Annotated in this window: 49 protein-coding genes (2 of these 49 running past the window's edge); 33 read left to right on the forward strand and 16 right to left on the reverse strand. The window is 62.7% G+C overall.

What is annotated here, in order from left to right; translation table 11 throughout:
- Positions 1–211 carry the 3' portion of a DUF3291 domain-containing protein gene (locus LRS11_RS14930; protein WP_260493713.1) on the forward strand. The gene continues 251 nt to the left of window position 1, outside the view, so only the last 211 of its 462 coding nucleotides appear in the window; the start codon falls outside the window, past its left edge; it ends in the stop codon at positions 209–211.
- Between the two features lie 47 nt (positions 212–258).
- On the forward strand, positions 259–1,473 hold the full coding sequence (locus tag LRS11_RS14935) for a winged helix-turn-helix domain-containing protein (RefSeq protein ID WP_260493714.1): 1,215 nt from the start codon (positions 259–261) through the stop codon (positions 1,471–1,473).
- A gap of 87 nt (positions 1,474–1,560) precedes the next feature.
- Here the strand turns inward: LRS11_RS14935 and LRS11_RS14940 are convergent, their stop codons facing one another.
- Complete coding sequence (locus LRS11_RS14940) at positions 1,561–2,313, reverse strand: M48 family metalloprotease (protein ID WP_260493715.1); 753 nt, start codon at positions 2,311–2,313, stop codon at positions 1,561–1,563.
- Between the two features lie 286 nt (positions 2,314–2,599).
- On the reverse strand, positions 2,600–3,616 hold the full coding sequence (locus tag LRS11_RS14945) for an AraC family transcriptional regulator (RefSeq protein ID WP_260493716.1): 1,017 nt from the start codon (positions 3,614–3,616) through the stop codon (positions 2,600–2,602).
- A 108-nt stretch (positions 3,617–3,724) separates the two neighbouring features.
- On the opposite strand from LRS11_RS14945, the gene LRS11_RS14950 reads away from it, so the two are divergent.
- The 4 genes from LRS11_RS14950 (at position 3,725) to LRS11_RS14965 (ending at position 7,484) form a co-directional block, all read left to right on the forward strand.
- Positions 3,725–5,197 (forward strand): NAD(P)/FAD-dependent oxidoreductase, encoded by a 1,473-nt coding sequence (locus tag LRS11_RS14950; protein WP_260493717.1) that lies wholly within the window; start codon positions 3,725–3,727, stop codon positions 5,195–5,197.
- Complete coding sequence (locus LRS11_RS14955) at positions 5,181–6,116, forward strand: alpha/beta hydrolase (RefSeq protein WP_260493718.1); 936 nt, start codon at positions 5,181–5,183, stop codon at positions 6,114–6,116. The genes LRS11_RS14950 and LRS11_RS14955 overlap by 17 nt, the downstream gene beginning before the upstream one ends.
- On the forward strand, positions 6,113–6,874 hold the full coding sequence (locus LRS11_RS14960) for an SDR family oxidoreductase (protein ID WP_260493719.1): 762 nt from the start codon (positions 6,113–6,115) through the stop codon (positions 6,872–6,874). The genes LRS11_RS14955 and LRS11_RS14960 overlap by 4 nt, the downstream gene beginning before the upstream one ends.
- A 268-nt stretch (positions 6,875–7,142) precedes the next feature.
- On the forward strand, positions 7,143–7,484 hold the full coding sequence (locus tag LRS11_RS14965; RefSeq protein ID WP_260493720.1) for a ribonuclease E inhibitor RraB: 342 nt from the start codon (positions 7,143–7,145) through the stop codon (positions 7,482–7,484).
- A 96-nt stretch (positions 7,485–7,580) separates the two neighbouring features.
- Here the strand turns inward: LRS11_RS14965 and LRS11_RS14970 are convergent, their stop codons facing one another.
- The gene (locus LRS11_RS14970) at positions 7,581–8,474 is read right to left on the reverse strand and encodes a DUF6685 family protein (RefSeq protein ID WP_260493721.1); all 894 of its coding nucleotides are present in this window, start codon (positions 8,472–8,474) and stop codon (positions 7,581–7,583) included.
- A gap of 149 nt (positions 8,475–8,623) precedes the next feature.
- Here LRS11_RS14970 and LRS11_RS14975 point away from each other — a divergent pair, with 149 nt between their 5' ends.
- Together LRS11_RS14975 and LRS11_RS14980 are read left to right on the forward strand one after the other, a co-directional pair.
- Entirely contained in the window at positions 8,624–8,845 is a 222-nt protein-coding gene (locus LRS11_RS14975) for a DUF2835 domain-containing protein (protein ID WP_260493722.1), read from the forward strand.
- A gap of 252 nt (positions 8,846–9,097) precedes the next feature.
- Positions 9,098–10,123 carry a quinone-dependent dihydroorotate dehydrogenase gene (locus LRS11_RS14980; protein ID WP_260493723.1) on the forward strand — a complete coding sequence of 342 codons (1,026 nt, stop codon included), beginning with the start codon at positions 9,098–9,100 and terminating at the stop codon, positions 10,121–10,123.
- Between the two features lie 89 nt (positions 10,124–10,212).
- Here LRS11_RS14980 and rmf read toward each other — a convergent pair whose 3' ends face one another.
- Complete coding sequence (gene rmf, locus LRS11_RS14985) at positions 10,213–10,428, reverse strand: ribosome modulation factor (protein ID WP_160489598.1); 216 nt, start codon at positions 10,426–10,428, stop codon at positions 10,213–10,215.
- Between the two features lie 404 nt (positions 10,429–10,832).
- Between rmf and rlmKL the strand changes: the two genes are divergently transcribed.
- Both rlmKL and LRS11_RS14995 read left to right on the forward strand, forming a co-directional pair.
- On the forward strand, positions 10,833–13,037 hold the full coding sequence (gene rlmKL, locus LRS11_RS14990; RefSeq protein ID WP_260493724.1) for a bifunctional 23S rRNA (guanine(2069)-N(7))-methyltransferase RlmK/23S rRNA (guanine(2445)-N(2))-methyltransferase RlmL: 2,205 nt from the start codon (positions 10,833–10,835) through the stop codon (positions 13,035–13,037).
- 147 nt (positions 13,038–13,184) lie between these two features.
- Positions 13,185–15,539 carry a diguanylate cyclase gene (locus LRS11_RS14995; RefSeq protein ID WP_260493725.1) on the forward strand — a complete coding sequence of 785 codons (2,355 nt, stop codon included), beginning with the start codon at positions 13,185–13,187 and terminating at the stop codon, positions 15,537–15,539.
- Between the two features lie 263 nt (positions 15,540–15,802).
- Here LRS11_RS14995 and dacB read toward each other — a convergent pair whose 3' ends face one another.
- Positions 15,803–17,233 (reverse strand): D-alanyl-D-alanine carboxypeptidase/D-alanyl-D-alanine-endopeptidase, encoded by a 1,431-nt coding sequence (gene dacB, locus LRS11_RS15000; protein ID WP_260493726.1) that lies wholly within the window; start codon positions 17,231–17,233, stop codon positions 15,803–15,805.
- A 381-nt stretch (positions 17,234–17,614) separates the two neighbouring features.
- Between dacB and LRS11_RS15005 the strand changes: the two genes are divergently transcribed.
- Positions 17,615–17,956 carry a YggL family protein gene (locus LRS11_RS15005; RefSeq protein WP_260493727.1) on the forward strand — a complete coding sequence of 114 codons (342 nt, stop codon included), beginning with the start codon at positions 17,615–17,617 and terminating at the stop codon, positions 17,954–17,956.
- Positions 17,957–18,218: 262 nt separating this feature from the next.
- Here the strand turns inward: LRS11_RS15005 and LRS11_RS15010 are convergent, their stop codons facing one another.
- The 3 genes from LRS11_RS15010 to LRS11_RS15020 form a co-directional block, all read right to left on the reverse strand.
- Positions 18,219–21,173 carry an HD domain-containing phosphohydrolase gene (locus LRS11_RS15010; protein ID WP_260493728.1) on the reverse strand — a complete coding sequence of 985 codons (2,955 nt, stop codon included), beginning with the start codon at positions 21,171–21,173 and terminating at the stop codon, positions 18,219–18,221.
- 94 nt (positions 21,174–21,267) lie between these two features.
- A complete protein-coding gene (locus LRS11_RS15015) occupies positions 21,268–22,317 on the reverse strand; it encodes an FUSC family protein (protein WP_260493729.1) in 1,050 nt (349 codons plus the stop codon).
- Positions 22,318–22,324: 7 nt separating this feature from the next.
- A complete protein-coding gene (locus LRS11_RS15020; protein ID WP_260493730.1) occupies positions 22,325–23,656 on the reverse strand; it encodes a deoxyguanosinetriphosphate triphosphohydrolase in 1,332 nt (443 codons plus the stop codon).
- Positions 23,657–23,854: 198 nt separating this feature from the next.
- Between LRS11_RS15020 and LRS11_RS15025 the strand changes: the two genes are divergently transcribed.
- Entirely contained in the window at positions 23,855–24,967 is a 1,113-nt protein-coding gene (locus tag LRS11_RS15025) for a GGDEF domain-containing protein (protein WP_260493731.1), read from the forward strand.
- 18 nt (positions 24,968–24,985) lie between these two features.
- Here LRS11_RS15025 and LRS11_RS15030 read toward each other — a convergent pair whose 3' ends face one another.
- Positions 24,986–26,149, reverse strand: coding sequence for an EAL domain-containing protein (locus LRS11_RS15030; RefSeq protein WP_260493732.1), 1,164 nt, complete (start codon positions 26,147–26,149; stop codon positions 24,986–24,988).
- A gap of 542 nt (positions 26,150–26,691) precedes the next feature.
- Here LRS11_RS15030 and LRS11_RS15035 point away from each other — a divergent pair.
- Entirely contained in the window at positions 26,692–27,900 is a 1,209-nt protein-coding gene (locus tag LRS11_RS15035) for an ammonium transporter (protein WP_260493733.1), read from the forward strand.
- Between the two features lie 117 nt (positions 27,901–28,017).
- Here LRS11_RS15035 and LRS11_RS15040 read toward each other — a convergent pair whose 3' ends face one another.
- The gene (locus LRS11_RS15040; RefSeq protein ID WP_260493734.1) at positions 28,018–29,295 is read right to left on the reverse strand and encodes an OprD family porin; all 1,278 of its coding nucleotides are present in this window, start codon (positions 29,293–29,295) and stop codon (positions 28,018–28,020) included.
- Positions 29,296–29,400: 105 nt separating this feature from the next.
- Positions 29,401–30,261 carry an MBL fold metallo-hydrolase gene (locus tag LRS11_RS15045; RefSeq protein ID WP_260493735.1) on the reverse strand — a complete coding sequence of 287 codons (861 nt, stop codon included), beginning with the start codon at positions 30,259–30,261 and terminating at the stop codon, positions 29,401–29,403.
- 117 nt (positions 30,262–30,378) lie between these two features.
- Here LRS11_RS15045 and LRS11_RS15050 point away from each other — a divergent pair, with 117 nt between their 5' ends.
- On the forward strand, positions 30,379–30,936 hold the full coding sequence (locus tag LRS11_RS15050; protein ID WP_260493736.1) for a TetR/AcrR family transcriptional regulator: 558 nt from the start codon (positions 30,379–30,381) through the stop codon (positions 30,934–30,936).
- A 172-nt stretch (positions 30,937–31,108) separates the two neighbouring features.
- Here LRS11_RS15050 and LRS11_RS15055 read toward each other — a convergent pair whose 3' ends face one another.
- Positions 31,109–33,070: a monovalent cation:proton antiporter family protein gene (locus LRS11_RS15055; protein ID WP_260493737.1), complete on the reverse strand. Its 1,962-nt coding sequence runs from the start codon at positions 33,068–33,070 to the stop codon at positions 31,109–31,111.
- 168 nt (positions 33,071–33,238) lie between these two features.
- On the opposite strand from LRS11_RS15055, the gene LRS11_RS15060 reads away from it, so the two are divergent.
- From LRS11_RS15060 to LRS11_RS15070, 3 genes are all read left to right on the forward strand, one after another.
- The gene (locus LRS11_RS15060) at positions 33,239–34,384 is read left to right on the forward strand and encodes a DUF5610 domain-containing protein (protein ID WP_260493738.1); all 1,146 of its coding nucleotides are present in this window, start codon (positions 33,239–33,241) and stop codon (positions 34,382–34,384) included.
- Between the two features lie 46 nt (positions 34,385–34,430).
- Complete coding sequence (locus LRS11_RS15065; protein WP_260493739.1) at positions 34,431–34,667, forward strand: glutaredoxin family protein; 237 nt, start codon at positions 34,431–34,433, stop codon at positions 34,665–34,667.
- Positions 34,668–34,765: 98 nt separating this feature from the next.
- Positions 34,766–36,109 (forward strand): glutamine synthetase family protein, encoded by a 1,344-nt coding sequence (locus LRS11_RS15070; protein WP_260493740.1) that lies wholly within the window; start codon positions 34,766–34,768, stop codon positions 36,107–36,109.
- Positions 36,110–36,207: 98 nt separating this feature from the next.
- Here the strand turns inward: LRS11_RS15070 and LRS11_RS15075 are convergent, their stop codons facing one another.
- The 4 genes from LRS11_RS15075 to flgA all read right to left on the reverse strand — a co-directional run bounded on the left by LRS11_RS15075 (position 36,208) and on the right by flgA (position 38,778).
- Positions 36,208–36,945, reverse strand: a complete 738-nt coding sequence (locus tag LRS11_RS15075; RefSeq protein WP_260493741.1) for a flagellar brake protein — start codon at positions 36,943–36,945, stop codon at positions 36,208–36,210.
- A gap of 85 nt (positions 36,946–37,030) precedes the next feature.
- Positions 37,031–37,498 (reverse strand): flagella synthesis protein FlgN, encoded by a 468-nt coding sequence (locus tag LRS11_RS15080; protein ID WP_260493742.1) that lies wholly within the window; start codon positions 37,496–37,498, stop codon positions 37,031–37,033.
- A gap of 49 nt (positions 37,499–37,547) precedes the next feature.
- Positions 37,548–37,886 (reverse strand): flagellar biosynthesis anti-sigma factor FlgM, encoded by a 339-nt coding sequence (flgM, locus tag LRS11_RS15085; protein ID WP_260493743.1) that lies wholly within the window; start codon positions 37,884–37,886, stop codon positions 37,548–37,550.
- A 133-nt stretch (positions 37,887–38,019) separates the two neighbouring features.
- The gene (gene flgA, locus LRS11_RS15090) at positions 38,020–38,778 is read right to left on the reverse strand and encodes a flagellar basal body P-ring formation chaperone FlgA (protein ID WP_260493744.1); all 759 of its coding nucleotides are present in this window, start codon (positions 38,776–38,778) and stop codon (positions 38,020–38,022) included.
- An 80-nt stretch (positions 38,779–38,858) separates the two neighbouring features.
- On the opposite strand from flgA, the gene LRS11_RS15095 reads away from it, so the two are divergent.
- The 16 genes from LRS11_RS15095 to rfbG form a co-directional block, all read left to right on the forward strand.
- Complete coding sequence (locus LRS11_RS15095; RefSeq protein WP_260493745.1) at positions 38,859–39,791, forward strand: chemotaxis protein CheV; 933 nt, start codon at positions 38,859–38,861, stop codon at positions 39,789–39,791.
- A 44-nt stretch (positions 39,792–39,835) separates the two neighbouring features.
- Positions 39,836–40,663: a protein-glutamate O-methyltransferase CheR gene (gene cheR / locus LRS11_RS15100; protein WP_260493746.1), complete on the forward strand. Its 828-nt coding sequence runs from the start codon at positions 39,836–39,838 to the stop codon at positions 40,661–40,663.
- Positions 40,664–40,910: 247 nt separating this feature from the next.
- Positions 40,911–41,318 (forward strand): flagellar basal body rod protein FlgB, encoded by a 408-nt coding sequence (flgB, locus tag LRS11_RS15105; RefSeq protein ID WP_260493747.1) that lies wholly within the window; start codon positions 40,911–40,913, stop codon positions 41,316–41,318.
- A gap of 14 nt (positions 41,319–41,332) precedes the next feature.
- Positions 41,333–41,776, forward strand: a complete 444-nt coding sequence (flgC, locus tag LRS11_RS15110) for a flagellar basal body rod protein FlgC (RefSeq protein ID WP_260493748.1) — start codon at positions 41,333–41,335, stop codon at positions 41,774–41,776.
- A 22-nt stretch (positions 41,777–41,798) separates the two neighbouring features.
- The gene (gene flgD / locus LRS11_RS15115) at positions 41,799–42,467 is read left to right on the forward strand and encodes a flagellar hook assembly protein FlgD (protein WP_260493749.1); all 669 of its coding nucleotides are present in this window, start codon (positions 41,799–41,801) and stop codon (positions 42,465–42,467) included.
- A 44-nt stretch (positions 42,468–42,511) separates the two neighbouring features.
- Complete coding sequence (flgE, locus tag LRS11_RS15120) at positions 42,512–43,915, forward strand: flagellar hook protein FlgE (RefSeq protein ID WP_260493750.1); 1,404 nt, start codon at positions 42,512–42,514, stop codon at positions 43,913–43,915.
- 202 nt (positions 43,916–44,117) lie between these two features.
- Positions 44,118–44,861 carry a flagellar basal body rod protein FlgF gene (locus tag LRS11_RS15125; protein WP_260493751.1) on the forward strand — a complete coding sequence of 248 codons (744 nt, stop codon included), beginning with the start codon at positions 44,118–44,120 and terminating at the stop codon, positions 44,859–44,861.
- A gap of 45 nt (positions 44,862–44,906) precedes the next feature.
- Positions 44,907–45,692 (forward strand): flagellar basal-body rod protein FlgG, encoded by a 786-nt coding sequence (gene flgG, locus LRS11_RS15130; protein ID WP_173205856.1) that lies wholly within the window; start codon positions 44,907–44,909, stop codon positions 45,690–45,692.
- A 64-nt stretch (positions 45,693–45,756) separates the two neighbouring features.
- The gene (flgH, locus tag LRS11_RS15135; protein ID WP_260493752.1) at positions 45,757–46,470 is read left to right on the forward strand and encodes a flagellar basal body L-ring protein FlgH; all 714 of its coding nucleotides are present in this window, start codon (positions 45,757–45,759) and stop codon (positions 46,468–46,470) included.
- 14 nt (positions 46,471–46,484) lie between these two features.
- Complete coding sequence (locus LRS11_RS15140; RefSeq protein ID WP_260493753.1) at positions 46,485–47,585, forward strand: flagellar basal body P-ring protein FlgI; 1,101 nt, start codon at positions 46,485–46,487, stop codon at positions 47,583–47,585.
- 11 nt (positions 47,586–47,596) lie between these two features.
- On the forward strand, positions 47,597–48,781 hold the full coding sequence (flgJ, locus tag LRS11_RS15145; protein WP_260493754.1) for a flagellar assembly peptidoglycan hydrolase FlgJ: 1,185 nt from the start codon (positions 47,597–47,599) through the stop codon (positions 48,779–48,781).
- Positions 48,782–48,790: 9 nt separating this feature from the next.
- Positions 48,791–50,860 (forward strand): flagellar hook-associated protein FlgK, encoded by a 2,070-nt coding sequence (flgK, locus tag LRS11_RS15150; protein WP_260493755.1) that lies wholly within the window; start codon positions 48,791–48,793, stop codon positions 50,858–50,860.
- Positions 50,861–50,881: 21 nt separating this feature from the next.
- Entirely contained in the window at positions 50,882–52,564 is a 1,683-nt protein-coding gene (locus tag LRS11_RS15155) for a flagellar hook-associated protein 3 (RefSeq protein WP_260493756.1), read from the forward strand.
- Between the two features lie 131 nt (positions 52,565–52,695).
- Positions 52,696–55,515: a tetratricopeptide repeat protein gene (locus LRS11_RS15160; protein WP_260493757.1), complete on the forward strand. Its 2,820-nt coding sequence runs from the start codon at positions 52,696–52,698 to the stop codon at positions 55,513–55,515.
- On the forward strand, positions 55,515–56,288 hold the full coding sequence (rfbF, locus tag LRS11_RS15165) for a glucose-1-phosphate cytidylyltransferase (protein WP_260493758.1): 774 nt from the start codon (positions 55,515–55,517) through the stop codon (positions 56,286–56,288). Before LRS11_RS15160 ends, rfbF begins: the two co-directional genes overlap by 1 nt.
- On the forward strand, positions 56,270–57,012 hold the 5' portion of the coding sequence (gene rfbG / locus LRS11_RS15170) for a CDP-glucose 4,6-dehydratase (RefSeq protein WP_260493759.1). 340 nt of this gene lie beyond the right edge of the window; the window shows 743 of its 1,083 coding nt (coding positions 1–743); its start codon is at positions 56,270–56,272; its stop codon lies beyond the right edge, outside the window. Before rfbF ends, rfbG begins: the two co-directional genes overlap by 19 nt.

Raw genomic sequence — 57,012 nt, forward strand, 5'->3', positions numbered from 1 at the left:
CGCTCATACCGAGATGCTCAAGCGGCGCAACGAGTGGTTCAGCCGCCTGGGCGAGGCGCACATGGTGCTGTGGTGGGTGCCGGCCGGGCATCTGCCGGATGTTCATGAGGCCGCCGAGCGCTTGCGTTTGCTGCGTGAGCTGGGGCCGACTGCCGAGGCGTTCAGCTTTCGCCAGCGCTTTGCCGCCCCGGCTGCGCTGCTCACTACCTGAGCTGGCGAGGCTGGCGTGGCGACGGAATGCGGCTAGCATAGGCCGCCATGAGCCTATCCCTTTCCTTGTCGCAAGCCCGTCGCCTGGCCCTGGCCGCCCAGGGCTTCGGCCGGATGCCGCGCGCAGCTGTCGGCCAGCGTCAGTTGCTGGCGCAGATCGAGCGCCTCGGCGTGCTGCAGATCGATTCAGTCAACGCCCTGGTGCGCTCGCACTACTTGCCGGGTTTCTCGCGTCTCGGCCACTACCCACCTGAGCTGCTCGACGAGCTGGCCTGGGGCCCGCCACGGCGCCGTGCGCTGTTCGAGTATTGGGGGCATGAAGCCTCGTTGTTGCCGCTTGAGCTGTATCCGCTGCTGCGTTGGCGCATGCGGCGTGCCGCCGATGGCCAGGGCATCTACCGGCAATTGGCCGAGTTTGGTCGCCAGCAGCGTGAGCTCATTACCCGCGTATTGTGCAGCGTGCGCGAGCAGGGCGCCCTGGGCGCCGGCAGCCTGAGCACCCGTACCGAGCGGGCCGGGCCCTGGTGGGACTGGAGCGCGGAGAAGCATGCACTGGAGTGGCTGTTCGCTGCTGGCGAGGTGACGGTGGCCGGCCGGCGCGGCTTCGAGCGCCTCTACGACCTGCCGGAGCGGGTGATTCCGCCGGCGCAGTTCGAGCATCCCGAGCTGGAGGCAGGCGACGCGCAGCGCCAGTTGTTGCTGCGCTCGGCGGATGCTCTGGGGGTGGCGACGGCAAAGGATCTGCGCGATTACTACCGGCTGGACGCAGCCGAAACCAAGATGCGCATTGCCGAGCTGGTCGAAGCCGGTGAACTGCAGCACGTCGCGGTCGAGGGCTGGACGCAGTCGGCCTATTGCCGTGGCGAACCGAAGCTGCCGCGGCGGATCAGGGCCAGCGCGCTGCTATCGCCCTTCGATTCGCTGATCTGGGCACGCGAACGCACCGAGCGCCTGTTCGACTTCCGCTACCGCCTAGAGATCTACACCCCACAGCACAAGCGCGTGTATGGCTACTACGTGCTGCCGTTCCTGCATGACGAGCGTCTGCAGGCGCGTCTCGACCTGCGCAGCGAGCGGGCGCAGGGGCGCCTGGCGGTGCATGCCGTGCATGTGGAGAAAAGTGGCTTGGGCGAGGAGGCACTGCTGGCGCTGGCGGCTCAGCTGCAAGTGCTGGCCAGCTGGCTGGGACTGCAGCGGGTGGTGCTGAATTGCCGGTCGGCTGAGGCCGCACGCTTGCGGCCTCGGTTGGCCAGTGACCTGTAGCAGCCAGCTTGCTGGCGATCCGCTGCGCCACTGATCGCCAGCAAGCTGGCTCCTACAAAAACGGGGCCGCAGCCCCGTGATGGCAACTTACTTGTTGGCGGCGATGCGTGCGCGAATATGCGCGGCGCGCTCGGCGGAAGCCGGGTGGGAGTCGAACATGCTGCTCTCGCCACTGCTCAGCTTGGCCAGCTTCTCGAAGGCGGTGACCAGACCTTCGCGGTTGACGCCGCGCTGGGTCAGCAGGTCGAAGGAGAAGTCATCCGCATCGGATTCCTGGGACTGGGAGAACTGCGCATTGACCAGTTCCTCACCCAGTTCGCCGATCTGCGAGCTGGACAGTGCCGCCGCAGCGCCATTGCCCGAGGATGCGGCGGCATTGCGCGCGGCCGAGGTGGCATAAGCGGCTTGCATGGCCTTCTTGGTGTGCCCGAGGGCAACGTGGCCCATCTCGTGGCCGAGCACGCCTTCCACTTCGTTGTCGGTCATCAGGTCCATCAGGCCGCTGTACACGCGCACGCAACCGTTGGCCATGGCCCAGGCGTTGACGTCATCGGTCAGGTAGACCTTGTAGTTCACCGGCGTGCCGTTGACCTGGCTGCCGAGGTTGGCGGCGATCTTGTCCAGGCGCTGGCTGTATTCGCTGTCAGCCGGCGCGATGGGCGCTTCGGCATCCATCTGCACGCAGGCCTGGTCGGCCTGGCTCTTCACTTCGGCATCGCTGAGGGTAGCGGCCTGCACGGCCATCATGCCGGTCTGCAGCATGGCGTCCGGGCTCATGTTCTGGCAGCCGCTGAGCAGGGTGGCGAAGGCGAGGGCGGAAAGGGGGAATTGCAGTTTCATCGGTCATCTTCCTTGGTGGGGGTGTAAGCCGCGAGTCATTCCCGGCTGGGCGGTGCTTGCAGAGCGTGGATCACGTTCCGGACTCAAGACACCGGAGCCCGCAGACTGCGCGAATTGTTGCACAGGTGCCTGGGGCGAGCGCTGAAACAGGTCTCACTTGGCGTAGCCGCTGTTGGCGATCTCGCGTTGATAGCATTGGCAAAAGCCCTTTGTCTTTCTCGCCTGTTCTGCCTCATTCCCGCAGGCGTAGCGCCAGAGCCAGGGGCAGCCTGCGTACGTGAGCTTCTCAGCGCTTGCGATACTGGCGTGGCGGCACGCCTTTCCAGCGTTTGAAGGCGTGGATGAAGTTGGACACTTCGCCATAGCCCAGGCGTTCGGCGATTTCTTCCAGGTTCAGGCCGCCGGTGGCCAGCAGTTCTTCGGCCAGGGCCTGGCGCACTTCTTCCAGCAGGTTGCGAAAGCTGCTGTCTTCCTCGTCCAGGCGCCGGCGCAAGGTGCGCGAGCTCATGTGCAGGCTGGCGGCAACTTCCTCCATATCCGGCAAGCGACCGGGGCGGTTCAGCAGCAGGCTGCGAATCCGTGCGGCCAGGCCGCTGCGTTGGCGGCGCTTGTCCAGCAGGAGCTGGCATTGCTGCTCGCACAGTTCCACTGTGCGTGGGTTGGCGCCGGGCAGCGGGCGGTCGAGCAGTTGCCGATCGACCACTAGGCGGTTGCAGGGCTGGCCGAAGTTCGGCAGCACGCCGATTTCACTGAGGTACAGGCTGGGGTCGGCAGGTGCCGGGATGCACAGGTCGACACGGCGAATCGGTGGCGCTGCGTTGATCAACTCGCGCTGGGCGTTGAGCATGCCGGCCAGGTCGCGCTCGAGGATGAAACGGCGTAGCGGCAGGGGAATGGCACGGTCGTCGAGCAGCAGGTGCGCTTCGTCGCCATGCTCTTCCAGATGCATGCCGTGGAAGGCGTAGGTCAGGTCGAGGTAGCGCAGGCCGAGGCGGGCGGCGTCACGGTAGGTCGGGCTGCTGAGCAGGGCAAAGCCCCAGATGCCATAGGTGTTGAGCTGGTAGCGTTTGCCGACCAGCAGGCCGATGCCCGGCTGCTCGCCGAGCGCGCGGACCAGGTTGCCGATCAGCAGCAGCTCCTGTTCTGCGGCGACCTCGCAGGCCGGGTCGGCCAGCAGGTGCCAGCTCAGGCCGGTGCCGGCCAGGCAGGCGTCGAGTGACAGGCCTTGGTCGAGACCGAACTGGGCCAGCAGTTGCACGCTGATGGCGCTGCGCCGTGCGGGCCAGTGGGGTGTGGCAGTCATGCAAGTTTGTCCGAAAGTCACAATTTTATGGCCGACTATGCCATAACTCGGGAGCCGCGCAGTACGTAGGATCTGCTCATCGCTTTATCGCGGTTTATGGAGATAAGAATGCACAACAAGACTCCTGAGCAGGCGCCCCTGGGCGTGCTGATCATCGGCTCGGGTTTTGCCGGCCTGGGCCTGGCCATGCGCCTGCACCAGCAGGGCAGCGACGACTTCCTGATCCTGGAAAAGGCCGCCAAGGCCGGCGGTACCTGGCGCGACAATGACTACCCCGGTGCCGCCTGCGATGTGCCCTCGCACCTGTACTCCTTTTCCTTCGAACCGAAGACCGACTGGAGTCGGCGCTTTGCCCCACAGGCCGAGATCTTCGCCTATGTGCAGCAGTGCATTGCCAAGTACCAACTGCAATCGCGTATCCGCTGCAACAGCGAAGTGAGCGAGGCCTGGTTCGACGAGCCGGCGGCGCTGTGGCGGGTGAGCACTGTCGATGGCGCGCAGTTCAGTGCGCGGGCGCTGGTCAGTGCCTGTGGTCAGCTCAACCGGCCGCTGTACCCGCAGATTGCCGGTATCGAGCGCTTCGCCGGAGAGAGCTTCCATTCGGCGCGCTGGCGGCATGACATCGACCTGGGCGGCAAGCGCGTGGCGGTGATCGGCACCGGCGCCAGCGCCATTCAGTTCGTCCCCGCGATCGTACCCAGGGTGCAGCAGCTGACTCTGTTCCAGCGCACGGCGGCCTATGTGCTGCCCAAGCCGGACCGCGCCTACAGCCGCTTCGAGCTGGCGCTGATGCAGCGGTTTCCCTGGACGCAGAAACTCGACCGGGCCCTGCAGTACCTCTATCACGAGGCCCGTGGCGTGGCCTTCTTCGTCCTGCCGGGGTTGATGAAACTGTATCGCGGCAGTTTTCTCCGTCATCTGCAGCGCCAGGTTGCCGACCCCGAACTGCGCGCCCGGCTGACCCCGGATTACCCGTTGGGCTGCAAGCGCATCCTGATCAGCAACGACTACTACCCGGCACTGGCCCAGCCGCAGGTGGAGGTGGTCAACCAGGCGATCCGCGAAGTCAGCGAACAGGGGGTGATCACCGCCGATGGCCGCGAGCATGCGGCGGATGTGCTGATCTATGGCACCGGTTTTGCCGCCAGCGATTTTCTTGCGCCCATGCGCATTCGCGGCCTTGGCGGGCGCGAACTGAACCAGGCCTGGAAGGAGGGCGCCGAGGCTTACAAGGGCATCAGCGTCAACGGCTTCCCCAACCTGTTCATCCTCTACGGGCCGAATACCAACCTGGGCCACAACTCGATCATTTATATGCTCGAAAGCCAGTTTCCCTATGTGCTGAGCTGCCTGCAGCAACTGCAACAGGGCGTGCGTTACCTCGACGTGCGTGCGCCCGTGCAGCAGGCCTGGAACCAGCGCCTGCAGCACGACATCGAGCATTCGGTGTGGGAGCAGGGCTGCAACAGCTGGTACAAGAACGCCGCAGGCAAGCACACCAACAACTGGTCCGGCTTCACCTTCAGCTATCGCCAACACACCCGTCAGCCGGACTGGAGCGACTATGACCAGGTTCGTTGAGCTGGCGGCGCCAACCGGGCGGCGTCAGCGCTGGCTGGCGCCGCTGTTGCGCGGCATGACCTGGCTGCTGTTTAGCAGCTTCTTCCAGCCGCGAGTGAGTGCCCGGGCTCAGCGCCGCCTGCTGCGCCTGTTCACTCGCATCACGCCGATCTCCCCGGGCGTGCGCATCGAGTCGGGTGAGTTGGGTGGCGTGCCTTGCGAGTGGTTGCGGCCGGCCCAGGACAACGGTTGGGTGCTGCTCTATCTGCATGGTGGCGCCTTTATCGTTGGTGCGCCGCAGACCCATCGCAGCCTCACCAGTTACCTGGCCCGGCACGGACGCCTGGCGGTCTGCGCGCTGGACTATCGCCTGGCGCCGGAGCAGCCGTTTCCGGCGGCGCGCGACGATGCGCTGGCGGCCTATCGCGCGTTGCTCGCCCAGGGCCAGCCGGCCGAGCGCATCGTCATTGCCGGTGATTCGGCTGGCGGCAACCTGTGTCTGATCACCGCGCTGCATGTGCGCGAGCTGGGCCTGCCATTGCCGGCAGCGCTGGTGTGTTTCTCGCCGCTAACCGATATCAGCGGCGCCACCCTGCATCAGCCAGCCGCCGGCGATCCGCTGCTGAATGAGGCCTGGCTGGAGCAGGGGATCGGCGCTTACTGCCCAGCGGGCATGGATCGGTGTGATCCAGCCGTGTCGCCGCTCTATGCTGATCTACAGGGTTTGCCGCCCTTGCTGGTGCAGGTCGGCGAGGACGAGATCCTCCTGCGCCAGAGTCAACTGCTCGCCGAGCGCTCGCTGGCGGCGGGCGTGGACTGCACGCTTGAGCTGTATCGGCGCCAGTGGCATGTGTTCCAGATCAATTGCGGGCTGCTGCCCAGTGCCGATCAGGCCCTGCAGCGGGTGCTCGGCTTTCTCCATCAGCGAGGTTGTCCATGAACAATATCCTGATCACTGGCGCGGCTTCCGGTATCGGTGCGGCCACGGCGCGGCTGTTCCACTCGCGCGGCTGGAAAGTCGGCTTGCTGGATATCAACCACAGCGCCCTGGCCGAACTGGCCGCCGAACTGGGCGGAGTCTGGCATGCCGAGTTGGATGTGGCCGACGCTGGTGCCGTGCGTGAGGCCCTGGCCGATTTTGCCGCGGTGCATGGCGGTCAGCTGCGCCTGCTGTTCAATTGCGCCGGTATGTTGCGCTTCGGTCACTTCGAGGAAATCAGCCTGGAGGAGCATGCGCGAATCCTGCAGATCAACGTGCTCGGCCTGCTGCAGATGACTCACGCGGCCTTCCCTTATCTGAAGGCGACCCGCGATGCCCAGGTGATCAACATGGGCTCGGCGTCGGGGCTGTATGGCACGCCGCACATGGTCAGTTACTCGGCCTCCAAGTTCGCCGTGCGCGGCCTGACCGAAGCCCTGGAGCTGGAGTGGCAGCGCCATGGCATTCGTGTCGGCGACCTGATGCCACCGTTCGTGCGCACGCCGATGGTCGACAGCCAGCGCTTCGAGCCACCGGCGCTGCGCCGCCTGGGCGTCAAGTTGCGCGCCGAGGACATCGCCGCGGCCGTCTGGCTGCAGGCCGGGCAGTCGCAGGTGCATCGACCGATCCACTGGCTGTTCAAGCTGATGTACTGGAGTGGCCAGGTTTCGCCGGCCTGGGTAAGCCGGCTGATGATGCGCCGGATTAGCCGTGAGTGAGGTTAGGGTCTGTTCCCGTTTGTCGCTGCGGTAACAATTTGATCGATTATCCAGGCGACAGCCGCTCAAGGCGGGGACTACTCTGCAAGTGAGGGTTCCGGTTGGTGTTCTGCCAAACCAGCCCTTGAGTGCAACACGCTTCTGTCTCTGTGTGCGTCACCGCTGGGTTTGATGCCCGGCGTGGGTCTCGTGCGGCACCGTCTGGTGCTGCCAAGCCGGTCTGTGATGCCGGCTGCGGTCTATCAATCGCCTGAGAGGAGGTCGTTAGATGAGCACAGTCATTCAGGAAGATGTCAGCAACAATGTTCTGCGCCGCATGAAGGAAGGGGGGTTCGACTTTGCTCGGGTCCATCCCATCGAGTTCTACGCCATCTTTCCCGACGAGGAGCGGGCGCGTCAGGTGGCCGGTACGTTTCGTGGTGAGTCGTTGAATGCCCAGGTCAGTGTGCGCGATGACGGGGCTTGGCACCTGCAGGTGAGCAAGGTGATGTATGCCACCCATGCAGGCATTGGTGATTTTGAGCAAGACCTGGAGTTGCTGGTCGTACCGCTTGGCGGTGTGCTGGATGGGTGGGGCGTGACGCAGGAAGTCCACGCCAGCCCGCGCTAGACGCCGGTGTCTCCACGCCGGCTGACCCAAGGGTCGGCCGGTGTCCTGTTTCTTCCCTTCTTTTTTCGTGTGCAGTGGCTCAGGCGCGAGCTTGCCTCAGCCGGCTGTGCGCTTGTGCAGCTGTTCCAGGTGGGCAATCACGTCGGGGGCGCCAGACAGGCGCAGGCCTTCGCCCAGTGCATTGGCTTCGGCGGAGGCCTTGGGCAGCAGGAGGAACTCCGGCGCGCCAGGGTTGCGCAGCAGCGACAGGCGCGCGTAGGGCAACTGGTTGTCCAGCAGCAGGCCCATGAACGCCGGGTCGCTCCAGGCCTGCACCGGCATGGCCAGCACGTGGTAGTGCTGTTTCAGCTCGGCCAGGCCGTACTGGCTGATGCGGTAACGCGTCAGTTGCGCCGGCAGGTTGACCTCCAGGCCACGCAGGCGGGCATAGGCAATTGCACAGGCGAAGGACTCGCCGTATTGCTCCGAGGCCCAGAACAGCCGTTCGCCATACCAGCTGGCCTGGCACAGCTCGATCGGTTCGCCCGCGAGAAAGCGTGGCAGCGCGGTGCTGATGGTCTTGAGGAAGTCCTTGTAGCTAATGATGCGCACGCTGCGGCAGGTCTGGGTCGCGGCAAACTCTTCGAAGGTGCTGAATATCCCGCCAATCTCCGGCGGCGGGCTGCACAGACCATCGATGCGGCGCAGGTCGAAGTCGGCGAAGCTCTGCTGCTCCTGTTCGACCACGCGCATCAGTACGGCGCGGGCTTCGGCCTTGTCTTCCTGGACGGGGCCGGAGAGGGCATCGCGCGGCAGGTTGACCAGGCGTTGCAGGGGCGGTCCGGCCAGCCACCAGATGCTGTCCGAGGTTGCCGGCAAGGGCTGGAAAGGCAACTGCAGGGTGCGGGAGCGCTCGAATACCATGCGTGCTACACGCCCGCTCAGACCCAGGCGCTGAGCCAGGGCCGAAAGCCGTGATGCCAGGTTGTTGGTAGGTTCGGACAGACTCATGAGCCGCAGTGCACTCCTGGGACGTTGGTGCCAGTGTGGCAGAGCTGCTGCCGGCGCGCACTAGTCAGGCGCTCAAGACCGGCCTGTTCGGACTCTGCAAGCCACAGCAGCTGTGGCAGAATCGGGTAAATCACGATGAGGTAGCCTCCATGCCCAGCCTCGTGCTGGATATCGCCCTGTCTGCAGAGCGTTTTCGCGCCGTTTATCAGGGGCGCGCCAACCGAGTGTTATTGTTCAGTCGCGATGGTCGCAAGGTTAGCTTGCCGGCTCATCATTTGCGGCCTTTCCTGCGCCACAACGGTATCTATGGGGTGTTCGAGCTCGAATTCAGCCTGGCTGGCGAGCTTCTTGAGCTGCGCCAACTGCAATAAGAACCTGTTTACGATCTCCTGGCCGTCGGCCATACAGCGTTAAAAACAGCCTCGGAATGCTCATTTACAACTCGTAAACTCCGCTTCCTCGGCTGTTTTTGCCTTGTCTGGCTCTAGTCCAGAAGATCGTAAGCAGGTTCTACGCGCCTGCATTACCTGCCTTATTACCTGCTTGCCTCGCCTGAGGCTAGTGGGCGCGGCTATAATCGCGGCCTGCTTCCCACCGCCACTCTTATCCGAGCCGACTCGCCCATGTATGACCTGGCCCGCGCGCTGCTGTTCCAACTGTCCCCGGAAACTTCCCACGAACTGTCCATCGACCTGATTGGGGCGGGGGGGCGTCTTGGCCTCAATGGCTTGCTGAGCAAGACGTCGGCAAGCTTGCCGGTGCGGGTCATGGGCCTCGATTTCGCCAATCCGGTCGGTCTGGCCGCTGGCCTGGACAAAAATGGCGATGCCATCGACGGCTTCGCTCAGCTTGGTTTCGGCTTCGTCGAGATCGGTACCGTAACGCCGCGCCCGCAGCCGGGCAACCCCAAGCCGCGGCTGTTCCGTCTGCCGGAGGCCACGGCGATCATCAATCGCATGGGCTTCAACAACCACGGCGTCGATCACCTGCTGGCACGGGTGCAGGCGGCCAAGTACAAAGGCGTGCTGGGTATCAATATCGGCAAGAACTTCGATACCCCGGTCGAGCGGGCGGTGGATGACTACCTGATCTGCCTGGACAAGGTCTACGCCCACGCCAGTTACGTCACGGTCAACGTCAGTTCGCCGAACACTCCCGGCCTGCGCAGCCTGCAGTTCGGCGACTCGCTCAAACAATTGCTCGAAGCCCTGCGTCAGCGCCAGGAGGACCTGGCCGCGCAGCATGGCAAACGTGTGCCGCTGGCGATCAAGATCGCCCCGGACATGAGCGACGAGGAAACCGTGCAGGTCGCCCAGGCCCTGGTGGAAACCGGCATGGATGCGGTGATCGCCACCAACACCACGCTGAGCCGCGAAGGCGTCGAAGGCCTGCCGTTCGGGGACGAAGCGGGTGGTCTGTCCGGTGCGCCGGTACGCGAGAAGAGCACGCACACGGTCAAGGTGCTGGCTGGCGAACTCAAGGGCCGCCTGCCGATCATCGCCGTGGGTGGTATCACCGAAGGTGCGCACGCGGCTGAGAAGATCGCCGCTGGGGCCAGCCTGGTGCAGATCTACTCGGGCTTCATCTACAAGGGCCCGGCGCTGATCCGTGAGGCGGTGGATGCCATCGCCGCATTGCCGAAGGGCTGAAGGCAATAAAAAGGGCCCCGGAGGGGCCCTTGGGCTTGCGCCCACCGTCCGGATGGGACGGCCTGGTGAAGTCGGGTGGTGATCCTAGTTCAGCCGACGGCATGCAGTTCGTTGAGTCGGTGGATGCCAGCGGTGCCGGTCAATCCGTCCCAGTTGTCGCCGCGACCTTCGCGCCAGCCGTTGATCCAGGCTTGGCGTGTGGTGGGATGAGTGAAAGGACACATGTCGCGGGATTTGCCATGAATGCCGTGCTGATAGCCGCGCAGGAAAGCTCGTTCCATCGGATCACGCTTAAGTCTTCTCATAGGGTGTTGCCCTCACTTGTTGACTGTTATGTCCTTGAGCTCCAGGTTGGAGCCAGGCAGAAATGCTCTGCCATTGGAGTCCGCTGCCGGCGTGGCGGACTGCCTGTCGATGCCGTTGCGGCATCAACCTGAGTTGATTTCTAACGAATGCGTCGTGGCCTGTGAATGATCGTTTTGTCATAAGGACGTAACGCATTTGGGTAAGGGGCCATAAGGTCCAGGCAGTTTTTTTCGCGTTTTTTGCCCCAGCCCCCGTGCTGCGGGAGTCGCGCCAGGGGACTACGGCGTTTTGCCATTGCGAACTCGTCGCGTCTGCGAGCAGTGCTTATTCCGACGAAGGGTCGCGCAGCGACGTTCTGTCACATATTTTGGCTAGCAAGCCGCCACTTTTTACTGGAAGTCACATGTCGGACCGTTACGAACTGATCCTTACCTGCCCCAAGAGCCTGGAAAGCCTGCTGGCCGAAGAGGCCGCAGGCCTGGGCCTGGAAGAGGTGCGTGAGCAGACCGCGGCGGTACGCGGTTTCGCCGGGCTGGAAACGGCCTACCGCCTGTGCCTCTGGTCGCGCCTGGCCAACCGGGTACTGCTGGTGTTGCGGCGTTTCCCGGTGGTGGATGCCGAATCCCTGTACCAGGACGTGCTGGCCGTGGACTGGGCCGAGCACATGGAGCCTGCCGGCACCCTGGCGGTGGAGTTCAGCGGTAATGGCTCGGGCATCGACAACACCCACTTCGGCGCGCTGAAGGTCAAGGATGCGATCGTCGACAAGCTGCGTACCGCCGATGGCACGCGCCCATCGATCGACAAGATCAATCCGCACCTGCGCATTCATCTGCGCCTGGATCGCGGCGAGGCCGTGCTGTCGCTGGATCTGTCCGGGCACAGCCTGCACCAGCGCGGTTACCGCCTGCAGCAGGGCGCCGCACCGCTCAAGGAAAACCTCGCCGCGGCGGTACTGATCCGCTCCGGCTGGCCGCGTATCGCTGCCGCCGGCGGCGCCCTGGCCGACCCCATGTGCGGGGTCGGTACCTTCCTGGTCGAGGCCGCGATGATCGCCGCCGACCAGGCGCCCAACCTGCGCCGCGAGCAGTGGGGTTTCAGCTACTGGCTGGGCCATGTGCCGGCGCTGTGGAAGAAACTGCATGCCGAGGCCGATGAGCGTGCCGCCATCGGTCTGCGCAAGCCGCCTCTGTGGATTCGCGGCTACGAGGCCGATCCGCGACTGATCCAGCCGGCGCGCAACAACATCGAACGGGCTGGCCTGAGCGATTGGGTCAAGGTCTACCAGGGCGAACTGGCGACTTTCGAGCCGCGCCCCGATCAGAACCAGACCGGCCTGGTGGTCAGCAACCCGCCCTATGGTGAGCGCCTGGGCGACGAGGCGAGCCTGCTCTATCTCTACCAGCACCTCGGCGAGCGCCTGCGCCAGAGCTGCCTGAACTGGGAAGCGGCGGTGTTCACCGGCGCGCCCGAGCTGGGCAAACGCATGGGCCTGCGCAGCCACAAGCAGTACGCCTTCTGGAACGGTGCGCTGCCGTGCAAGCTGCTGCTGTTCAAGATTTTGCCGGAGCAGTTCGTTACCGGCGAGCGTCGCTCCAGCCGTGCCAATGAGGCCGGCGATAGCGACGAGCAGCAGCCGCTGGTGGCCCAGGCCAACCAGGCGGCGCGCCTGTCCGAAGGCGGACAGATGTTCGCCAATCGCCTGCAGAAGAACCTCAAGACCCTCGGCAAGTGGGCGCGCAAGGCGGATATTCAGTGCTATCGCCTGTATGACGCCGACATGCCCGAGTATGCCCTGGCCATCGATCTGTACCAGGATTGGGTGCATGTGCAGGAGTACGCACCGCCGCGTTCGATCGACCCGGAAAAGGCGCAGACCCGTCTGCTCGATGCCCTGGCGGCAATTCCCGTGGCCCTCGGCGTGCCGCAGGACAAAGTGGTGATCAAGCGCCGCGAGCGCCAGAGCGGTACCAAACAGTACGAACGCCAGGCAACCCAGGGCCAGTTCATGGAGGTGAACGAGGGCGGCATCAAGCTGCTGGTCAACCTCACCGATTACCTGGACACCGGCCTGTTCCTCGACCACCGTCCGCTGCGCCTGCGCATCCAGAAGGAGGCGGCCGGCAAGCGCTTCCTCAACCTATTCTGCTACACCGCCACGGCCAGCGTGCATGCAGCCAAGGGCGGCGCGCGCAGCACCACCAGCGTCGACCTGTCGAAAACCTACCTCGATTGGGCGCGGCGCAACCTCAGCCTGAACGGCTTCTCCGACAAGCAGAAGCTGGAGCAGGGCGATGTGATGGCCTGGCTGGCGGCCGATCGCGGCGAATATGAGCTGATCTTCATCGATCCACCGACCTTCTCCAACTCCAAGCGCATGGAAGGGGTGTTTGACGTGCAGCGCGATCACGTGCAGCTGCTCGACCTGGCCATGAACCGCCTGGCGCCCGGCGGCGTGCTGTATTTCTCCAACAACTTCCGCAAGTTCCAGCTCGATGAAGGGCTGGCGGCGCGTTACGCGGTCGAGGAAATCAGTGCCAGCACGATCGACCAGGATTTCGCGCGCAATCCGAAGATTCACCGTGCCTGGAAGCTGATGGCGCGCTAGTCTCATGGTTATTGGCACTTCAAGGCTGCACTGACAGCTTATTGACAGGGACTGTCAATCTCAAATGAGCGAGCTTGCATGTTGGCATGGCGCAGTAACTCGCCCGAGGTTTGCAAATTCCTGCGGGATACATCGACGGCTTGGCTGTTGGCCGGAACCATTTGTCTGGGTGGCTTGGCGCTGACCATTGGCCTGGCGGCCGTGCTCAGCAATTTCTACCAGCACCAGCTGGAACAGCGCTTCGATGCAGTCGCCAAGGACCGGGCCCGCTCGATGCAGGACGACTTTGCCGCGCGTACGCATGAACTCGATGGCATTCGGCGCTTCTTCGTCAATGCCGATCAGGTGACCCGTAGCGAATTCACCGGATATGTCGGTGATCTGCCGCAACACGCCTTCTCCTACGCCTGGGTGCCGCGGGTCACTGACTCGCAGCGGCAGGCATTCGAGGCTGGCGCAGTGACGCTGGGAGTGCCTGGCTTGCAGATCCGCGACTGGGTCAGTCGTGGGGTATTGCAGGTGGCTGGGCGACGTGCCGAGTACTTCCCCATCCTGTTCATTGACTCCAGGCACCTGAAGGCTGAGCAGGTTCTGGGCCTGGATATCGCTGCATTACCCGAGCGTCTGAATACCCTCCAGCGGGCCGGGCAGGGCGGCAACATGACGGCCTCCGGGGTTCTCCGCTTTCTTGCCACGTCTGTTGCCGAAGATGGTCTGGTGCTGGCCGCACCGGTCTATCGTGGCGCCATGCCGGAGGATCCGGCGCAGCGCCAGGGCGCTGCGCTGCGTGGCTATGTACTGGCCTCCTTCAGTCTCCAGCAACTGCTGAGCGGACATGAAAACAGTGAGGATGCCCTCAGCCTCAGCCTGGAACTGCGCGATATCAGTGGGCTGGATGGGCAAAAATTGCATTATCGCTCGGCCCAGGAGTCTGCACCGGAGAGCCGCTTGCTGCACAGCCGTGAGCTGCAACTGGCTGATCGCCGCTACACCCTGACTATCCGCCCGAGCGCGTTGTTCCTGCAGGCCAATACCACCCCCGGTGGCCTGGCCATTGTGCTGACTTCCGGGATGCTGCTGACCCTGCTGCTGGCGGCATTGCTGTTCAGCCTGGTGAGCCAGCGCCAGCGCGCCCAGCTGCTGGTGCGCGAGAAGACGGCGGCATTGCGTCAGCGCCAAAGCGAGCTGGCCCAAGTCAACAGCCAGTTGCGCGGTGTGCTGGATTCGGCCACCCAGGTTTCCATCATCGCGACCGACCTGGACGGCATCATCCAGACCTTCAATGTCGGCGCCGAACGCATGCTCGGCTACCGCGCCGAGGACATGATCGGCCAGGCTACCCCGGAGCGCATCCACCTGGCAGCGGAAGTGCAGCAGCGTTCCCGGGATATCAGCCTGAAGCTCGGGCGGCCCGTTTCCGGTTTCGAAGTGTTTGTCGCCGAAGCATCTGGCCAGCAGGGCCATGTGGAGCGTGAATGGACCTATGTGCGCCAGGATGGCAGCCAACTGGTAGTCAATCTGATCGTCACCGGAGTGCGCGATGCCGATGCACAACTGGTGGGTTATCTCGGTATTGCCATCGACATCACCGCAGCTCGGCATAGCCGCGAGGCGCTTGAGGCGCGTGATGAGTTGCTGGAAAAACTGACGGCCAACGTGCCGGGAGCCATTTACCAGTACCAGCTCAACACCGATGGTACGTCCTGTTTTCCCTATGCCAGCCTGGGCCTGCGTGCGCTTTACGAGCTTGAGCCGGAAAGCCTGCGGCAGAACGGCGAGGCGGTCTTCCAGCGCATTCACCCGGAGGATCTCGATGGGGTCAAACGCAGTGTGCTGACCTCGGCGGAGCAGTTGACCCCCTGGCGCGAGGAGTACCGCGTGTTGTTGCCGCGTCAGGGCTTGCGCTGGTTGCGTGGCGAGGCTTCACCTGAGCGTTTGAGTGATGGCCGCGTACTCTGGCATGGCTACCTGACCGATGTTACCGGGCCAAAACTGGTAGAGCAGGAGCTGCGTACCCTGTCGATCACCGACACCCTGACTGGTGCCTACAACCGGCGCTATTTTCAGGAGCGCCTGGAAATGGAAATCTCCCGGGCTAAACGACAGTCCGCTCAGGGGCCTGCCGTGGTGATGCTGGATATTGATCACTTCAAGTTGATCAATGACCGTTTCGGTCATGACACCGGCGACCAGGTATTGAAGGCGGTGTGTGAACGCATCCGCCAGCGCCTGCGCAACATCGATGTGTTTTGTCGCCTGGGTGGCGAAGAGTTCATCGTGCTGGCGCCAGCTACCAGTGAGGATCAGGCGATGATTCTGGCTGAGGCACTGTGGCAGATACTGCGCAATGAGCCGGTGGATGGAGTCGGCATCGTCACGGCCAGCTTCGGCGTTACAGCCTGGCGCCCTGGCGAAAGCAGTGCGGCCTTGCTGAGTCGTGTGGATGCTGCGGTGTACAAGGCCAAGGCGGCCGGGCGCGACCGCCTGCAGGTAATGCTCTAGGGTCTGTTGCCGTTTCGTTCACGGCCGCGACGGAGCCTGTTTTTGCGCGGGGCTAGGCGCGAGACGCGAGGTTTGGTCGTCCAAATGAGCCGTCGAGTAACGACGTCCCGCGCAAAAACAGGCCCGTCCCTACGGGTTGCGCGCAAAATCGCGCCATGCGTCGTTGCGGACTTGCCAAGGGAATGACCATTGCCTGCGTCCCACGCCTAGCCTGGCGCGATTTTGCGCAGCAACGCGGTTCGCGAACGAAACGGCAACAGACCCTAGCGCCGGTAGATATCCAGCAGCGCTTGGTCGAGCACCGCTGAAGCGCCCCAGGGGCGAGGGTCGTTGAGAATCGCCACCACGGCCCAGGTGGTGCCTTTTGCGTCGCGGGTATAGCCGGCAATGGCGCGTACGTTGTTCAGGGTGCCGGTCTTGATGTGCGCGAGGCCTTCCATGCCGGTGCGCTTTAGGCGTTTGCGCATGGTGCCATCCATGCCGACCAGGGGCATCGAGGCAATGAACTCGGCGGCATAGGGGCTTTGCCAGGCAGCTTGCAGCATGGCGGCCATCTCCCGCGCACTGACCCGCTCTGCGCGTGACAGGCCGGAGCCATTCTCGATCACCAGGTGCGGCGCGGTAATGCCCTTGCGCGCCAGCCAGTTGCGGATCACCCGCTGGGCGGCCTTGGCATCGTCGGTATCGACGCGATCACGAAACTTAGCGCCCAGGCTGAGGAACAGCTGCTGGGCCATGGTGTTGTTACTGTACTTGTTGATGTCGCGGATGATCTCCACCAGGTCTGGCGAATAGGCGCGGGCCAGCAGGCGGGCACTCTTCGGCACAGTGGCGACCTGGTCTTTGCCGAGAATGCTGCCGCCCAGTTCCTGCCAGATCGCCCGCACGGCGCCGGCGGCGTAGGCGGGGTGATCGAGCAGGGCCAGATAGCTCTGCGCGCTGCAGCCTTCGGCCAACTTGCCACTGACGATCAGCGTGGTGCCGTCGTACTGGGTCACCGGGTTGAAGCGCACATCCGGCCAGCCGGGGCACTTGCTGGCCGGCAAGGCCTTGACCTGATTGTCGATGCGCACATTGGTCAGCGGCGGCTCCATCATCACGCTGACCTTGCCGCCGGAGGTGCGGGTGATCAGGCGCACGGCCTTGAGGTTGACCAGCAGGGAGTCCGGCCCGACCAGGAATGGCTTGTTCTTGTCGCCACCGTCGTCGTTGAAGCTGGGCAGTTGCGGGTGAACAAAGTGGCTGCGGTCGAGGATCAGGTCGCCGGTGACCTGTTGCACGCCATTGGCGCGCAGGTCGCGCATCAGCAGCCAGAGTTTTTCCATGTTCAGCTTGGGATCACCACCACCCTTGAGGTAGAGGTTGCCGTTGAGCACACCGCCTTTCAGCGGGCCGTCGGTGTAGAACTCGGTCTGCCACTGGTGGGTGGGGCCGAGCAGTTCCAGGGCGGCGTAGGTGGTGACCAGTTTCATGGTCGAGGCCGGATTCACCGAGACATCGGCGTTGTGAACGATGCTGGTACCGGGGCCGTTGAGCGGAATGGCCACCAGCGACAGGCTGTTGGCGCCCAGCTTGTTGGCTTTCATGGCCTTTTGCACCTTGGGCGGCAGCACCGTGCTGGTGGCGGCGAAGGTGGGCAGGGCGAGTGGCAGCAGAGCGCTGACGAGAAGCAGGGAACGCAGTGATTTGATCATTTGGCAGGCCCGGAAGACTGGGGCAGAAAATTGCGCAGAGCCTTTCGAACCTGTTCACGATCTGCTGCGCGTCGGCTAAACGGCGTTGAAAGCGGCCTCGGAATGCTCATTTACCACTCGTAAACTCCGCTTCCTCGGCTGCTTTCGCCACCGTTTATCTCTAGCTCGCGAGATCGTGAACAGGTTCTTAGCCAGGCCACTGCAAGTATTCTGAGAATGGCGCGCATTATGCCCCAAGGCGGCGCGCCGTGGCTTCTGCGCTAAGGTGAAACTGACCGCCTGTTGTGGTTTTTTCCGGCTTTGCGTCGGTTAGGCAGGCGGTAATGGCGCCAAGCTGCTAGAGTGCGGCCGGTTATTTCTATGAGTTTTGAGGAGTGTTACATGGCCACTAACCGTTCCCGTCGTCTGCGCAAGAAACTCTGCGTCGATGAATTCCAGGAGCTGGGCTGCGAGCTGACCCTGAGCTTCCGCGACGGCCTGTCCGACGCCGAGATGGACAGCTTCGTCGAAGCCTTCCTGGGTGATGCCGTCGAAAGCAACGGCCTGGGTTATGTCGGTGGCGATGACTACGGTTTCGTCTGCCTGGCCGAGCGTGGTTCGGTCAGCGCCGAGCAGCGTGACAAGCTGGAAGCCTGGCTGAAAGGCCGTAGCGACCTGACCGGCTTCACCCTGAGCCCGCTGATGGACGTGTGGTACCCGGAAAACTCGGTCAACCCGGCCTGATTTTCCTGCTCGGCAGGGTGACCTGCCAGCCAACAAGAAGCCCGACTCAGGTCGGGCTTTTTGTTGCGCGGGATTTTCCTGAAACGCGCTGCGCAGTCGTAGCCCGGATGCAATCCGGGAAACAGGCAGCTCCGCTCGCGGATTACATCCGGGCTACAACGCTGGAAGCAGAAAGTAGAGCAACGCAGGAAGCCAGCGCCCTCTCCCCCAGCCCCTCTCCCACAAGTGGGCGAGGGGAGTTTCCGAGGCCGAAAACAGGCTCTCAGGCCAGGCCCGCCTTGGCCAGGATGGCCGCGACGTCCACCTGATCGATCTGCTCCGGGCGCAGGTAGCGCTCGGCGTAGTTCTGGTAGATGCCGGCGCTGACGAACAGGCCGAACAGCTCCGGGTCGACATGGGCGCCACGGCACATGCCGGCCATGATGGTGAGGGAGTCGGTCAGGGTCTTGCCCTTCTTGTAGGGGCGATCCACCGCTGTCAGCGCCTCGAAGATGTCGGCGATAGCCATCATCCGTGCCGGCAGGCTCATGTCCTCGCGCTTCAGGCGTTTCGGGTAGCCAGTGCCGTCCATCTTCTCGTGGTGGCCGCCGGCGATCTCGGTGACGTTGGCCAGGTGCTTGGGGAAGGGCAGGTAACTGAGCATGCGGATGGTCTGCACCATGTGCCCGTTGATGATGAAACGTTCTTCGTTGGTCAGGGTGCCGCGGGCGATACCCAGGTTGTAGAGCTCGCCGCGGTTGTGTTTGTACTGCGGCACGTCGAGCTTGAAGCCCCAGGGATTGTCGTCGGCAATCAGTTCGCTGGCCGGACGCTCCAGCAGGTGTTCGGCCTTGTCGCTGAGCAGTGGCTCCTGCACCGGCAGGCTCGGCGCTGGGGTGCGCGCCTGGCGCTGGTTCTCTTCCCAGGACACGCCGAGGCGATCATCCAGGGTGCGCGTCCAGGTGCGTGCGCCGATGCTGCGCAGGCGCTCCAGGTCGGTTTCGGCCATGGCTTCGCCGCCCAGGTTGCAGCGGGCGATAAAGGCGAATTCGTCGTCCAGTGCGGCGAGGGTGGCATCGCGCAGGCTGCTCAGCTGCGGCTCGGCCGCGCCCTTGGCCAGCCCCTCCCAGTAGGCGATCCAGGCATCGCGCTTGAGCACTTCGAAGCGCATACGTACTTCGTGGATGCGGTCGTAGATGGTTTCCAGCTTGGTGGCCTTGTCCACCACGTACTCGGGCACAGTGACCTTGCCGCAGTCGTGCAGCCAGGCCGCGATATGCAGGGCCTCCCATTCCTCGTCGTCGGGCTGGTAGTGGCGGAACGGCTCCGCCTCGCTCTCGGCGGCGGCGTGGGCGAGCATCAGGGTCAGTTCCGGCACGCGCTGGCAGTGGCCGCCGGTGTAGGGGCTCTTGGCGTCGATGGCGCCGGCGATCAGCTGGATGAAGGCATCCAGCAGTTTCTTCTGCTGGTCGAGCAGGCGCTGGCTCTCGATGCACAGCGCCGCCACGCCGGATACCGCCTCGACGTAGGCGATGCGTTCCGGGCGCAGCATGGCCAGCTCGGCCTCATCGCCGGTATCGCGGTGCAGCAGCATCAGCACGCCGACCGTTTCACCCTGGCGATTGTGCAGGCCGGTGCAGACCAGGTGTACACGCGGGCTGTCGAGGGTGTGCAGCAGGCTCTGAAAGCCACCGGCCTGGTCGAAACCGATCGACGCGACCCTGCTGTCGCCGCCCTGGGCCGGCTGTTCCAGCCAGGCCGGTATGGATTGATCGCCCTGATCGAAAGCGGGGATGCGATGTTCCTCGACGTTGTGCTGCTCGCCGCTGAGGAACAGGCCATGGGGCTCCAGGCGGCCGCTGCTGCTGTCGCGCAGGTAGAGCAGGCCGCCGCTGGCTTCGCTGAGGTCGACGGTTTCCCGTAACACCCGGCGCAGCAGGGCGTCGAAGCGGGTTTCCGCGGAGAGGCTGGCGGTGATGTCGAGGAAACTGGAGATGGTGTCCTTCATCTTGGCCATGGCCACGGCCAGCTGATCGACTTCCAGCACCGGCGAGCGGCCGCTGGCCGGGTAGTCGAAATTGAAGCTGCGGATCGCTTCGGCTTCCAGCACCAGGGCACGCAGCGGGCGTACCAGAATGCGTGACATCAGCCAGCCGAGAGGAATACACAGCAGCAGGATGGCCAGGGTCAGCATCGCGCCCTGCCAGCGGATGCGATAAGCCTCGGCCAGCAGCTCGTCTTCCGGCGCCAGCAAGGCCAGGCGCAGGCCATTGGGGCCACCCTCGGCGAGCTGGGTGTAGGACACCTGCCAGCGGCGCTTGGCCAGTTGCATGGCGCCTTGCTTGTCCTGTTGCAGGCCGCGGGCGAACAGTTCACCGAGCGCCGGGCTGAGCTGCTCTACCTGGACTAGGTGGGTGGTGCCGTTCTGGACAATCAGCCGGCTGATGTCGGGGTAGGCCACCGCGGCGCCATCCGGACGGTACAGCACCACCTCGGTGGAGGGCGTGACCTTGTGTTTGGCCAGGGTCTCGGAGAGGTCGGCGAGGGTCAGGTCGGCCGCCAGTACGGTCTTGTTGCGGCTCAGGCGGGCCAGGGTGGTGCCGACCACGCCGGTGGAGAAGAATACATAGGGCTCGGTGGTGATCTGTTCGCCATCGGCGACGGCGCTGTTGTACCAGGGCCGGGTGCGCGGATCGAAGGTCTCCTTGAGGTTCTGCCGGCGGCTGATCCATTGCAGATCCGCATCGAAATACTGCGACTCGGAAACGGGGCGGGCCTCGCCGCTGCGGTCGATGGTCCAGACCTGGTAGGCGGCATTGGCCGGGGCATCGAAGCGCTGCTTGAGCGCCGCGGTGCGCAGGTGGCGCACCATGAAGAAGTCGCCATCCTCGTAGCCGAGGTACAGCGAGGCCAGCTTGGGGTTGTCGCGCAGGGCCTGAGCGAAGGCCGGTAGCAGGTCCATGCGCCGGTAGGCATCGCTGGCCTGATTCTGCTCGTTGAGCACCAGCAGGCTGAGCAGGTGACGAATCGGCTGGTAGGTGTGCTGCAGGTCGGACTCGACCTCCTGGCGGATCTGCTCGAACAGCTGATTGCTACTGGAGAGAATGATCTGGCTGGTCTGGCGGTAGTTGAAAAAACCCAGCACCACCCCCGTACTGACCAGCAGCAAGGTGAATAACACACCGATATGCACGTGAAGGGGGAAACGCCGCTTTTGGCCTTGGCTGGGTGCCCGCATGGTGCCTTCACTCCGTTGATTGCCTGTTGACCTGGGCCAAGCATAGTGAAGCCTTGCCCTGGCTGTCGCGGGCCAGGCTCGGCCAGTACAAATTTTAGTTTTGTGCCGGTACCTGGCGGCGCAGCAGGTGCTGCTCCAGCCCATAGACCAGCAGTGCTACCAGCAGTGCCAGGGTCACGCCGATCAGGCTATTGAACAGGCGCATCTGTGCCAGTTGCCAGTCCGTCGACAGGCTTTCGGCCAACAGCACGAAACTCAGCGTCACCTGCAGCACGAACAGGCTGTAGCTGTGAGCTTGCAGGGTGCGGCTGAGCACGATCAGCGGCAACAGGGTGGCGACCATCAGTGGCGGGCTCTGCAGGCTGTAGCCGAGGTAGATCAGCAGGGCGGCGGCGGCCAGGCTGGCCAGGCTGGATTGCAGGGCGCGCACCAGGCTGCCTTTGAACTCCAGTTGCAGGGTGCCGATCAGCGCCAGGGTCAGCCAGTAGCCACGGGGCAGGTGCGCCAGGTTGACGATCAGCCCGGCCGCGCCACAGGCCAGGGTGCAGCGCAGGGCATGCAGGCGCCAGCGTTGTTCCGGCAGGCGTTTGGCATAGCGCCGGAGCACGCGGAACAGGCTGACGAAGCGCGGCATGTACGGCCACATGCGCAGGCCGTGCAGGCCGCGCAGGCCGAAGGCGAGCAGGGCGACCCAGAGGCCGCCGAGGATGAACAGGGCTGCGACTGCATCGGCATTCTTCAGGTTGAGTATGCCGAACTGGCCTTGGCCCAGGCACAGGCACACCGCCAGCGAGATGCCCAGCTTGCCGGCTTCGCTGCCGAAGCGTTGCAGCCAGGCGAGGATGAAGCCGTACAGGGCGAACAGGGCAAAGCTCAGCACCGGCTCGGTCGCCGACCAGAAGCCCAGCCCGGCGCTGAGTGCACCCAGCAGGGTCAGCAGCAACAGGCGAAACATGCCGAAGCGGTGCAGCGGATTGGCTTGGGCGGCCAGGAAGGCGCCGACCGAGGCCCAGAGAAACCCCGGATGGCCGCTGAGCAGGCCAAGCAGCAGAGGCAGGGCGCAGCCCAGCCCGGCAATGATGCCGGGCCCCCATTCCGGTGGCCCGGAATGCCAGGCCAGCTTGCGCTGTTGCGGTTTCTTCATGGTCTCGTCATACCGGGCTGGAACGCCCGGTCATCTCCCGGGCCATTTCCGTAGCGTAGCTGTCGGTCATGCCGGCGATGAAATCGATCATGCGCAGGAAGGCCCGGTGCAGCGGCCAGTTCGGCTCTGGCGCGTTGTGCCCGAGCAGATCGAGGATGCGCTGGTTCTTGAACGACAGGCTGCCGCCACCATGCTGCTCCAGGGCCGCACCGCAGAACGCGTTGAGTAGAATTTCCAGGGTGGTGTAGGCGCCGATCTCGTGCAGGGTCTTGCGCTTGTCCTGGAAGATCTTCTCCCGCGCCAGGGCCTTGGCCTGCTGCACGCAGCGCTTGGCCGGGCCGTGCATGTGCTCGACCAGGTCGCCTGGCAGGTCGCCACGCAGCAGCGCCGGTTGCTGGGCGACGAAGGCGTGGGCGGCGGCATTGGTCAGGTGTTCGATGGCCTTGCCGCGCAGGATCGCCAGTTTGCGTCGGCGCGAGTCGCGCGGGCCGAGTAGGCGGTAGGTTTCCGGCAGATCGTCGCCGACCAGGTCGAGCAGCAGGGCCTCGACTTCCGGGTAGTCGAGCAGCTCCATTTCCAGGCCGTCTTCCAGGTCGATCAGGCCGTAGCAGATGTCGTCGGCCGCTTCCATCAGGTACACCAGCGGGTGGCGCGCCCAGCGTTGGTCCTCGATCTGTGGCAGTCCCAGCTTGCTGGCGATCTGTTCCAGCAGCGGCAGCTCGCTCTGGTAGCAGCCGAACTTGTGCTTCTTGTAGCCCAGGGCCTCGGCATGGCGGGCAGTCCAGGGGTACTTCAGGTAGGTGCCGAGGGTCGCGTAGGTCAGCCGGGTACCGCCGTCGAACTGGTGGTATTCCAGCTGGGTGAGCACGCGAAAGCCTTGGGCGTTGCCCTCGAAGTTGAGGAAATCGCCGCGCTCGGCCTCGCTCATGGCATCCAGCCAACCGCGCCCGGCGGCCTGCTGGAACCAGTGGCGGATGGCGTCTTCGCCGGAGTGGCCGAAGGGCGGGTTGCCGATGTCGTGAGCCAGGCAGGCGGACTGCACGACCACGCCCAGGTCGACCGGGTCGCACCAGTCCGGTAGCTCGTCGCGGATCATCTCGCCGACGCGCATGCCCAGCGAGCGGCCGACGCAGCTGACCTCCAGCGAGTGGGTCAGGCGGGTGTGGATATGGTCGTTGCTGGAGACCGGATGCACCTGGGTCTTGCGTCCCAGGCGGCGGAAGGCGCCGGAGAAGATGATGCGGTCGTGGTCTTTGTGGAACGGGCTGCGGCCCAGCTCGTCCGGGCTGTGTACCGGTTTGCCGAGCCGTTCGCGGGTGAGCAGTGTTTGCCAGTCCAAGGGCTGTCCTCGCCGGTGGGGTGAGGGCTAGCTTCGTGCTTCATGGAGGCGGCTGCAAGTAGCGGGCCTGTACTCCGGCGATTTTTCCTGTGCTGGCTGGCGGGCGACGAGCGGTATTGAAACGACCGTATGAAGATTGCAGGCAGAATGCTATGGTCAAAAAGCTGTCTATAAAACCAATAACAAGAGAAATCAGTCGTGACTCCAGGCACTGTCTTGCCCGAGGATTCGCACCAGCAATTGCGCATTCGTCGCTTGCTGATGAGCGTCGCCATGTATGTCCTGAGTGCCGTGCCACAGGGCGTTTCTCTCTATAACGGCATTTCTCCGGCCTGGGTCATGTACACCTGGGCCGCCTACGCAGTGGTGTTCAACCTGGGCTTCTACCTGGCGATCCGCAGCAATTTCAGCCTGCGCTTCAGGGACCCCAGTATGACCATGGCGCAGATGGTGGTGGCGATTATCCTGGTGCTGTTCACTCAGCTGTATGCCGGCGAAGCGCGCGGTGCCTATCTGGTAGTGCTGCTGATCATCATGGTGTTCGGTTGCTTCAAGCTGCACACCCGCCAACTGCTGATCCTCAGCCTGCTGACCATCCTCGCCTATGCCCTGACGATGCCTCTGGTTCGCGAGATTGAAGGAGAGCGCTTCAATCTGGCGGTGGAAGTCATCCTCTGGTGCAGCTTCTCCGCCTTCCTGCCGTTTATCTCCATTCTCGGTGGCAGTATCAGTGACCTGCGCAAGAAGCTAATGGCCAGCAACGCCCAGCTGCAGGAAGTGCTGCAGCAGGTGACCGAGCTGGCCACCCATGACGAGCTGACCGGCGTGTACAACCGCCGTTACCTGCTGGAAATGCTTGGTCACGAGAAAAACCGCACCGACCGTGGCGGCGGTGGCTTCTGCGTGTGCCTGTTCGACCTCGACCACTTCAAGCGGGTCAACGACAACTACGGCCATGCGGCTGGCGATACCGTGCTGAAGACTTTTGCCGCGACCGTCGAGCCCTTGCTGCGCAGTACCGACTTCCTGGCTCGCTATGGTGGCGAGGAGTTCCTGCTGTTCCTGCCGCAGACCTCGCTGGAGATGGCCCAGCACTGCATCAAACGTATCCAGGAGGCGTTGGCTGGCACCCGCTTCGAGGGCCTGCCAGCAGACTTCCGGGTTACCGCGTCGATCGGTGTGGCGCAGTACTACCTGCAGGAAGGTATTCCCAGCCTGATCGAGCGGTCTGACAAGGCGCTGTACCGGGCCAAGCAGAATGGCCGCAATCGCATGGAGCTGGCGCCTTTCGCCCGACCGGCTCTGATCTAGCTGCTCGCCTGGGGCCGCTCAAAGACCGGCCGCGTCGATATCCAGCAACAGCAGCCGGCGGCCGTTGTCGATGAACTGCCCGGCCGTCAGGCAGTACTGGTTGGTGGTGGCATCCCGGTAGGTGCTCGATAACGTCAGGCGCCGTTCTTCCCAGCCCTCGGCCAGCAACTGATAGAAGTAGGGGCGCCATGACCAGTTGTGGCCCAGGTAGCGCGGGTCTTCCAGCCAGGCATTGCCGCTCCACTGCAGGTTCGGGGTGAGTTGCGTGCCGTGGCGGTCGCACTGGTACAGGCGCAACAGCCAAGGGTAGCCGGTCGGGCTGGGCAGCGCGCTGCTCGCTGCGTTGCCTTCGGCCCAGTCCTTGAACAGGTTCATCAGCTCGCTCAGCTGCTGGCGCAGGGTCATCAGGCGCGCCCGTTCGGCCAGCTTGTGTTGCACGTACTGGTCGCGCAGGGTGGCAAAGCGGGCGACGAAGGCATCGGCCGCCGGGAACTGCAGTTCGGGCTTGGCGAACAGGTAACCCTGCACATAACGTGCACCGCACTCCAGGGCGAAATCCAGCTCGGCTTCGGTTTCCACACCCTCGGCGATGATCCAGCAGCCGGTCTTCTCGGCCATCTGCGCCAGCGCCTTGACCACTTCACCGCTAGGCCCGCCGCGGGCCGCTTCCTGGAACAGACGCATGTCCAGTTTGAGGATGTCCGGCTGCAGCGCCAGTACCCGATCGAGCTGTGAATAGCCGGCACCGAAATCGTCGATGGCTATCCGTGCGCCGGCTTCGCGGTAGCGGGCTACCACGTCTTGCAGCTTCTGGTTGCCGCCGCCCAGCTCGGTGATTTCAAAGACGATTCGTTCCGCTGCCACGCCATGCTTTTCCAGCTGTTTGAGGCTGGGCAGTGCTTGGTTGGGGCGCAGCCGGCTGATCCAGCGTGGTGAGATATTGATACTGAGAAACCAGTCCTCGGGGACTTCGGGCAGGCGCGAAAGGGCATCGTCGCGAATCTGCCGATCGAGGCGCCGCAGCACACTGGGGGACATTTTCGGGTCGACGAACAAGGGGCCGACCGAGAGCAGGCGGCCGTCGGTCTGGCGCAGGCGCCCTAGCGCCTCGACACCGGCAATGCGGCCCGTGGCGGTATCAATGAACGGCTGGAAGGAGGCGAGCGGTTGCCCGTCGATCACGGTGTATTCCTTGGTAAGTGGCGCAGGGCGCGCGAGGCGGGCGGTTGTGAGGAGGTGCAGCTAAAGCAAGATTGTGGCCAGTTGTTCAGATGGACAGCTTTTTAGCGCTTATCGTGGGTGCCGACTGGTCTGGCTCGGCACTTGTGAGGTCGCCTCTGTAGTCGTCGGTGCGGGTTATTGGATCAGGGGGGGATGGCGCACTGTGCTGGTGCCAGTGACGTCGGCGGGTTGCCGTTGCAGGATGACTGGCGAGTCTTGGATGGCGTGACTGGTATAGCTATTGCATTTGCTTGGTGCGAAAAGCTGTTGCGGTGCTCTTTTAATGTGCGTTTCCTGCCAAGGATGGAGCGCTCGGCGTGCACCTCAACTCAATGATAAATATAGAAAAACGCTAAAAAACTGTTTGTTCTGCCAATACACGCTGCGCCATATAAGGTCTCGAAAGGGGCCTTATATGGTGCAGTGCGGCATCAGGATGGTGCGACCGTTGGTGGTGATGAACTGCTTTGGTGCTTTTCCAGAACGCTGGAGTTTTCGTTGCGATGGAAAACCTCAACAGTGCCGTGGAAACTCTGATCCACGGCTCCAACACCCTGTTCATCCTGCTAGGCGCGATCATGGTTCTGGCCATGCATGCGGGCTTCGCTTTCCTGGAAGTGGGCACGGTGCGTCACAAGAACCAGGTCAACGCGCTGTCGAAGATCATTTCCGACTTCGCTGTCTCGGCCCTGGCTTACTTCTTCGTCGGCTACTGGGTGGCCTATGGCGTCACCTTCCTCGAGCCGGCTTCGGTGCTGACCGCCGGCAGCGGCTACGGGCTGGTCAAGTTCTTCTTCCTGCTGACCTTTGCCGCAGCGATTCCGGCGATCATCTCCGGGGGGATCGCCGAGCGTGCCAAGTTCGGCCCGCAGATCTGCGCCACGGTGCTGATCGTGGCCTTCGTCTATCCCTTCTACGAGGGGCTGATCTGGAACGGTAACTTCGGTTTCCAGGCCTGGCTGACCGAGCAGTTCGGCGCTGCCTTCCATGACTTTGCCGGTTCGGTGGTGGTGCACGCGGTCGGCGGCTGGCTGGCCTTCGGCGCGGTGATCCTGCTCGGCCGCCGCGATGGCCGCTATCGCGAGGGCCGCCTGGTGGCATTCGCGCCGTCGAACATTCCGTTCCTGGCGCTGGGTTCGTGGATCCTGATCATCGGCTGGTTCGGTTTCAACGTGATGAGTGCGCAGACCCTCGGCAGCATCAGCGGCCTGGTCGCGGTCAACTCGCTGATGGCGATGGTTGGCGGTACCGTGGCGGCCCTGCTGATCGGTCGCAATGACCCGGGCTTCCTGCACAACGGCCCGCTGGCGGGCCTGGTGGCGGTCTGTGCCGGCTCTGACCTGATGCATCCGGTCGGCGCATTGGCCACCGGTGCGATTGCCGGTGCGTTGTTCGTCTGGGCGTTCACCGCGACCCAGGTGAAGTGGAAAATTGACGACGTACTCGGGGTCTGGCCGCTGCATGGCCTGTGCGGCGTATGGGGCGGGATTGCCTGCGGCATCTTCGGCCAGCAGGCGCTGGGCGGCCTGGGCGGCGTCAGCATGATCAGCCAACTGCTGGGCACTGGGTTGGGTGTGTTGGTGGCGCTGGCGGGTGGTTTCCTGATCTACGGCCTCTTGCGCCTGGTGGTGGGTATTCGCCTGAGCCAGGAACAGGAGTACTACGGTGCCGACCTGTCGATCCACAAGATTGGCGCTACGACCCAGGACTGAGTCCGTCGGTAATAAAGAAGCCCGCCACTCGGCGGGCTTTTTCATGGGTGTCGCTGGCTCGGCTGCAATCTGGGTTGGCGTTGCCGGCTTCCCGGATTGCATCCGGGCTACCGGGTTCTACCAGAGCGGCAGCAGATAGCTGAGGATCAGGCGATTCTCGTCCAGATCGTTGCCGAAGTTGGAGCGGGTCGTGGCGTTGCGCCATTTGATGCCGACGTTCTTCAGTGGCCCGTCCTGGATCACGTAGGCGATGTCGGTGTTGCGCTCCCATTCCTTGCCTTCGGAGAGGCCGGCGCCGCGGTCGACGTTGGCGCCGTTGAGGTAGCGTGTCATGAAGGTCAGTCCCGGGATGCCGAGGCCGGCAAAGTTGTAGTCGTAGCGGGCTTGCCAGGACTTTTCGTCCTTGAAGGCGAAGTCGCCGATCTGCACGTAGTTGACCAGGAACGGATCGGTACCGCCGATGTAGGCGTAGCCGGTGTCACCGCTCATTTTCTGATAGCCCAGGCCGACGCTGTGGAAGCCCAGGGCGTAGGTGAACATCGCGCCGAAGGCCTTATTGTCGACGTTGCTGCTGCCGTCGTCAGTGGAGCGGGCGAAGCGCAGGTCAGTCTTCAGGCTCTGCTTGTCAGCCAGTGGCAGCAGGTGGGTGGCGTTGACGATGTGCTGCTGGTAGAGGTTGTCCAGGGCGCCGTAGTTGTAGGCGGTGGTCAGCTGATCATTCCACTTGTAGCTCAGGCCGGCAAAGTTGAACTCGTCGCTGGTGACCCCGCTGATGCCGGTGAAGCCGCGACCAGTGCCGCTGGTCAGGGTCATTACTTCATGGTCGGAGGAATCGCGTTGGTTGACCCGACTCAGCTGGCCGCCGTCGAAGGTCAGGCCATCGATCTCCATGGAGTTCAGCCAGCCACCCTGGAAACTTTGCGGCAAAAGTCGTGAGTCGTTGGCTTGCACGGTTGGCAGCTTGGGCATCAGGGTGCCGGCCTTGAGCGTGCTCTTCGAGACGCGAACCTTCGCCGTTGCGCCCAGGTCGCCATAGCTGTCCTGGGCCTGGCCGGTATCGCGATCCAGTTGCAGCAGCCCGGTGCCACTGGTGCCCTGGCCGGAGTCGAGTTGCAGGCCCAGGGTGCCGATGGCGTCGACACCAAAGCCGACAGTGCCTTCGGTGAAACCGGACTCGTAGCGCAGGAGGAAGCCCTGGGCCCATTCCTCGGCCTTGGAGTGGCCGTTGCTGGGATTGCCGCCTTCCTGGCGGAAGTCGCGATTCATGTAGAAATTGCGCAGCTCCAGGCTGGCCTTGCTGTCGTCGATAAAGGCGGCTTGGGCCAGACCTGGCAGGGTGAGGCTGGTGCCCAGGGTGGCGAGGGCCACGGCGCGGGCGAGTGGGGACGTGCTCATTGTTATTGTTTCCTCGGCTGGTGGTGGCAGGACGGATGACCGGCCTGTTACAGCGAGGCGACTAAAACATTTCGTAACGTTGGCGACCTTTAGACCTTGGTCGGGTCACTCCACCCACTGCGGGTAGTAGCCGAGTTTGCGCTGCACGGCTTCATCGTGGGCGGGGATCACCTGCAGGTCGGGTTCGTGCTGCAGCAGTTGGTGGACTTTTTCCAGTTGCGCGCGGGTGCCCTCGCGATCGTTATCGACCATGTGGCGACTGATCCAGAATTTCTCCCTGGGGCCGGTGAAGCCTTCCAGGCGCCAGCTGGCATCGCCGGTGAAAAAGAAGCGGCGGCCGTCGTCCAGGGTGAGGAACAGGCCGACCGAGCCGGGGGTGTGGCCGGTCAGCGGAACCAGCACCAGGCTGCCGTCACCGAACAGGTCATGGCTCTGCTCGAAGCCCATGAAAGGGTGGGCGGCGAAGGTGAACGGCACCCACTTGATCGGGTGCTTGAACTGGCTAGGCAATACGGCCGGTGGGGTGGAAATCTGGCTGAACTCAATCTCTTCGTAGGGTGCCCAGACCGGCACTTCCGGGAAGTCGGCCAGGCCGGAGGCATGATCCCAGTGGGTGTGGGTGAGCAGGATGCGGTCGATGCGGATGCCGTCACGCTCGAGCTGGTCGCGCACCGGGGTGACCGCGCCGTATTGCAGCAAGGGTTTGTCCCACCAGGGCATTTCCGCGTCGAATTGCTGGTCGACCTGGCGGCCGAGCGAGGTGTCGAGCAGCAGGGTAGCGGCGTGATGCTCGATCAGCACGGCAACATGGTTAGCGATCACCTTCTCGCCCCAGGCGCCATCCTCGATGGTGAAGGCGTCACGGGTTTCGGTTTCGGCGGTCTTGACCAGGGAAAAGCGCAGGCCGGCGGCATGCGCGGAAAGGCTGATGAGGCTGCTAAGCAGGAGAATGGCCAGGGCACGCATGCTGGGTTCCTTGTGCAGGACGATTTTGGAGGGCAGCGGGTTAGCGCTTGGACTGGATAGTAGATAGACAGGTCTGTATATTCCAGCATTATCTTTTTGCCCTTAGAGGTACTGCGCTTGGCATCGAGCAAACGCGAGCAGCTGATCAAAACCGCCCAGGCGCTGTTCTATCGGGTGGGCTATCACGCCACCGGTATTGATCGAATCCTGGCTGAGTCCGGGGTGGCGAAGATGACCCTGTACAAGCACTTCCGCTCCAAGGATGAGTTGATTCTGGCCGTGCTGGACGCGCGCCAACAGGTGCTGCTCGAGCAGTTGCAGGCGCTGCGCCTCAACCTGCCGCCGCGTGAAGCGCTGCTGGCGATCTTCGATGGTCTGCATGCCTGGATCCATCAGGAGGATTTTTGCGGTTGCAGCTTCATCAATGCGGCGGCTGAGTTCCAGGCGCGGGAACACCCTATTCACCGCCAGGCGGCGCAGGCCAAGGCGGCAGTCGCCGGTCATTTCCGGCTATTGCTGCAGGCCATGGCAGTTGCTCAACCCCAGCAACTGACCAATCAGTTGCAGTTTCTGTTTGAAGGCGCCTTGAGCATCGCGCACCTGCAGGGCCCGGCTGATCAAGCTAAGGAGGCCAAGGCTGCTGCTGTGGCGCTGCTGGCCATCGCCGGCGCCTGAGAACCTGCTTACGATCTCCTGGCCGTCGGCCATACAGCGTTAAAAACAACCTCGGAATGCTCATTTACAGCTCGTAAACTCCGCTTCCTCTGTTGTTTTGACCAGCCGGAGGCTGTTACTGGCGTAGCGCCTTGTCTGGCTCTAGTCCAAAAGATCGTAAACAGGTTCTAACTCAGTTGTTGCCGCCCAGCAGGCGCGACTCACCGGCCTCGATAGCCTGCAGCGGGCCGGACAGCAGCACCGCATCGCCTTCCTGCAGTAGCGGGTCGCTGTCCAGCGGCAGGTTATTGCCATCGCGGCGTACGGCTTGTACCTCCAGCCCCAGTGTTTCCAGGGCCAGGCTTTGCAAGTGCTGGCCGCAGCCATGGGCGCTGGTCGGCAGGTTGACTGCATGCAGCAGTACGCGTGGCTGGCCCTGGGCATCCAGCAGGTTGGCCTGGGCGCCATGGTAGAAGCCGTGCAGCAGGCGATAGCGACTGCGGCGTACTTCATCCATGTGCATCTGTACCCGGTGCTCGGCCACGCCCAGCAGGACCAGGGCGTGGGAGGCCAGCATCAGGCTCGATTCCAGGACTTCCGGCACCACTTCGGTAGCGCCCGCAGCCTGCAGTTCGGCCAGGCGGCTGTCATCGCGGGTGCGCACCAGAATCGGCAAGGTGGCGCATTGCAGGCGTACCTGCTCGACTATCGCCAGGGCCGCATCGGCCTTGTCCACGGCCACCACCAGCAGGCGCGCGCGGGCAATGCCGACGGCTTCGAGCAGTTCGCGGCGGCGCGAGTCGCCGTAATGCACATTCTCCTCGCCGGCACAGGCTTCCTCGACCCGCACCGGGTCGTCATCCAGGGCGATAAACGGCAGGTGTTCGCGTTGCAGGAAGCGCGCGATCGACTGGCCGACCCGGCCATAGCCGCAGATCACCACATGGCCGCTGAGTTCGCGGCTACTGCCGGCGATCTCCTCGATCTGGCTCTGCCGAGTGGTGCCGGCGTGCAAGCGCCTGGCCAGCAGCGGGGCGCTGCGCATAAGTAGGGGAGTGAGTGCCATCGAGCAGAAGGCTGCGGCCAGGAGCAGGCTGCCACTGCGCTCATCCAGCAGCTTTACCTGGTGCATGAGGGCAACCAGGGCGAAGAAGAACTCGCCAGCCTGGGCCAGGGACAGCCCTGTGCGCCAGGCGGTTTCGCCATTCTCACCGCGCAGCCTGACCAGCAACGCAATCAGCAGGCCCTTGATGGCCAGCAGGCCGAGGGTCACGCCGAGAATCGTCCAGCCATGCTCGGCGAACAGGCGCAGGTCGATCAGCATGCCGACGCTGACGAAGAACAGGCCGAGCAGGATGTCGCGGAACGGGCGGATATCCGCTTCGATCTGGTGGCGATAGTGGCTCTCGCCGAGCAGCATGCCAGCGAGAAACGCGCCGAGCGCCATGGACAGCCCGAGCAGATGAGTCAGCCAGGCAGTCAGCAGGACGATGACCAGGGCCAGCATGACGAAGAGTTCTGCCGAGTGGGCTTCGGCAACCTCGCGGAACAACCTGGGCAGCAGCCAGCGGCTGGCCAGCAGCAGGCCGAAAAAGAGCAGGGCGGTCTTGCCCAGGGTGAGTGGCAGGGCCCAGTACCAGGGCTCATCACTGCTACCGGCGATGGCGGGCACCAGAGTCAGCAGCAGTACGGCAACCAGATCCTGGAACAGCAGCACGCCGATCGCGTTCTGCCCGTGGCCACTGAATATCTCGCCCAGGCTGCTCAGTTCCTTGCTGACGATGGCCGTGGATGACAGCGCCAGGCCCAGCCCGAGAAGCGCGGCAATGGCTGCTGACAGACCGAACAGATACAGCGTGCCACTCAAGGCTGCACCACACAGCAGCACCTGCGCGCTGCCCAGGCCGAACACGGTGTGGCGCAGGGCGAGCATGCGCGGCAGGGAGAATTCCAGGCCGAGGGTGAACAGCAGGAACACCACGCCCAGTTCAGCCAGGAGAGGCAGGTCCTGCGAGTGGCTGATCCAGTTCAGTGCGGTCGGCCCGATCAGCAAGCCGACACACAGGTAGCCGAGTACCGGAGGCAGGCGCAGGCGGCGAAAGAGGGCGATAACTACCAGTGAGCAGGCGAGGATGATCAGCAGGTCGGCGAACAAGATACTTCTCCCTTGGTTGCCCGCGAGCATGCCCAAGCCATTGGTCGGCGTCCATGGCAACAGCCGCGTCTGTTGATCCAGGGCAAGTCAGACCGTTTGTCGCTGACGGCTCAAGTTTTCTTCTGTCGCGCCGCCAACGGATTGAATGTCCTACACCGGTACACCGCCATGAATGCTCTGGCCTCGCTGTCGCCCTCTTTTTCCGGCTCCTCGCCGCTGAACAACCACTCCGGCTCGCGCTCTGCTGCTAATAATGCGCAGAACACGCTGGCCAATCGTCTTGCCGAACGCCTGGGCCTGCAGCCAGGGGCGCTGAATGGCAAGCGCGATGATTTTTCCCCGGACAAGGTGACTGAGCGGGTTATCGGTTTCATCGAACAGCGCCTGAAAAGCGAAGCGGCTGCCGGCGCCGACCCGCAGGAGCTGCAGTCCTTGTTCGACCAGGCTCGCGAAGGTGTGGAAAAGGGCTTTGCCGAGGCGCGCAAGATTCTCGACGGCATGGGCGTGTTGCAAGGCAAGGTCGCCGAAGATATCGATACGACCTACGACAAGATCCAGGACGGCTTGCAGGGCCTGCAGGACGGACTGCTGTCCGCCCCGGCAGCCAATAATGGCGGTACCGTTGCGCTGGCGGCCTACAGCGAACGTTTCGCTGCCATGGCGGAAACCTTCGATATGCAGGTGACCACCCGTGACGGTGATCGACTGAGTATTTCCATCGCCCAGGCTTCTGCCAGCTGGTCGCAGACCAGCGTGGCCGCGGTGAGCAATGGCAATGGTTCTGCAGTGGTGGCCAGCAGCCAGTCCGGCAGCATGCAGATCGGTGCTTGGCAGGTGACGGTCGAAGGCGAGTTGGATGCGGAAGAGCGTGCAGCCCTTGAGGATCTGTTCGGTCAGGTGCAGGACCTGTCCAGCAAGTTCTACGCAGGCGACCTTGCCGGTGCTTTCGATCGGGCTATGCAGCTGGACATGGATGGCACGCAATTGGCCTCCATGTCGCTCAGCCTGACCCAGACCAGCGTGCGCCAGGCTACCGATGCCTACAGCGCGGTGGCCGAGCAGGGCGGTCAGCCGGCCAGCGCAGTCAACGGTGCGCTGGTCGATTACGCCCAGGGCCTGCTGGATGCCCTGCGCAGCGCCAACGAGATTACTGAGGATGCCAAGGGCACCCTGCAGCAGTTGCTCGACGGTGGTTTCAGTCTCGACGAGCGCTTCGGCGAGTCGCTGCTGGACAAGGCCAAGGCGCTCAATGAGCGTTTGCTGGATGGCCTGCAAGGCCTTCTGCAGCCTGAGGCCGAGCCCGTCGTTGCCTGAGGGCGGTGTAAACTTGCAGCTCTGAGTGCTGCAAGAGACACCTGCCATGATTCCCGAATGCCAACTTTTCGGCACCCTGGGCTGCCACCTCTGTGAGGTGGCGGAAGCGGTGCTGATGCCCTTTGTTGAACACGGTCTGCTGGTTGAGCTGGTGGATATTGCCGATCGCGAAGATTGGGTCGAACACTACGGCCTGCGTATTCCCGTGTTGCGCCGCTGCGACAGCGGGGCCGAGCTGGATTGGCCATTCGAGGCCGAGCAGGTGGCGCACTTCCTGCGTTAGTGCGGCCGTGGTGACTTGAGTGCTTGATATTTAAAACGGGTGATGCGTATTTTGTACGCAGAGCAGTACAGACCCCGTGAATAACAAGGACAAGAGTCATGACCACCGACGGCCGCAGTTCGCTCCAGGAGCGCTTGACCGGTATCAACGAAGTCGAATGTGTAACCCCGGACCTGAATGGTGTGCCGCGAGGCAAGGTCATGACAGCCGAGGGTTTCCTCGAGGGACGTCGGTTGCAACTGGCCCGTGGCGTAATGCTGCAATGCATCATGGGCGGTTACCCGCCCGCACGTTTTTATGGCAGTGATGATGGCGACCTGCAGCTCAGCAGCGCGCCAGAGCGGGTGTTCCGTTTGCCCTGGAGCAATCCGCCAAGGGCTATGGCGATCTGTGATGCGGACGAGCTGGATGGGCGCAGCTCAGGGTTGTCGACCCGTGGCCTGCTCAAGCGCGTCCTGGCTGCTTACGCCGAACATGGCTGGGAGCCGGTGGTGGCCACCGAGCTGGAATTCTTCATCTTCGACAAGCACAGCGACCCTCAGCAGCCATTTCAGCCCCCTGTGGGCCTGGATGGGCGCCGCGAGAGCGGTTGTTCGGCGTTCAGTGTGTCTTCTGGCAATGGCTTGCGGCCGTTCCTCGATGAGGTCTACAGCAGCATGGCGGCCCTGGGGTTGCCGCGCGATACCTTCATGCATGAAATGGGCGTCAGTCAGTTCGAGATCAATCTGCTGCATGGCGATGCCTTGCTGATCGCCGACCAGACCTTCCTGTTCAAGCACCTGCTGCGTGAGGTGGGGCTCAAACATGGCCTCAATGTGGTGTTCATGGCCAAGCCGCTGGCGCATACGCCAGGCAGCTCGATGCATATCCATCAGAGTGTGGTCGAGCAGGTGGCAGGGCGGAATATCTTCACCGATGCCGCCGGCGAGGCGACACCGGCTTTCTATCACTTCATCGGTGGGCAGCAGGCGGCACTGGCCGAGTTTGCCTTGCTGTTTGCGCCCAACGTGAACTCCTACCAGCGTTTCTGCCACCCCTATGCGTCACCGAACAACGCCTGCTGGTCGAATGACAACCGTGCGGCGGGTTTGCGCATCCCGGCCAGCGCACCGGCGGCGCGGCGGGTGGAAAACCGTCTGCCGGGTGCGGATGCCAACCCTTACCTGGCCTTGGCGGCGAGCCTGGCTGCCGGGCTGCATGGCCTGCGCGAGCAGGTGCAGCCGACTGCACCGATTCAAGGGGAGTTCGAGGTGCCGGAAGGGCAGAGCCTGCCATGCACCCTGCATGCGGCCCTGGCGCGCCTGCAAGGCAGCCAGTTGGCGCGCGAGTGGTTTGGTCAGGAGTTCATCGAGGGCTATATCGCCAGCAAGACGCTGGAGCTGAGCAGCTTCCTCGATGAAATTACCCCGTGGGAGCGTCGTGTGCTGGCGGGGCAGGTCTAAAAACCTGTTTGCGAGGCCAGGCAGCGTTAAACGCAGTCTGGCCTGGCTCTGCTAAACAGCATCTAAATCCTCGACGGGTGGCTCTGTGTGCAGAGCCGTTAATCGTCGCTGCGGCGGGCCTCGCGCTGCAGTTGGTAGACGAAGCGTTCAACCTGGCGCTGTTCCAGGCCGCTCATGCGGTAGAAGCGCATGCCGGTAAAGCTCATGCCGGTTTTTTCATCGAAGTACAGATGGCGCAACTCTGCCGAGGCGGTCATCGCGCCGAACGGCAATTGTATGCGCAGGCCTTCATACACCTGGCCCGGTTGCAGGCGCGAGGTGATGTCACCCTGGAAGCGCAGTTTGCAGCCGGTGGCGGAGATATCCAGTACCTGCCCCTTGAGGGCTGGGGTCAGCTTGCTGCCGGATAACTCTACGCTGAGCAGCTGGCCAGCGCTGAGGTGGGCGCGGAATGCATTGCGCCGCTGGTGGTAGATGATCCGCTCTGGCATGTAGCTCCAGTAGCAACGGGCACCTTCCAGGTCGCCAATCTTGACCGGGTCTTCGCACTCCCAGGCAATCCGCACGCCATCGTGCAGGCCTTCGACGTGAAAGGTCTCGCCGGCAGCGAAAAACCGTTCGCCATCATTCGGTACCAGTTCGTCGAAAGCCACTACGCCACGCTCGCGATTCACCTCGATCAGGTAGCTCTGAAAGCGTTGGTTGCGATCCTTGAACGTGATGATCAGCGGGTCGTGGCTCTGTTGCAGCAGGCGCAGGTTGGCGAAGACTTCCAGGGGTGCGGTGAGCACCTTGGGAGGTTGTGGGCCATCTTCCTCGTTGAATGCATTGGACACGGTCCAAAAATCTCCAGGCACAAATTATTGCGGCAGTAGAATACTGGCATATTGCCTGTATGTCCTGCCGTACTGAATCGTTAGATCAGGCTTGGCTGAGCGGGCGCTGCTGGCCGATTCTAGCGGCCCCGCCACGGCTGTCATAGAGGCCAGGTGTCTCGCCGCCGCGCAAAATACCGAGCACGCTAGTCAGGGAGGCCTGATTGGCGCGTATCACGCGGCCATTGCGCTGGTTGGCATCGCGGCAGCTGGCCAGGAGCTGATTCAGCTCGTCGCTGCGGGCAAGCAGTGCTTCGCCATCCGGGCTGCGTGCTGCCAGAGCCTGCAGGCCTGCACGATCTGCGCTCAGTTGCTGTTCGCGCAGGTATTTGCTGCGCGCGGCGCTGTGCTGATCCAGGAGGGTGAGCAGGGGGAGTTTGCTGGCGAGGATTTCCTGCAGGCGGGGCAGGTCGCGCTGACCCAGGGCCTGGTATTCGGCATCGATCAGCTCAAGCAGTTGCTGGGCGCTGTCGATATCCTCGGTGACAAGTTGGAGCAGATTGGTGTCGTGCATCGCTGGCTCTGGGGATTGGGCGTCCAGTCTCCCCAGCGCAGCCCTTGGACTAGCGCTGGGATTCGAAATCGAGCAGTTTGCCGGCAACCCGCTGGCTGTCGACCTGGTAGCTGCCCTCGGCAATCGCTTGCTTGAGCTTGGCCACGCGTTCTTTATCGACGGTCGGCAGGTCGCGCAGTTTGTCGCTGACTTTTTGCAACTGCTGAGCCTCGCGGCTGAGCTGTACGGACTCGCCGGTTTTCGCCGTGCTGGCCTGCTCTTCAGCAGTCGGCAGGGCGGTGGACTGATTGTTTACGGCTTCGTTACGGCCGCTGGACTGGGTGCTACCGGTCCGCCCTGCATTGGCGGGTGTGGCGGCATTGTTCAGCCGGTTGAAGTCGATAACCATGATTCAAACCTCGGACGGTATCTGGACGCTTGCCAAGCTTGTCGGCTGGATCCGTCGAAACTTTAGGGCGCTTTAGTGTGCGTTGTTTAACAGTGTAGGAAACCCTTGGCCAATAGCGCTACAAGAATCATGCCTACATTTCTACCTCAACCTGTCCAGGCCCCACTACGCGTGCCCTGACGGTACGTTGCGAGCGCTGGTTACGAATACTGATCTGCTCGCCGAGAACCCCGTCCGAGAGGGCTTCGCCAGACATGCGCACGCTGATCGTACCACTGCGTGCGGTGATCACAACCTGATCGCCACGGCGAATCGACTCAGCTAATTCCAGACTCGCAGGGGTCAAAACCTGATCAGCTTGCAGCGGGCGTGTCAGTTTTTTGCCGATAGCCTGCTCGGCGTCGGTCAGATAGCCTCGGCTGAGCGGTCCGATGTCCTGCTCGATCATGCTTACGTCGGCCGGCCCCAATACCTGATCACGCTTGAGCGGGCGGGTGGCTACGACGATTGGCCGGAACAGGCGCACCTGGGCGGGGACGAATACCGTCCAGGGTGAACTGCCTTCGCAACTGACTTTGACGGTAACGCGGCCTACCGGCTGCGCGGGACTTTCCAGGCTTTGCGTCAAATCGCTGTCGCAAGCTGCCAGGCGTAGCCGCGGGTCGAGTGGATTGATACGAATCTCATAGCGCGCCTGGATTTCGCTACGCTCTAGATAGTCTTCTACCGTGTACTCAAGAAAGCCTTCGCTGGCGCCGATAAGCTCCTCAGGCAGCGTGAATGACCCGGCATGCAGCGAGCTGTAGCCGAGTAGGCACAAAGCAGGTAAAACTCCGGCAAGAGTGCGGCGTTTTGCCATCAGGCGTCGGGAAAGTGTCGTTATCGCGTTCATGCTGACAGCAAAGCAAGGCTCGTGCCGCCTGCTACGCTAGAGCAAAGCGTCCGGTTACATACAATAAAAGGAGTCTGGGCATGGCCGGAGTATTGGACTCGGTTAACCAACGTACTCAGTTAGTCGGGCAGAATCGTTTGGAGTTGCTGCTGTTCCGTCTTGAGGGGCAGCAGTTGTATGGCATCAACGTATTCAAGGTGAAGGAGGTGCTGCAGTGCCCCAAACTCACCATCATGCCCAAGTCCAGTCGGGTGGTGCGCGGTGTTGCCAATATCCGCGGCGGCACTATCCCGATCATGGATCTGTCCATGGCGACCGGACGTGCCGGTCTGGATGACCTGAAGAACAGCTTCGTCATCATCACTGAGTACAACACCAAGGTTCAGGGCTTTCTGGTGCGTTCGGTCGAGCGCATCGTCAACATGAACTGGGAAGAAATCCATCCGCCACCCAAGGGCACCGGGCGCGACCATTACCTGACGGCAGTGACGCGTGTGGACAATCAGTTGGTGGAAATCATCGACGTGGAGAAAATCCTCGCCGAAGTCGCGCCCATGTCTGAAGCCATATCCGAGGGCGTGGTGGATACCGCAACCCAGGCCAAGGCGGTATCGCTGCGGGTGCTGATCTGCGACGACTCCTCGGTGGCGCGCAAGCAGGTGTCACGTTGCCTGGAAAGCATCGGGGTCGAAGTGGTCGCGCTCAATGATGGGCGCCAGGCCTATGATTACCTGCGCAAGCTGGTCGAAGAAGGCAAAAATCCGGCAGAAGAGTTTCTCATGCTGATTTCTGACATCGAGATGCCGGAAATGGATGGCTACACCCTGACAGCGGAGATTCGTGCCGATCCACGGATGCAGAAGCTGCACGTGATTCTGCATACTTCGCTGTCCGGCGTGTTCAACCAGGCCATGGTGAAGAAGGTGGGGGCGGATGACTTCCTGGCGAAGTTCCGCCCGGATGACCTGGCTTCCCGCGTGGTTGAGCGCATCCGTGTCGCAGATGAGGGCTGAGGGCGCTGCCTTCGGTAGTAACTATGTATGGTGAGGCGGCATTAGTGTCTTCAGGCAATTTGGATTTCGAGCAGTTCCGGACCTTCCTGGAGAAGGCGTGCGGTATTTTGCTGGGTAGCAACAAGCAGTACCTGGTTTCCAGCCGTCTCAACAAGCTGATGGAACAGCAAGGCATCAAGACGCTTGGCGAGCTTGTGCAGAAAATGCAGACGCAGCCGCGTGGCGGTCTGCGCGAGCAGGTCGTGGATGCCATGACCACCAACGAAACCCTGTGGTTTCGTGATACCTACCCCTTCGAAGTACTGAAGAACCGGGTATTGCCGGAGATGATCAAGGCCTCGCCGAACCAGCGCCTGCGCATCTGGTCGGCAGCCTGTTCTTCGGGGCAGGAGCCTTACTCGCTATCGATGACCATCGACGAATTCGAAAAGAGCAATCTGGGGCAGCTCAAGGCTGGCGTGCAGATTGTCGCTACCGATCTGTCGCCCTCGATGCTGACCAACTGCAAGTCGGGTGAGTACGACAGCCTGGCAATGGGCCGAGGGTTGTCGCAGGAACGTCTGCAGCGCTATTTCGACCCTAAGGGGCCGGGCCGCTGGGCGATCAAGGCACCGATCAAGAGTCGTGTGGAGTTCCGCCCGTTAAACCTGCTGGAAAGCTATGCGGCGCTGGGCAAGTTCGACGTCGTGTTCTGCCGCAACGTGCTGATCTACTTCTCCGCCGAGGTGAAGAAGGACATCCTCACGCGCATCCATGCCACGCTGAAACCAGGGGGCTATCTGTTCCTCGGTGCCTCCGAGGCGCTGAATGCCCTGCCGGATCTGTATCAGATGGTGCAGTGCAGTCCGGGGATCATCTACAAGGTGAAGTAACGCCCGCAGCGTTAGCGAGAAACAAACGGGAGGCCAGTGGCCTCCCGTTTTCGTTTGTGCGGCAAACGCTTTGCCTGGTATTGCCGCTTGTCTTGCCAATAGCGGAAAAGCTTTGCCGCTTGCCGCTTTTCTAGACCCTGTATTTACTCTAATTCATTGATAAATAAGGGTAATAAATATTGGCATAGCCTTTGCTAAATATCTGGCACAGCACCACCAGATCGCCCAACGGCAAAGGTTCAAGGTCATGAGCATCAGCTTCGACAACGCACTCGGTATCCATGAAAAGGCACTCGGCTTCCGCGCCCAGCGCGCCGAGGTGCTGGCCAACAATATCGCCAACGCCGATACGCCGAACTACCGGGCCCGCGATCTGGACTTCGCCGCCGTGCTGGCCGAGCAGAATGACAAGACCACACGCAAGCAGGTCGGTCTCAGCCTTACCGACAGCCAGCACATTGCTGTCGCGGGTATCGAACTGGCCGACCCGGCGCTGCGCTTCCGTACCCCGTTCCACCCGTCCATCGATCAGAACACCGTCGACATGCAGCAGGAGCAAGCCAGCTACGCCGAGAATTCGGTGCAGTTCCAGGCCAGCTTCACCCTGCTCAACAGCAAATTCAAAGGGCTGGTCGGCGCCCTGCGCGGCGAATAAGGGAGATACCAAACATGTCACTTGCCAGTGTCTTCAACATTGCCGGAACCGGCATGAGCGCCCAGAGCACTCGCCTGAACACCATCTCCAGCAACATCGCCAACGCCGAGACGGTGTCTTCCAGCATCAACCAGACCTACCGTGCGCGCCACCCGGTATTCGCCACCATGTTTGAGTCGAGCATGCAGGGCGACCGTGGTTCGCTGTTTGCCGAGCAGGACGAGGCCGGTCGCGGCGTGCAGGTGTTGGGCATCGTCGAGGATCAGAGCAGCCTGATGCCGCGCTACGAGCCGAACCATCCGGCAGCCGATGAGAAAGGTTACGTGTACTACCCGAACGTCAACGTGGTTGAGGAAATGGCCGACATGATTTCTGCCAGTCGTGCCTTCCAGACCAACGTGGAAATGATGAATACCGCCAAGCAGATGATGCAGCGCGTACTGACCCTGGGCCAGTAAGCCGCGAACGAGGAGCAAGACCATGAGCGTTAGTGGCGTCAGTTCGGCCCTGGATCAATACCAGATCAAGCAGGACACCACCCAGAACAAGGACCTTGGCAAGAACGAGTTCCTCAACCTGCTGGTGGCTCAGTTGAATAACCAGAATCCGCTGGAGCCGCAGGGCAACGGTGAGTTCATCGCCCAGCTGGCACAGTTCAGCCAGGTCGAGGGCATTGAAAATCTCAACACCAGCATGGGCGCACTGCTGTCCGGCTATCAGTCGTCGCAGGCTCTGCAGGCCTCCTCGCTGGTCGGGCACAAGGTGATAGTGCCAACCGAGAAGGCGGTTGTGGATACCAGCGAGACGTTCAAAGGCAGCCTGGTATTGCCGGAAACCAGCAGCAACGTCTACGTCAACATCTATGACAGCACGGGAGCCACGGTGAATCGCGTCAACCTGGGGCAACAGGCTGCCGGCAATATCAGCTTCATGTGGGACGGCAAGGATGCCAGCGGCAAAGTCATGCCGCCTGGCACCTACAAGTTCGAAGCACAGGCCAGCTACGCCGATGGCACCAAGGGGCTCTACACCTTGCTGCCGGCCAACGTCGACAGCGTCACCCTCGGGCAAAACGGTGGCGAGCTGATGTTGAACCTCGCGGGGCTGGGCAGCGTGCCGCTGTCGCAGGTCCAGGTCATCGGTCAATAACGCACAGATCGTAAGCGCCGGCAGTAACGGCAAAGGAGTCTTCCATGGGTTTCAATATCGGTCTCAGCGGCTTGCGCGCGGCCACCAGTGACCTCAACGTCACCGGTAACAACATCGCCAACGCCGGCACAGCGGGCTTCAAGCAGTCGCGGGCGGAATTCGCCGACGTATATGCCGCCTCGGTGCTTGGCAGCGGTTCCAACCCGCAGGGCAGCGGTGTGCTGCTGGGTGATGTGTCGCAGCTGTTCAACCAGGGCAACATCAACTACACGCAGAACTCCCTGGACTTGGCGATCAACGGCAACGGCTTCTTCCAGACCAGTAATAACGGCGAGATCAGCTACACCCGTGCCGGTTATTTCGGTACCGATCGCGACGGCTACATGGTCAACAACTTCGGCTATCGCCTGCAGGGCTATACCGTGGATGCCAATGGCAATTTGCAGAATGGTGTGGTGGATGACTTGCGCATCCAGACGGCCAGCCAGCAGCCGCAGGCCACTTCGTCGATTTCCCAGGTGTTCAACCTCAACTCGACCAATGTGCGTCCAGGCAATGCCGGTACCTCGGCGGCGCCAACCTTCGACCCGTCCGATCCACTGACCTACAACTCGTCCACCTCGCTGAACATCTATGACAGCCAGGGCAACTCCCACGTGATGACCCAGTACTTCGTCAAGGACGATGCCACTGCGGCCTCCGGCGGGCAGAATACCTGGGTCATGCATGTGCTGATCGATGGCCTCAATCCGCTCAACCCACAGGATGCGGCGAACACGCCGATGTCCTTCAACGTGGCGTTCGACACCTCGGGGCAGTTGAGCACTATTACTGACACCGTGGGGGGCACTGCGGGCACGGGTTATTCGATCGACCCGCTGACCAACGAAATCACCTTCCTGTCCGATACCACGGGTGCGGCGGGTGACGGCTGGATTCCGGCGACTGTCGATACAACCGGTGCTTCACCTACCGGCTTCGTCTGGAACGGTGCCCTGGGCAGTACCGACAACATCACCTTCGACCCGCGCGGCACGACGCAGAATGCCAGTGCCTTCTCCGTCAGCAGCGTCAGTCAGAACGGCTACACCACTGGCCAACTGTCTGGCCTTGAGATTGATGACACCGGTGTGATCTTCGCCCGCTACACCAACGGTCAGTCCACCGTGCAAGGGCAGGTGATACTGGCCAGCTTCGCCAACATGCAAGGGCTGACGCCGGTGGGCAAGACTGCCTGGGTGCAGTCCTTCGCCTCCGGCGAGCCGGTCATTGGCACACCGCGCACGGGCACCCTGGGCGCCCTGCAGTCCGGCGCTCTGGAAGACTCCAACGTTGAGCTGTCGGATCAGTTGGTCAACCTGATCGTGGCCCAGCGCAACTACCAGGCCAACGCCAAGACCATCGAGACCGAAAGCGCCATCACCCAGACCATCATCAACCTGCGTTGATCGAGGTGGCTCGGGCGACTGCTTGCCGCCAGCGGCAAGCAGTCGCCGTCCGTCTTCCATAGAGGCTCCTTCGGGAGTCTTTTTATTTTTATAATTCCTTTTATATCATATAGATACGATTGTTTTTCGAGTATGGCACGGCGTTTGCTGAATAGCTTGCAACAGAGTAGCGAGCGGCAAGCGCCGACCCTCGGAGAACACCATGGACAAGATGCTGTACGTCGCCATGACCGGTGCCAGCCAGAACACCCTGGCCCAGCGCGCCCACGCCAACAACCTGGCGAACATTTCCACCAATGGCTTTCAGCGCGACTTCGAGCAGGCCCGTTCCATGCCGGTGTTCGGCGAGAGCTACCCGGCGCGGGTGTACGCCATGAGCGAGCGTCCCGGCACCGACTTCACGCCGGGTTCCCTGCAGGAAACCGGGCGTGAGCTGGATGTGGCCGTCGATGGCCAGGGCTGGATCGCCGTGCAGTCTGTCGATGGCAGCGAAGCCTACATACGTACCGCCAGCCTGCAGATCGACGCCCTGGGCCAGCTGCGCACCGGCAATGGTTTGCCGGTGCTCGGCAATGGCGGGCCGATTGCCGTGCCGCCGGAGCAGAAGGTGGAGATCGGCCAGGACGGCACCATCAGCATCCGCGCCCTCGGCGAGGCGCCGAGCGTGATGGCCGAGGTTGACCGCATCAAGCTGGTCAAGCCGGATCTGCAGAACATGGAGAAGGGTACCGATGGCCTGATCCGCGTCAAGGACGCCACCCAGCCACAGCTGGCCGATGCCAACGTGCGCATGACGTCCGGTTTCCTCGAAGCGAGCAACGTCAATGCCGTGGAAGAGATGACGGCGATCCTCTCGCTGTCTCGCCAATTCGAACTGCACGTGAAGATGATGCGTACCGCCGAGGAAGGCGCTACCGCCATGGCACGGGTCATGCAACTCAGCTAATTACCAACGCGAAGTGCCGTAAAACCGGCACTCGAGGAGAACACTATGCTTCCGGCACTCTGGGTCAGCAAAACCGGCCTGTCCGCTCAGGACATGAACCTGACCACCATTTCCAACAACCTGGCGAACGTCTCGACCACCGGGTTCAAGCGTGATCGCGCCGAGTTCGAAGACCTGCTGTACCAGATCCGTCGTCAGCCCGGTGGCCAGTCCAGCCAGGACAGCGAGCTGCCTACCGGCCTGCAGCTGGGTACCGGTGTGCGCATCGCCGGCACGCAGAAGATCCATACCCAGGGCAGCCTGCAGACCACCGAGCAGCCGCTCGACATGGCCATCAATGGCCGTGGCTTCTTCCAGGTCCTGCTGCCGGATGGCACCGTGTCCTACAGCCGTGACGGCAGTTTCCACCTGGACGCCGATGGCCAGATTGTTACCAGCCAGGGCTTGGCCCTGGAGCCGGCCATCGTCCTGCCGGCCGAGGTGCAGACCTTTACCGTGGGTGAAGACGGCACGGTCTCGGTCACTACCTTCGGCAACCCGGCGGCGCAGGTGATCGGCAATATCCAGACTGCCGATTTCGTCAACCCGGCAGGCCTGCAGTCTATCGGCAACAACCTGTTCCTGGAGACCGCAGCGAGCGGCGCGCCGCAAGTCGGCACCCCAGGTCTGACTGGTCTCGGCGTAATGCTGCAGAACACCCTGGAAAACTCCAACGTCAGCGTGGTCGAGGAGTTGGTGAACATGATCACCACCCAACGCGCCTACGAGATGAACTCCAAGGTCATCTCCACTTCCGACCAAATGCTGTCCTTTATCACCCAGAACCTTTAACACGCGTTTCCGGGCCTGGCTCGGCAAGCGCCTAAAGCAACAAGAACGCCGTGAGGTAGTGGTTATGAACCGGCTGATGATTCTTCTTACCGTGCTGAGCGCCACCGCCCTGAGCGGCTGTGTGTCGCCACCACCGAAGCCGGACGATCCCTACTATGCCCCGGTGCTGCCACGTACCCCGTTGCCGGCTGCGCAGACCACTGGCGCGATCTACCAGGCGGGTTTCGAAACCAACCTGTATGACGACCGCAAGGCCTATCGCGTGGGCGACATCATCACCATCAGCCTCAGCGAACGGACCCAGGCGAGCAAGTCGGCCGGTTCGAAGATGGCCAAGGACAGCAGCACCAGCCTCGGGCTGACCTCTCTGTTTGGCGGCGGAGTGTCCGTGGATAACCCCGACAGCGGCCTGAATCCGCTCGATGCTGCCAGGCTCAGCCTGGATGCCAGCTATAGCGGCACCCGCGAGACTGAAGGCGACAGCGCCGCCGACCAGAGCAACAGCCTGTCCGGTTCGATCACCGTAACCGTCGCTGAAGTGCTGCCCAATGGCATCCTCGCCGTGCGTGGCGAGAAGTGGCTGACCTTGAACACCGGCGATGAACTGGTGCGCATTGCCGGCCTGATCCGCGCTGACGATATCGCCACCGACAACACCGTATCCTCGACCCGCGTGGCCAATGCCCGGATCACCTACTCAGGCACCGGCACCTTCGCCGATGCCAGCCAGCCGGGTTGGTTCGACCGTTTCTTCATGAACCCGCTGTTCCCGTTCTAACCAGGTAACCGATCATGAAGCGACTGATTTCCGCCCTCTGCCTGCTGCTTGCCGCCAGCGCCGTGCAGGCCGAACGCCTGAAGGACCTGGCCAGCATCCAGGGCGTGCGGAGCAACCAGCTGATCGGCTACGGCCTGGTGGTCGGCCTCAACGGTACGGGTGACCAGACCACGCAGACCCCGTTCACCCTGCAGACCTTCAATAACATGTTGGCGCAGTTCGGCATCAAGGTGCCGGCGGGTGGCGGCAACGTGCAGCTGAAGAACGTCGCGGCGGTGTCCATTCATGCCGAGCTGCCGCCGTTCGCCAAGCCGGGGCAGACCATCGACGTGACCATTTCCTCGATCGGCAACTCCAAGAGCCTGCGCGGCGGCAGCCTGCTGCTGGCGCCGCTGAAGGGCATCGACGGTAACGTCTATGCCGTGGCCCAGGGCAACCTGGTGGTCGGCGGCTTCGATGCCGGCGGTGCCGATGGCTCGCGCATTACTGTCAACGTTCCGTCCGCCGGGCGAATTCCGGCCGGTGCCACGGTGGAGCGGCCGGTGCCGAGTGGCTTCGAGCAGGGCAACAGCCTGACGCTCAACCTCAACCGCCCGGATTTCACCACGGCGAAGAATATCGTCGACCAGATCAACGGCCTGCTCGGCCCCGGCGTGGCCCAGGCCATCGATGGCGGCTCGATCCGCGTCAGTGCGCCGCTGGATCCCAACCAGCGCGTGGATTACCTGTCGGTGCTGGAAAACATCGAAGTCGAAGCAGGGCAGGCGGTGGCCAAGGTCATCATCAACTCGCGCACCGGCACCATCGTCATCGGCCAGAACGTACGCGTGCAGCCGGCGGCGGTGACTCATGGCAGCCTGACCGTGACCATCAGCGAAGACCCCATCGTCAGCCAGCCCGAGGCCTTCTCCGGCGGGCAAACGGCGGTAGTGCCGAACTCCAAGGTGGATGCCGTGCAGGAAGCCAAGCCGATGTTCAAGTTCGGCCCCGGTACCACCCTGGATGAAATTGTCCGTGCGGTGAACGAAGTCGGCGCCGCACCTTCCGACCTGATGGCCATCCTCGAGGCGCTCAAGCAAGCCGGCGCACTCCAGGCTGACCTGATCGTGATCTAAAGGAGGCGGCCATGGATTCCAAACTCGCAGCCGCCGGCCTGGTCAGCGGCAAGCCCTACGACAGTGGTGCCTACACCGACCTGAACCGGCTCAACCAGTTCAAGGTGGGTGGCGACAGCGACGGCAACATCAAGAAGGTGGCGCAGGAGTTCGAGTCGCTGTTCCTCAACGAGATGATGAAGGCCATGCGCTCGGCGAACGCGGTGTTCGCCGAAGGCAACTTCATGAACAGCAACGAGAGCAAGACCTACCAGGACATGCACGACCAGCAGTTGGCCGTGACCATGTCGAAAAGCGGTGGCGGTATCGGCCTGGCCGATGTGCTGGAGCGCCAGCTGTCGAAGATGAAAGGCGGCGACAAGGCGCGGCCGAATCCCTTCGCCCAGGTTGCCGAGCAGGCGTCTGCGAGCGCCACTGCGCAAGGTTTCAACAACGAGGCGGCAACGTCTGGGCGTGATGACACCTCAATGCTCAACCAGCGCCGCCTGAGCCTGCCGAGCAAGCTGACCGATCGCCTGCTGGCCGGTATCGTTCCGGCCAGCGGCGAGGCCGAGACGCAGCCTTTGGCGGGTGCCGACTGGCTGGTTGGGCAAAGCGGCAAGGTAGCCAAGGGCGAAGCGCTGAAGCTGGCCGACAGCGATGCCATCAGTGGCCGGCGCATCGCCCAGCCGCCGTTGGCACCGGGCAAGTCGGCGTTCCGTTCGGCCGAAGAGTTCATCGCCACCATGCTGCCGATGGCCGAAGAAGCCGCGCAGAAGATTGGTGTCGATGCCCGTTACCTGGTGGCCCAGGCTGCGCTGGAAACCGGCTGGGGCAAGTCGATCATCCGCCAGCAGGATGGCAGCAGCAGCCACAACCTGTTCGGCATCAAGGCCCATGGTGGTTGGCAGGGTGATTCGGCGCGGGTGCTGACCACCGAGTACAAGGGCGGTGAGGCGGTCAAGGAGGCGGCGTCGTTCCGTACCTATGAGTCGTTCCAGCACAGTTTCAACGACTACGTGAGCTTCCTGCAGAGTAATGGCCGTTATCAGGAGGCCCTGGCTTCTACGGACAACCCGGAAAGCTTCGTGCGCGAGCTGCAGGAGGCCGGTTATGCCACCGACCCGCAGTACGCCCGCAAGATTGCCCAGATCGCCCGCAAAATGCAGACCTATCAAGCTGTAGCTGCCGTCGACAGTTCGACCACAAGGACCTGAGGCTGAGTTATGGCTGACTTACTGAGTATTGGCCTGTCCGGGCTCTCGGCGAACAAGACTTCGCTGGCGGTCACCGGCCACAACATCACCAACGTCAATACGCCCGGGTTTTCCCGGCAGGACACCATCCAGGCCACGCGCGTCCCGCAGTTCAGTGGGGTGGGCTACATCGGTTCGGGTACCACGCTGGTCGACGTGCGGCGTATCTACAACGAGTTCCTCACCACCCAGGTGCGCACCAGCACGGCACTGAACAGCGATGTGAGTGCCTACCTGAGCCAGATCAACCAGCTCGATTCGCTGCTGGCCGGCAGCACCACTGGCATCACGCCGGGGCTGCAGAGGGTCTTCGCCGCACTGCAGACCGCGGCGGAAGACCCAGCCAACATCCCGGCGCGGCAGTTGGTACTGTCCGAGTCCGAAGGCCTGGCCAAGCGTTTCAACACGATCTACGACCGCCTGTATGAGCAGAACGCGTTCATCAACAAACAGCTTGAGGCGGTGACCGATCAGGTCAACCAGCTGGCCACCTCGATTGCCGGCTACAACGATGCCATCGCCGTCGCAGGCGCCAATGGCCAGCAGCCGAATGACCTGCTGGATGCCCGCGAAGAGGCGGTGCGCCAGCTGTCCGAGTTCATCGGCGTCACCGTGGTGCCGCAGGATGACAATACCTACAACCTGTTCATCGGCTCCGGCCAACCGCTGGTGGTGGGTTCCACGGCTGCGCAGCTGGCCGTGGTGCAAGGGCAGGCGGACCCTCTGCGCAGCGAAGTCGAGTTCGTCAGTGGCAACTCGCGCCAGGGCATCACCTCGTTGATCACCGGTGGTGAAATGGGTGGGCTGATTCGCTACCGCGAAGACGTGCTCGACGAGACTCTGAACTCGGTGGGGCGCCTGGCGCTGTCGGTTGCCGACCAGATCAATACCCAGCTGGGGCAGGGGCTCGATCTCAAGGGCAACTTTGGCGAGCCGCTGTTTCGCGATATCAATGACCCGACCCTGTTGACCCAGCGCAGCCTGGCGCGGGTTGGCAACAGCGATGGCACGGCCAACCTGAACGTGTTTATCGAGGACACCACGACGCTGACCACCAGCGATTATGAAGTGGAGTTCACCAGTGCCACCGAGTACACGGTACGGCGCATCTCCGATGGTCAGATGGTTTCTGCCCTGTATGACGACGATGCCGATCCGGATACTCCGCTGGTGGCGGCACCGGCGCCCTATGACATCACCAGTGCCACGCCGTTGATCTTCGATGGCTTCTCGATGAATGTGGCAGCCGGCACCTTCGCGGCCGGTGATCGCTTTCGCATCATGCCGACCCGCAACGAAGGCAGCTACATTCGCTCCGACCTGACCAACCCCCAGGAATTGGCGTTCGCCTCGCCGCTGAAGGCGGAAACCAGCCCGGCCAATATCGGCAATGGCACCATCACCCAGCCCAGCCTGATCACCCAAATCGATATCTATGATCCGGTGGCCCAGGCCGCCCTGGAAAACAGCCTGCGTACCGCGCCGCCGCTGCGTATCGTGTTCACCTCGGCGACCGATTATGAAGTCTATGACTCTGCAGGACCACTGGTCCCACCCGTGACCAACACCATCGTGCCGGGGCAGAACAACACCCAGCAGATTACCGCCGGTATCGCGCCGGATGACTTCACTTTCGAGTTCACCATCAGCGGTCGTCCGGAGACGGGTGACAACTTCACCATCTCGTTCAACACCAATGGCGTATCCGACAACCGCAATGCGCTGAAACTGGCGGATCTGCAGAACAAGACGACCGTCGGTATCGATCCGAACTTCCCCAACACCACCGGTACGAGTTTTACTGATACCTATGGTGATCTGGTCGAACGGGTCGGCACCCTGACCAGCCAGGCGCGGGTCGATGGTGAGGCGACTAGCTCGATCCTCAAGCAGGCGACCGACAACCGCGATTCGGTATCGGCGGTGAACCTGGATGAAGAGGCAGCCAAGCTGATTCAATTCGAACAGTACTACCAGGCTTCGGCGCAGATCATTCAAGTTGCGCGATCCTTGTTCGATACCCTTATCAACACCTTCTAAAGCCGGACAGCCACCATGGTCATGCGTATCTCTTCCATCCAGGCTTTCAATAACGGTGTCAGCGGCATTGGTCGCAACTATTCCAATGTCATCCGCACTCAGGAGCAGATCAGCAGCGGCAAGCGCATCCTGACTCCGGCGGACGACCCGGTGGCTTCGGTGCGCCTGTTGCAGTTGCAGCAGCAACAGTCGTTGCTCGGGCAGTACAAGGAAAACCTGACCGCCGCCAAGAACAGCCTGACCCAGGAAGAGACCACGCTCAACTCGGTCAATACGGTGCTGCAGCGTATCCGCGAGCTGGCCGTGCAGGCCGGTGGCGGCGCGCTGTCTGCCGATGACCGCAAATCGATCGCCAAGGAACTGGAAGAGCGCGAGGGTGAACTGCTCAACCTGATGAACAGCCGTGATGCCCGGGGTGAGTACCTGTTTGCCGGTTTCCTCGGCAAGACCGAGCCTTTCGTGCGCAATCCGGATGGCACCTACTCGTATTTCGGTGACGAAGGCCAGCGCAGCCTGCAGGTGGCCAGTTCGACCACAGTGGCGATCAACGACAACGGCAAGCGCCTGTTCGAGGATGTGACCAACGCCAACCGTGTGTTGAATACCGGTGGCATCGACAATGCCGCTCTGGCGGGCCAGGTGCCGCCATTGCCGGCGACGACCATTCCGCCGGTAGCCAGTGCCGATCAGCGCGTCTTCATGTCGACGGGGCTGGTTAATGATAACGATGCCTTCAACAGCACCTTCCGGGCGGGCGAGCCTTATTCCCTGGCCTTTGTCAGCGGTAGCGAGTTCCGTATCTATGATGCCGCCGGGGCGGATGTGACCTCGGAGATTACCGGTGGTGGGGTGATCGACCCGTTGGCCAATGGCGGCAACGTGATCAACTTCCGTGGCATGCGCTTCCAACTGGACGTGGTGCTGCAGGAGGGCGATAACGAACAGGATCTGGATAACCTCCTGGCGGATATTCAGCCGCCCGCCGTGGCAGGCTCTCCGGGCATCGGTACGCACAGTTTCACCTTGGAGTCGGCGCCCACCGAGTTCGCTGTGACACGCGCCTCGACCAACCCGTCGACGGCCGTGATCAGCGGCGGCACCATCACCGACCAGACCGTCTTCAACTCGCAGTTCCCGACCTCGGGCGTGGTGTTGCGCTTTACCAACGCAACAGACTATGACGTGTATGCCCAGCCAGTCGGGCCGAGCAGCGTGCCGATTATTACTGGCGCCAGTGCACCACCCGCACCGTCCACTTTTACCGTCCTGGGTGTGGACTTCAATCTGAGCGCACCTGCTGCTGCCGGTGATGAGTTCGGTGTGAAGCCGCAGTTCCAGGAGCAGCGCAGCATCCTCAACAGCATTTCGCGCCTGCGCCAGGCGCTGGAGTCGTCACCGACCACCACGGTTGGCAACCTGGCGATTCGCGACGAAGTGGCCATTGCCTTGACCAACCTGGACAACGGCATCGGCCAGGTCCTGGAAGTGCAGACCGAGATCGGCGCCCGCCTGAATCTGGTTGACTCCACCGAGGTCGACAATGAAGACGTCACCCTGGTCAACAAGGCGGTCCAGGCCGAGCTGAGCGAGTTGGACTATGCCGAGGCGCTGTCCCGGCTGTCCTTCCAGACCGTGATTCTGGAAGCCGCACAGCAAAGCTATGTGAAGATCGCCGGGCTCAACCTGTTCAGTCAGTTGCGCTGATCGCTCTCTGCAAACGCATGGCCGTTATCGTCTTGCCTGGCCCTCGGGCAGGCCCGGCGATTTTTCCGTTTCTTCTGGCGTGTTAATTGCTAACTTGCTCAGACGATGCTGAAAAATTGACGGAAGCAGGCATGGCAGTTGATACCGAGTGGCTGGTTGAGTTCTTCCGCGGGCAGGCGCGCCTGGGCTTTGACGAGGGTGATTACACGCGCACGCGCAACAGTTGCCGCGAGGTGCTGGAGTATGTGCCGGAAGACGCCCCCTCTTGGGCGCTGCTGGGCGAGGCGGCCCTGGCCAGTCGTGATCCTGTCACGGCACTGCGGGCGTTTGACCATCTGGTCGATCTCGAGCCCGACAATCCCGAACATGCGATGAAGCTTGGTCAGGCTTGCCTGCAGGCGCAGGACTGGCCGGCTGCTGTTACCGCCTTCAATCAGGTTCTCAAACTGCAGCCCGAGCATGCCGGGGCGAACGAAGCGCTGGCGCTGATTGCGCAACTGCAAGAACGCCTGAATATCCTCGGACAACTGCCGGCGAATCAGCCGGGGCGCAATGATCCCTGTCCCTGTGGTAGCGGCCTGAAATACAAGAAGTGCTGCCTGGAAAAAAGCTCGCAAACCCTGATTCTGCAGCGCTTCGAGCAGGCGTTCGCCGCCGAAGAGTGGCAGCAGGTGGTGTCCCTGGGCGAAGAGTTGCGCGGCACCTCGCCGCAGACCCGTCGGGCCACGGCCCTGGCCCGTTACCAGTTGAGCCAGCGCGAGCCGGCCTATCCGCTGGTCAAGGCGGCTTACCGCGAATGGCCGGATGATCTGGAGCTGCGCGCGGCGTTGGCCGATCTCGAGCTCGATCATGATGTGGCGAAGGCAAAACGCTTGGCCGAGGCTACTCTGGCGGCCGATCCACGGCAGTGGCGGGCCAGCCTGGTGTTGGCTGCCGTGCATTCCCGTCAGGGTTCGCCTGCACAGTCCGAAAAGACTTTGCGCGAACTGTTGCAGCACAACCCGGATTGCACCTTGGCCTGGCAGCGTTTGAGCAACTTCCTGCGCAAGAACCAGCGTCTCGATGATGATCTGGAAACCATGGGTGAGTGGACCGAGCGCTGTCCGGACAACGCGGATGCCTGGTGCCATCGCGGCATGTCGGCGGTGATGATGCAGCAGTTCAAGGCCGGGCGTGAGTACCTGGATCGGGCGCTGCTGCTGGAGCCGGATCATCATGAAGCGCTGTGCTGGATCGGTCAGTCCTATCAGCAGGAGCAAGACCCGCACAAGGCTCTGGAATACCTGATGCGTGGCTTGCAGCTCAAGCCCGATTATCAAGCGGGCTGGAACATGCTCGGCGGGGTGTACCAGTCGGTTGGGCGCCAGCATGAGTCGGAGGGTTGCTTCATGCGCGCCCTGGCCATTTCGCCGTTACAGGCCCTGGCCTGGAACAACCTGGCCAATACCTACCTGGACTGGCGCGCGCTGGAGGAAGCCGAGAAGGTCATGCACGTGGCGCTGGAACTCAATCCCGGCGATCCCAGCCTGTGGAACAACCTGGGCAACATTCTCAGTTCCGACAAGCGTCTGAAGGAAGCCCTGGTCGCCTATCGTAAGACCCAGGAGCTGATGCCGGGCTATGAGCCGGTACTGATCAATCTGGCAGGTGTCGAATCGCATTTCGGCAACCTCGACCGTGCCATCGCCCTGTTGCGCCAGGTGCTCGACTTGCCGGGGGCGCGCACCAATCTGCTGTTCTTCGCCAACTACCATCCGGACTGGAGTGGCGAGCAGGTGTATGCGCTGTACCGCGAGGTCACTAGCCGCTATCCGGCCCGACAGTATTTCCACTACGACAACCCGCGTACCACGAAGCGCCGCCTGCGTATCGGCTATGTATCGCCAGATTTCCGTCACCACGTCTGTGCGATTTTCATCGAGCCGCTGCTCAGCCATCACGATCACGAGCAGGTCGAGGTGTTCGCTTACTCGCTGGTGCGCCGTGAAGATGCGATGACCGAACGTTTCATCGGCCATGTCGACCACTGGCGCCACTGCGTCGGGCTGAGTGACCAGGCGATCGCCGAGCGCATACGTGAGGACGGCATCGATATTCTCGTCGACCTGGCCGGGCATACCGGCAACAGTCGCCTGCAGGTGTTTGCTCTGAAACCGGCGCCGGTACAGATCAGCTGGTGGATGGGCTTCGCCTTCGGCACGGGCCTGGAGCAGGTGGACTACTTCCTCGCCGACGAGCAGATGCTGCCGGTTGGCTGCGAATCATCCTTCGCCGAAAGCCTCTGGCGCATGCCAGCGCCCGCCGTGGCCTATGTGCCGCCGGAGCGCATGCAGGTCGAGATCAGCGCGTTACCGGCGCTGAGCAACGGCTATATCACCTTCGGCAGTCTGACTCGCCCGGTGCGCCTGAACTATAAGGTCATCGAGGTCTGGTCCGTGTTGCTCAAGCGCGTGCCGAACTCGCGCTTGCTGCTCGACAGCAGTGCCTTTACGGACGAAAGTTTGCGCGAGCATTACTTCGCCCTGTTTGCTCAGCAAGGTATCGCCGCCGAGCGCCTGCTGATCGGCTATACCTCGCCCGCCACTGAGGCGCTGGCGCAGATGGATATCGCCCTGGACTGCTTCCCGCACAACTCCGGCACCACCTTGTATGAAAGCCTGTACATGGGCCTGCCGGTGGTCAGCCTGCGTGATCGCCCTTCCATGGGTCGCGTCGGCGCGCTGATTCTGCATGGTATGGGGCGTGACGAGTGGATTGCCGACACGGTGCAGGAGTACCTCGACAAACTGGTGGCGCTGGCCAACGATGTGCCGGCGCTGGCGAAGATCCGCGCCGGGCTGCGTGATGAGATGCTGGCCTCTAAACTCTGCGATGCGGTGGATTTCACCCGGCGCATGGAGGAAACCTACCGGCAGATGTGGCAACGCTATTGCGAACAAGGAGAACAATAATGAAAGCGGTGATTCTGGCCGGTGGCCTCGGGACGCGGATCAGCGAGGAATCGCACCTCAAGCCCAAGCCGATGATCGAGATCGGTGGCAAACCGATCCTCTGGCACATCATGAAGCAGTACTCGGCCCACGGTATCCAGGACTTCGTCATCTGCCTGGGCTACAAGGGCTATGCGATCAAGGACTTCTTTGCCAACTACTTCCTGCACACCTCGGATGTCACTTTCGACATGCGCAGCAACCAGATGGAAGTGCACCAGAACTACAGCGAGCCATGGCGGGTGACCCTGGTGGACACCGGTGAGGAAACCATGACCGGTGGCCGCTTGCGCCGCGTCGGGCGTTTTCTGGAAGAGGATGAGGCGTTCTGTTTCACCTATGGCGATGGTGTTTCCGACCTCAATATCAGTGCCCTGGTGGCCTTTCACAAAGAGCATGGCAAATTTGCCACCGTCACCGCGGTGCAGCCGCCGGGGCGTTACGGTGCGCTGGCGCGCGAAGGTGACCAGGTCACCGGTTTTGTTGAGAAGCCACGTGGCGATGGCGGCTGGATCAATGGCGGCTTCTTCGTTCTGTCGCCCAAGGTGCTGCCCTATATCGACAAGGATACGACTACCTGGGAAGCCGAGCCGTTGGATCAGCTCGCCAGCGAAGGCCAACTGATGGCCTATCAGCACGAAGGCTTCTGGCACCCGATGGACACCCTGCGCGACAAGAACTACCTCGAGCAACTGTGGCAGAGCGGGGAGGCGCCGTGGAAGCAGTGGAACTGAGCCAGGCCTTCTGGCAGGGCAAGCGCGTTCTGCTGACCGGTCATACCGGCTTCAAGGGTGGCTGGCTGGCGCTCTGGTTGCAAAGCTGGGGCGCCAAGGTCAGTGGTTTCGCCCTGGCGCCGTCGACCCAGCCGAGCCTATTCGAGCTGGCGCGGGTGGGTGAGGGCATCGACAGCCATATCGGCGACTTGCGCGATCTGGCCGAACTGCAACGGGTGATGGCTGAAGTGCGCCCCGAGATCATCCTGCACCTGGCGGCGCAGCCGCTGGTGCGCGAGGGTTATCGCGATCCGCTGGGTACCTACGCCAGCAACGTCATGGGCACCCTGCATCTGCTCGAAGCCATGCGCCAGGTCGGCGGTGTGCGCGCCTGTGTGGTGGTCACCACCGACAAGGTCTACGCCAATCACGAGTGGGCCTGGCCCTATCGGGAAAACGAGGCCCTGGGTGGCCATGATCCCTACAGCAGCAGCAAGGCCTGTTGCGAGCTGGTGGCGCAGTCTTTTGCCGCCTCCTATTTCCCGGTGGCGCGTCACGCCGAGCACGGCCTGGCCATGGCCACCGCGCGCGCCGGCAATGTGTTGGGCGGTGGTGATTTCGCTGCCGATCGCCTGGTGCCGGATGTGCTGGCAGCCTGGTCGCGTGGCGAGCCGGTGACCCTGCGTTACCCGCAGGCCGTGCGCCCCTGGCAGCATGCCCTTGAGCCACTGACGGGCTATCTGCA

It is taken from the genome of Pseudomonas sp. J452 (assembly GCF_024666525.1).
GTDB lineage: Bacteria > Pseudomonadota > Gammaproteobacteria > Pseudomonadales > Pseudomonadaceae > Aquipseudomonas.

Bases quoted from the DNA above. Each gene is read 5' to 3' on its own strand.
- flgK (WP_260493755.1), top strand. From the start codon at position 48,791: ATGGCTGACTTACTGAGTATTGGCCTGTCCGGGCTCTCGGCGAACAAG.
- rmf (WP_160489598.1), bottom strand. From the start codon at position 10,428: ATGAGAAGACTTAAGCGTGATCCGATGGAACGAGCTTTCCTGCGCGGC.
- LRS11_RS15160 (WP_260493757.1), top strand. From the start codon at position 52,696: ATGGCAGTTGATACCGAGTGGCTGGTTGAGTTCTTCCGCGGGCAGGCG.
- flgB (WP_260493747.1), top strand. From the start codon at position 40,911: ATGAGCATCAGCTTCGACAACGCACTCGGTATCCATGAAAAGGCACTC.
- LRS11_RS15140 (WP_260493753.1), top strand. From the start codon at position 46,485: ATGAAGCGACTGATTTCCGCCCTCTGCCTGCTGCTTGCCGCCAGCGCC.
- LRS11_RS14975 (WP_260493722.1), top strand. From the start codon at position 8,624: ATGCCCAGCCTCGTGCTGGATATCGCCCTGTCTGCAGAGCGTTTTCGC.
- LRS11_RS14950 (WP_260493717.1), top strand. From the start codon at position 3,725: ATGCACAACAAGACTCCTGAGCAGGCGCCCCTGGGCGTGCTGATCATC.
- LRS11_RS14945 (WP_260493716.1), bottom strand. From the start codon at position 3,616: ATGACTGCCACACCCCACTGGCCCGCACGGCGCAGCGCCATCAGCGTG.
- LRS11_RS15015 (WP_260493729.1), bottom strand. From the start codon at position 22,317: ATGAAGAAACCGCAACAGCGCAAGCTGGCCTGGCATTCCGGGCCACCG.
- LRS11_RS15070 (WP_260493740.1), top strand. From the start codon at position 34,766: ATGACCACCGACGGCCGCAGTTCGCTCCAGGAGCGCTTGACCGGTATC.
- LRS11_RS15065 (WP_260493739.1), top strand. From the start codon at position 34,431: ATGATTCCCGAATGCCAACTTTTCGGCACCCTGGGCTGCCACCTCTGT.
- LRS11_RS15005 (WP_260493727.1), top strand. From the start codon at position 17,615: ATGGCCACTAACCGTTCCCGTCGTCTGCGCAAGAAACTCTGCGTCGAT.
- LRS11_RS14980 (WP_260493723.1), top strand. From the start codon at position 9,098: ATGTATGACCTGGCCCGCGCGCTGCTGTTCCAACTGTCCCCGGAAACT.
- flgJ (WP_260493754.1), top strand. From the start codon at position 47,597: ATGGATTCCAAACTCGCAGCCGCCGGCCTGGTCAGCGGCAAGCCCTAC.
- flgC (WP_260493748.1), top strand. From the start codon at position 41,333: ATGTCACTTGCCAGTGTCTTCAACATTGCCGGAACCGGCATGAGCGCC.
- dacB (WP_260493726.1), bottom strand. From the start codon at position 17,233: ATGATCAAATCACTGCGTTCCCTGCTTCTCGTCAGCGCTCTGCTGCCA.
- LRS11_RS15095 (WP_260493745.1), top strand. From the start codon at position 38,859: ATGGCCGGAGTATTGGACTCGGTTAACCAACGTACTCAGTTAGTCGGG.
- rlmKL (WP_260493724.1), top strand. From the start codon at position 10,833: ATGTCGGACCGTTACGAACTGATCCTTACCTGCCCCAAGAGCCTGGAA.
- flgH (WP_260493752.1), top strand. From the start codon at position 45,757: ATGAACCGGCTGATGATTCTTCTTACCGTGCTGAGCGCCACCGCCCTG.
- LRS11_RS15045 (WP_260493735.1), bottom strand. From the start codon at position 30,261: ATGCGTGCCCTGGCCATTCTCCTGCTTAGCAGCCTCATCAGCCTTTCC.
- LRS11_RS15040 (WP_260493734.1), bottom strand. From the start codon at position 29,295: ATGAGCACGTCCCCACTCGCCCGCGCCGTGGCCCTCGCCACCCTGGGC.
- rfbF (WP_260493758.1), top strand. From the start codon at position 55,515: ATGAAAGCGGTGATTCTGGCCGGTGGCCTCGGGACGCGGATCAGCGAG.
- flgG (WP_173205856.1), top strand. From the start codon at position 44,907: ATGCTTCCGGCACTCTGGGTCAGCAAAACCGGCCTGTCCGCTCAGGAC.
- LRS11_RS15125 (WP_260493751.1), top strand. From the start codon at position 44,118: ATGGACAAGATGCTGTACGTCGCCATGACCGGTGCCAGCCAGAACACC.
- flgD (WP_260493749.1), top strand. From the start codon at position 41,799: ATGAGCGTTAGTGGCGTCAGTTCGGCCCTGGATCAATACCAGATCAAG.
- LRS11_RS15010 (WP_260493728.1), bottom strand. From the start codon at position 21,173: ATGCGGGCACCCAGCCAAGGCCAAAAGCGGCGTTTCCCCCTTCACGTG.
- LRS11_RS15035 (WP_260493733.1), top strand. From the start codon at position 26,692: ATGGAAAACCTCAACAGTGCCGTGGAAACTCTGATCCACGGCTCCAAC.
- LRS11_RS15080 (WP_260493742.1), bottom strand. From the start codon at position 37,498: ATGCACGACACCAATCTGCTCCAACTTGTCACCGAGGATATCGACAGC.
- flgE (WP_260493750.1), top strand. From the start codon at position 42,512: ATGGGTTTCAATATCGGTCTCAGCGGCTTGCGCGCGGCCACCAGTGAC.
- LRS11_RS14965 (WP_260493720.1), top strand. From the start codon at position 7,143: ATGAGCACAGTCATTCAGGAAGATGTCAGCAACAATGTTCTGCGCCGC.
- flgA (WP_260493744.1), bottom strand. From the start codon at position 38,778: ATGAACGCGATAACGACACTTTCCCGACGCCTGATGGCAAAACGCCGC.
- LRS11_RS15155 (WP_260493756.1), top strand. From the start codon at position 50,882: ATGCGTATCTCTTCCATCCAGGCTTTCAATAACGGTGTCAGCGGCATT.
- LRS11_RS14940 (WP_260493715.1), bottom strand. From the start codon at position 2,313: ATGAAACTGCAATTCCCCCTTTCCGCCCTCGCCTTCGCCACCCTGCTC.
- LRS11_RS14955 (WP_260493718.1), top strand. From the start codon at position 5,181: ATGACCAGGTTCGTTGAGCTGGCGGCGCCAACCGGGCGGCGTCAGCGC.
- LRS11_RS14970 (WP_260493721.1), bottom strand. From the start codon at position 8,474: ATGAGTCTGTCCGAACCTACCAACAACCTGGCATCACGGCTTTCGGCC.
- LRS11_RS14935 (WP_260493714.1), top strand. From the start codon at position 259: ATGAGCCTATCCCTTTCCTTGTCGCAAGCCCGTCGCCTGGCCCTGGCC.
- flgM (WP_260493743.1), bottom strand. From the start codon at position 37,886: ATGGTTATCGACTTCAACCGGCTGAACAATGCCGCCACACCCGCCAAT.
- LRS11_RS14960 (WP_260493719.1), top strand. From the start codon at position 6,113: ATGAACAATATCCTGATCACTGGCGCGGCTTCCGGTATCGGTGCGGCC.
- LRS11_RS15060 (WP_260493738.1), top strand. From the start codon at position 33,239: ATGAATGCTCTGGCCTCGCTGTCGCCCTCTTTTTCCGGCTCCTCGCCG.